At 69.8% G+C, this 57,434-nt stretch carries 50 protein-coding genes, 1 tRNA gene and 1 riboswitch (2 of these 52 running past the window's edge); of the genes, 18 read left to right on the top strand and 33 right to left on the bottom strand.

Annotation, left to right across the window (positions count from 1 at the left end):
• From EAO79_RS10700 to EAO79_RS19225, 4 genes are all read right to left on the bottom strand, one after another.
• Positions 1-1,051 carry the 5' portion of an NAD(P)/FAD-dependent oxidoreductase gene (locus EAO79_RS10700; protein ID WP_124768966.1) on the bottom strand. Its footprint begins 503 nt before the window's first position, so the window shows 1,051 of its 1,554 coding nt (coding positions 1-1,051); its start codon is at positions 1,049-1,051; its stop codon lies off the left edge, out of view.
• A gap of 66 nt (positions 1,052-1,117) precedes the next feature.
• Positions 1,118-2,359 carry a S8 family serine peptidase gene (locus EAO79_RS10695; protein ID WP_241160851.1) on the bottom strand — a complete coding sequence of 414 codons (1,242 nt, stop codon included), beginning with the start codon at positions 2,357-2,359 and terminating at the stop codon, positions 1,118-1,120.
• Between the two features lie 101 nt (positions 2,360-2,460).
• On the bottom strand, positions 2,461-2,982 hold the full coding sequence (locus tag EAO79_RS10690; RefSeq protein WP_124768964.1) for a DUF501 domain-containing protein: 522 nt from the start codon (positions 2,980-2,982) through the stop codon (positions 2,461-2,463).
• A 38-nt stretch (positions 2,983-3,020) separates the two neighbouring features.
• On the bottom strand, positions 3,021-3,470 hold the full coding sequence (locus tag EAO79_RS19225) for a septum formation initiator family protein (RefSeq protein ID WP_206428230.1): 450 nt from the start codon (positions 3,468-3,470) through the stop codon (positions 3,021-3,023).
• Between the two features lie 34 nt (positions 3,471-3,504).
• On the opposite strand from EAO79_RS19225, the gene EAO79_RS19220 reads away from it, so the two are divergent.
• Complete coding sequence (locus EAO79_RS19220; RefSeq protein ID WP_206428229.1) at positions 3,505-3,882, top strand: hypothetical protein; 378 nt, start codon at positions 3,505-3,507, stop codon at positions 3,880-3,882.
• Here the strand turns inward: EAO79_RS19220 and eno are convergent.
• From eno to mfd, 7 genes are all read right to left on the bottom strand, one after another.
• A complete protein-coding gene (eno, locus tag EAO79_RS10680) occupies positions 3,872-5,152 on the bottom strand; it encodes a phosphopyruvate hydratase (RefSeq protein ID WP_056007454.1) in 1,281 nt (426 codons plus the stop codon). The two genes, EAO79_RS19220 and eno, sit on opposite strands and share 11 nt — an antisense overlap.
• 116 nt (positions 5,153-5,268) lie before the next feature.
• Positions 5,269-6,198, bottom strand: coding sequence for an endonuclease/exonuclease/phosphatase family protein (locus tag EAO79_RS10675; RefSeq protein WP_124768962.1), 930 nt, complete (start codon positions 6,196-6,198; stop codon positions 5,269-5,271).
• Between the two features lie 211 nt (positions 6,199-6,409).
• Positions 6,410-7,717, bottom strand: coding sequence for a histidine--tRNA ligase (gene hisS, locus EAO79_RS10670; protein ID WP_124768961.1), 1,308 nt, complete (start codon positions 7,715-7,717; stop codon positions 6,410-6,412).
• A gap of 60 nt (positions 7,718-7,777) precedes the next feature.
• Positions 7,778-8,446 (bottom strand): MazG family protein, encoded by a 669-nt coding sequence (locus EAO79_RS10665; protein WP_371413639.1) that lies wholly within the window; start codon positions 8,444-8,446, stop codon positions 7,778-7,780.
• On the bottom strand, positions 8,443-9,894 hold the full coding sequence (locus EAO79_RS10660; RefSeq protein WP_206428228.1) for an aldehyde dehydrogenase family protein: 1,452 nt from the start codon (positions 9,892-9,894) through the stop codon (positions 8,443-8,445). The genes EAO79_RS10665 and EAO79_RS10660 overlap by 4 nt, the downstream gene beginning before the upstream one ends.
• 77 nt (positions 9,895-9,971) lie before the next feature.
• Entirely contained in the window at positions 9,972-10,916 is a 945-nt protein-coding gene (locus EAO79_RS10655) for an alpha/beta fold hydrolase (protein ID WP_124768960.1), read from the bottom strand.
• A gap of 86 nt (positions 10,917-11,002) precedes the next feature.
• On the bottom strand, positions 11,003-14,614 hold the full coding sequence (gene mfd, locus EAO79_RS10650; RefSeq protein ID WP_079705469.1) for a transcription-repair coupling factor: 3,612 nt from the start codon (positions 14,612-14,614) through the stop codon (positions 11,003-11,005).
• A 124-nt stretch (positions 14,615-14,738) separates the two neighbouring features.
• Here mfd and folP point away from each other — a divergent pair, with 124 nt between their 5' ends.
• The 3 genes from folP to EAO79_RS10635 all read left to right on the top strand — a co-directional run bounded on the left by folP (position 14,739) and on the right by EAO79_RS10635 (position 18,604).
• Entirely contained in the window at positions 14,739-15,671 is a 933-nt protein-coding gene (folP, locus tag EAO79_RS10645) for a dihydropteroate synthase (RefSeq protein WP_124768959.1), read from the top strand.
• 22 nt (positions 15,672-15,693) lie between these two features.
• A complete protein-coding gene (locus tag EAO79_RS10640) occupies positions 15,694-16,476 on the top strand; it encodes a pyrimidine reductase family protein (RefSeq protein ID WP_124768958.1) in 783 nt (260 codons plus the stop codon).
• 64 nt (positions 16,477-16,540) lie between these two features.
• On the top strand, positions 16,541-18,604 hold the full coding sequence (locus tag EAO79_RS10635; protein ID WP_124768957.1) for an Ig-like domain-containing protein: 2,064 nt from the start codon (positions 16,541-16,543) through the stop codon (positions 18,602-18,604).
• 7 nt (positions 18,605-18,611) lie between these two features.
• Here EAO79_RS10635 and pth read toward each other — a convergent pair whose 3' ends face one another.
• The 3 genes from pth to EAO79_RS10620 all read right to left on the bottom strand — a co-directional run bounded on the left by pth (position 18,612) and on the right by EAO79_RS10620 (position 20,608).
• The gene (gene pth, locus EAO79_RS10630) at positions 18,612-19,193 is read right to left on the bottom strand and encodes an aminoacyl-tRNA hydrolase (protein WP_124768956.1); all 582 of its coding nucleotides are present in this window, start codon (positions 19,191-19,193) and stop codon (positions 18,612-18,614) included.
• A 128-nt stretch (positions 19,194-19,321) separates the two neighbouring features.
• Positions 19,322-19,930, bottom strand: a complete 609-nt coding sequence (locus EAO79_RS10625; protein WP_079705465.1) for a 50S ribosomal protein L25/general stress protein Ctc — start codon at positions 19,928-19,930, stop codon at positions 19,322-19,324.
• 174 nt (positions 19,931-20,104) lie between these two features.
• A complete protein-coding gene (locus EAO79_RS10620; protein WP_229938709.1) occupies positions 20,105-20,608 on the bottom strand; it encodes a gluconokinase in 504 nt (167 codons plus the stop codon).
• 266 nt (positions 20,609-20,874) lie between these two features.
• Between EAO79_RS10620 and gndA the strand changes: the two genes are divergently transcribed.
• A complete protein-coding gene (gene gndA, locus EAO79_RS10615) occupies positions 20,875-22,335 on the top strand; it encodes an NADP-dependent phosphogluconate dehydrogenase (protein ID WP_079001993.1) in 1,461 nt (486 codons plus the stop codon).
• 76 nt (positions 22,336-22,411) lie between these two features.
• On the opposite strand, the gene EAO79_RS10610 is transcribed toward gndA, so the two are convergent.
• The 3 genes from EAO79_RS10610 to EAO79_RS10600 all read right to left on the bottom strand — a co-directional run bounded on the left by EAO79_RS10610 (position 22,412) and on the right by EAO79_RS10600 (position 25,025).
• The gene (locus tag EAO79_RS10610; protein WP_079705464.1) at positions 22,412-23,389 is read right to left on the bottom strand and encodes a ribose-phosphate diphosphokinase; all 978 of its coding nucleotides are present in this window, start codon (positions 23,387-23,389) and stop codon (positions 22,412-22,414) included.
• A gap of 35 nt (positions 23,390-23,424) precedes the next feature.
• Entirely contained in the window at positions 23,425-24,906 is a 1,482-nt protein-coding gene (glmU, locus tag EAO79_RS10605) for a bifunctional UDP-N-acetylglucosamine diphosphorylase/glucosamine-1-phosphate N-acetyltransferase GlmU (RefSeq protein WP_124768955.1), read from the bottom strand.
• A gap of 47 nt (positions 24,907-24,953) precedes the next feature.
• Positions 24,954-25,025, bottom strand: a tRNA-Gln gene (locus EAO79_RS10600).
• Positions 25,026-25,137: 112 nt separating this feature from the next.
• Here EAO79_RS10600 and EAO79_RS10595 point away from each other — a divergent pair.
• Positions 25,138-25,632 carry a MarR family winged helix-turn-helix transcriptional regulator gene (locus EAO79_RS10595; protein ID WP_079705462.1) on the top strand — a complete coding sequence of 165 codons (495 nt, stop codon included), beginning with the start codon at positions 25,138-25,140 and terminating at the stop codon, positions 25,630-25,632.
• On the opposite strand, the gene EAO79_RS10590 is transcribed toward EAO79_RS10595, so the two are convergent.
• The 4 genes from EAO79_RS10590 to EAO79_RS10575 all read right to left on the bottom strand — a co-directional run bounded on the left by EAO79_RS10590 (position 25,633) and on the right by EAO79_RS10575 (position 30,272).
• A complete protein-coding gene (locus EAO79_RS10590) occupies positions 25,633-26,292 on the bottom strand; it encodes a methionine ABC transporter permease (protein WP_064296483.1) in 660 nt (219 codons plus the stop codon).
• Position 26,293: 1 nt separating this feature from the next.
• Entirely contained in the window at positions 26,294-27,322 is a 1,029-nt protein-coding gene (locus EAO79_RS10585) for a methionine ABC transporter ATP-binding protein (protein WP_124768954.1), read from the bottom strand.
• 103 nt (positions 27,323-27,425) lie between these two features.
• The gene (locus EAO79_RS10580; protein WP_124768953.1) at positions 27,426-28,334 is read right to left on the bottom strand and encodes a MetQ/NlpA family ABC transporter substrate-binding protein; all 909 of its coding nucleotides are present in this window, start codon (positions 28,332-28,334) and stop codon (positions 27,426-27,428) included.
• Positions 28,335-28,472: 138 nt separating this feature from the next.
• Positions 28,473-30,272, bottom strand: coding sequence for an ABC-F family ATP-binding cassette domain-containing protein (locus EAO79_RS10575; protein WP_124768952.1), 1,800 nt, complete (start codon positions 30,270-30,272; stop codon positions 28,473-28,475).
• Positions 30,273-30,333: 61 nt separating this feature from the next.
• Here EAO79_RS10575 and EAO79_RS10570 point away from each other — a divergent pair, with 61 nt between their 5' ends.
• The 3 genes from EAO79_RS10570 (at position 30,334) to EAO79_RS10560 (ending at position 32,902) form a co-directional block, all read left to right on the top strand.
• Positions 30,334-31,209 carry a spermidine synthase gene (locus EAO79_RS10570; RefSeq protein ID WP_079705458.1) on the top strand — a complete coding sequence of 292 codons (876 nt, stop codon included), beginning with the start codon at positions 30,334-30,336 and terminating at the stop codon, positions 31,207-31,209.
• A gap of 134 nt (positions 31,210-31,343) precedes the next feature.
• Entirely contained in the window at positions 31,344-31,874 is a 531-nt protein-coding gene (locus EAO79_RS10565; RefSeq protein WP_124768951.1) for a TetR/AcrR family transcriptional regulator, read from the top strand.
• Positions 31,871-32,902, top strand: coding sequence for a diacylglycerol kinase family protein (locus tag EAO79_RS10560; RefSeq protein WP_124768950.1), 1,032 nt, complete (start codon positions 31,871-31,873; stop codon positions 32,900-32,902). Before EAO79_RS10565 ends, EAO79_RS10560 begins: the two co-directional genes overlap by 4 nt.
• 96 nt (positions 32,903-32,998) lie before the next feature.
• Here the strand turns inward: EAO79_RS10560 and EAO79_RS10555 are convergent, their stop codons facing one another.
• Genes EAO79_RS10555 through EAO79_RS10545 form a run of 3 tightly spaced genes read right to left on the bottom strand, consistent with a single transcriptional unit; the run spans position 32,999 to position 36,158 of the window.
• On the bottom strand, positions 32,999-34,663 hold the full coding sequence (locus EAO79_RS10555; RefSeq protein ID WP_124768949.1) for an FAD-binding oxidoreductase: 1,665 nt from the start codon (positions 34,661-34,663) through the stop codon (positions 32,999-33,001).
• Positions 34,660-35,364, bottom strand: coding sequence for a 1-acyl-sn-glycerol-3-phosphate acyltransferase (locus EAO79_RS10550; protein ID WP_124768948.1), 705 nt, complete (start codon positions 35,362-35,364; stop codon positions 34,660-34,662). Before EAO79_RS10550 ends, EAO79_RS10555 begins: the two co-directional genes overlap by 4 nt.
• Complete coding sequence (locus EAO79_RS10545) at positions 35,361-36,158, bottom strand: SDR family oxidoreductase (RefSeq protein WP_124768947.1); 798 nt, start codon at positions 36,156-36,158, stop codon at positions 35,361-35,363. Before EAO79_RS10545 ends, EAO79_RS10550 begins: the two co-directional genes overlap by 4 nt.
• 79 nt (positions 36,159-36,237) lie before the next feature.
• Between EAO79_RS10545 and EAO79_RS10540 the strand changes: the two genes are divergently transcribed.
• From EAO79_RS10540 to EAO79_RS10530, 3 genes are read left to right on the top strand one after another with little or no spacing between them, the layout of a single operon-like run.
• Positions 36,238-37,140 (top strand): hypothetical protein, encoded by a 903-nt coding sequence (locus tag EAO79_RS10540; RefSeq protein WP_241160850.1) that lies wholly within the window; start codon positions 36,238-36,240, stop codon positions 37,138-37,140.
• The gene (locus tag EAO79_RS10535) at positions 37,137-39,533 is read left to right on the top strand and encodes an SDR family oxidoreductase (RefSeq protein WP_124768946.1); all 2,397 of its coding nucleotides are present in this window, start codon (positions 37,137-37,139) and stop codon (positions 39,531-39,533) included. Before EAO79_RS10540 ends, EAO79_RS10535 begins: the two co-directional genes overlap by 4 nt.
• A complete protein-coding gene (locus EAO79_RS10530) occupies positions 39,523-40,317 on the top strand; it encodes a ferritin-like domain-containing protein (protein ID WP_124768945.1) in 795 nt (264 codons plus the stop codon). The genes EAO79_RS10535 and EAO79_RS10530 overlap by 11 nt, the downstream gene beginning before the upstream one ends.
• Before the next feature lie 72 nt (positions 40,318-40,389).
• Here EAO79_RS10530 and EAO79_RS10525 read toward each other — a convergent pair whose 3' ends face one another.
• From EAO79_RS10525 to rsmI, 6 genes are all read right to left on the bottom strand, one after another.
• Complete coding sequence (locus EAO79_RS10525) at positions 40,390-41,328, bottom strand: 4-(cytidine 5'-diphospho)-2-C-methyl-D-erythritol kinase (RefSeq protein WP_064296493.1); 939 nt, start codon at positions 41,326-41,328, stop codon at positions 40,390-40,392.
• 40 nt (positions 41,329-41,368) lie between these two features.
• On the bottom strand, positions 41,369-42,436 hold the full coding sequence (gene mgrA, locus EAO79_RS10520; protein ID WP_124768944.1) for an L-glyceraldehyde 3-phosphate reductase: 1,068 nt from the start codon (positions 42,434-42,436) through the stop codon (positions 41,369-41,371).
• A gap of 9 nt (positions 42,437-42,445) precedes the next feature.
• A complete protein-coding gene (gene rsmA / locus EAO79_RS10515; RefSeq protein WP_124768943.1) occupies positions 42,446-43,297 on the bottom strand; it encodes a 16S rRNA (adenine(1518)-N(6)/adenine(1519)-N(6))-dimethyltransferase RsmA in 852 nt (283 codons plus the stop codon).
• A gap of 75 nt (positions 43,298-43,372) precedes the next feature.
• On the bottom strand, positions 43,373-44,278 hold the full coding sequence (locus EAO79_RS10510) for a TatD family hydrolase (RefSeq protein WP_124768942.1): 906 nt from the start codon (positions 44,276-44,278) through the stop codon (positions 43,373-43,375).
• Positions 44,275-45,855 carry a methionine--tRNA ligase gene (metG, locus tag EAO79_RS10505; protein ID WP_079001972.1) on the bottom strand — a complete coding sequence of 527 codons (1,581 nt, stop codon included), beginning with the start codon at positions 45,853-45,855 and terminating at the stop codon, positions 44,275-44,277. Before metG ends, EAO79_RS10510 begins: the two co-directional genes overlap by 4 nt.
• Before the next feature lie 41 nt (positions 45,856-45,896).
• Positions 45,897-46,754 (bottom strand): 16S rRNA (cytidine(1402)-2'-O)-methyltransferase, encoded by an 858-nt coding sequence (rsmI, locus tag EAO79_RS10500; protein ID WP_124768941.1) that lies wholly within the window; start codon positions 46,752-46,754, stop codon positions 45,897-45,899.
• Between the two features lie 68 nt (positions 46,755-46,822).
• Between rsmI and EAO79_RS10495 the strand changes: the two genes are divergently transcribed.
• Together EAO79_RS10495 and EAO79_RS10490 are read left to right on the top strand one after the other, a co-directional pair.
• Positions 46,823-48,385: a dolichyl-phosphate-mannose--protein mannosyltransferase gene (locus EAO79_RS10495; protein ID WP_241160849.1), complete on the top strand. Its 1,563-nt coding sequence runs from the start codon at positions 46,823-46,825 to the stop codon at positions 48,383-48,385.
• Between the two features lie 13 nt (positions 48,386-48,398).
• A complete protein-coding gene (locus tag EAO79_RS10490; protein ID WP_124768940.1) occupies positions 48,399-49,418 on the top strand; it encodes a YeiH family protein in 1,020 nt (339 codons plus the stop codon).
• Between the two features lie 28 nt (positions 49,419-49,446).
• On the opposite strand, the gene EAO79_RS10485 is transcribed toward EAO79_RS10490, so the two are convergent.
• Positions 49,447-49,770 carry a multidrug efflux SMR transporter gene (locus EAO79_RS10485; protein ID WP_079003866.1) on the bottom strand — a complete coding sequence of 108 codons (324 nt, stop codon included), beginning with the start codon at positions 49,768-49,770 and terminating at the stop codon, positions 49,447-49,449.
• A 14-nt stretch (positions 49,771-49,784) separates the two neighbouring features.
• Positions 49,785-49,848, bottom strand: a riboswitch (guanidine-III (ykkC-III) riboswitch).
• A 108-nt stretch (positions 49,849-49,956) separates the two neighbouring features.
• On the opposite strand from EAO79_RS10485, the gene EAO79_RS10480 reads away from it, so the two are divergent.
• The 3 genes from EAO79_RS10480 (at position 49,957) to EAO79_RS10470 (ending at position 55,313) form a co-directional block, all read left to right on the top strand.
• The gene (locus EAO79_RS10480; RefSeq protein ID WP_079705440.1) at positions 49,957-51,246 is read left to right on the top strand and encodes an O-acetylhomoserine aminocarboxypropyltransferase/cysteine synthase family protein; all 1,290 of its coding nucleotides are present in this window, start codon (positions 49,957-49,959) and stop codon (positions 51,244-51,246) included.
• A 199-nt stretch (positions 51,247-51,445) separates the two neighbouring features.
• Positions 51,446-51,937 (top strand): CoA-binding protein, encoded by a 492-nt coding sequence (locus tag EAO79_RS10475; RefSeq protein WP_371413692.1) that lies wholly within the window; start codon positions 51,446-51,448, stop codon positions 51,935-51,937.
• Positions 51,938-52,037: 100 nt separating this feature from the next.
• Positions 52,038-55,313, top strand: coding sequence for a BTAD domain-containing putative transcriptional regulator (locus EAO79_RS10470; RefSeq protein WP_164486927.1), 3,276 nt, complete (start codon positions 52,038-52,040; stop codon positions 55,311-55,313).
• A 24-nt stretch (positions 55,314-55,337) separates the two neighbouring features.
• Here EAO79_RS10470 and EAO79_RS10465 read toward each other — a convergent pair whose 3' ends face one another.
• Together EAO79_RS10465 and EAO79_RS10460 are read right to left on the bottom strand one after the other, a co-directional pair.
• A complete protein-coding gene (locus EAO79_RS10465; RefSeq protein ID WP_064296503.1) occupies positions 55,338-56,153 on the bottom strand; it encodes an ABC transporter permease in 816 nt (271 codons plus the stop codon).
• Complete coding sequence (locus EAO79_RS10460; protein WP_085510429.1) at positions 56,150-57,163, bottom strand: ATP-binding cassette domain-containing protein; 1,014 nt, start codon at positions 57,161-57,163, stop codon at positions 56,150-56,152. Before EAO79_RS10460 ends, EAO79_RS10465 begins: the two co-directional genes overlap by 4 nt.
• A 179-nt stretch (positions 57,164-57,342) precedes the next feature.
• Between EAO79_RS10460 and EAO79_RS10455 the strand changes: the two genes are divergently transcribed.
• Positions 57,343-57,434, top strand: the start of a protein-coding gene (locus EAO79_RS10455; RefSeq protein ID WP_124768937.1) for an L-serine ammonia-lyase. Its footprint extends 1,282 nt past the window's final position; the window shows 92 of its 1,374 coding nt (coding positions 1-92); it begins with the start codon at positions 57,343-57,345; its stop codon lies beyond the right edge, outside the window.

Raw genomic sequence — 57,434 nt, 5'->3', positions numbered from 1 at the left:
TCGGCTCCTCGCCACGGAGGACCGCGGTGATGTTCTTCGCGAGGAGCTTGCCCTGACGGACGGCGTGCTGTGCGTTCGGCACGCAGAACCCGCCGACGCCACCACCGCTGAGGTCGGGGACGGCGGAGACGTCGCCGGCCGCCCAGGCGCCCTCGACGATGTCGTCGTCGGTGCCGACGCGGAGGTCGGCGCGGGTCTTGATGCGACCGCGCTCCTCGACGGGGAGGTCGCCACCGCGGACGACGCCCGGGTTCGCCATGACACCGGCGGTCCAGACGATGAGGTCGGACTCGAACGACTCACCGGTCGAGAGCTCGATCTTGCCGTCGACAGCCGACTGCAGCTGGGTGTCGAGGTGCACGAGCGCACCGCGCTCGGCCAGGTTCTTGAGGACCCAGTGGCTCGTCTCGATCTTGACCTCGGGCATGATGCGACCCATGGCCTCGATGAGGTGGAAGTGCGTGTCCTCGAAGGAGAGCTGCGGGTAGAACTTCAGCAGCGAGCTCGCGAACGAACGCAGCTCGGCGAAGACCTCGATACCGGCGAAGCCGCCACCGACGACCGTGAAGGTCAGGAGGCGGTCGCGCTCGGGCCCGGCCGGCAGGTTCGCGGCCTTGTCGAAGTTGGAGAGCACGCGGTCGCGGATCGCGACGGCCTCTTCGATGGTCTTGAGACCGATCGCGGTGTCGGCGACACCGGGGATCGGGAAGGTGCGGGAGACGGCTCCGGCGGTGACGACGATGATGTCGTAGTCGGCCTCCCAGGGCTCACCGACCTCAGGCGTGATGGTCGCCTTCTTCTCGGCGTGGTTGATGCCCGTGACCTTGGCGGTGATCACGTTGGTGTGCTTCAGGTGGCGACGCGGCGAGACGACCGCGTGACGCGGCTCGATGGAACCGGCGGCGACCTCCGGCAGGAAGGGCTGGTAGGTCATGTAGGGCAGCGGGTCGACCATGGTGACTTCGGCCTCACCACGACGAAGCTGCTTCTCGAGCTTCCATGCGGTGTAGAACCCGGCGTAACCACCACCGACGATCAGAATTTTGGGCACGGCGAACGATCTCCTACGTCAAGACGATTGGTTCAGATGAGTGTCTGAGAATATCGGAACAGGGTACTACTTCTGCAGCACCCGCTTGAAATGCCTGGTAGCGCCTATGACACCGAGCGTGACCAGGCTACCAGTTCCGAGGAGGAGCGCCAGTGGCAGCGAGCCGTAGAGCAGAGTGCTCGGCGTCGGGAGGAACGGGTTGGCGCGCACCTCGACGGCCTCGTTCTCCGGGATCGCCGGGGGTACCGGCTCCGGTGTCGGCGACGGCTGCTCGGCACCCGGATCGGGATCGGGGGCCTGCGGGGCCCGTCGGTAGAGCGTGATCCAGTCGGACAGCTGCTGCTCCGGCGAGGTCGCCGCCGGGCCGACGGAACCGCTGACCGCCTTCGCGGCGTCGATCAGTCCTGCCCCGTAGATGGGGCTCTGTGCGGAGTCGCCCACCTGCTTCGCCGTTGCCGTCACGCGCTTGATGGCGTCGGCGGCGCTGAGCTCCGGCCAGGCGGAGCGGACGAGGGCCACGAGTCCGGAGACGATCGGTGCCGCCCCGCTCGTCCCCTGCCACTGCACGTAGGACCCGGCGGGCGTCACCCCGACGAGTTGCTCGCTCGGCGCAGCGACGGCGATCGTGATGCCCTGGCTCGAGGCGTCGAAGCTCGCCGACCCCGCGCGGTCCACACCGGCGACGGTCAGCACACCCGGGATCGTCGCCGGAGCACCGACCTCGACCGTCCCGCTCCCCCGGTTGCCCGCTGCAGCCACCACGACGACGTCGTGCGAGAAGGCGTAGAGGAAGGCGTCGTCCCAGCTCGTCGGCCAGTCGAGGCTGTTGCGCGTCAGCGACATGTTGATGACGTCCGCACCGTTGTCCACCGCCCACCGGACGGCGGTCGCGATCTGATCGTCCCAGGGGACGACGGCCGACCCGTCGGAGCCGAACCCGACCGAGACGGAGAGCAGGCGCGCTTCTGGCGCCACACCGATGACCCCGGCACCGCCCGTGCGACCACGTCCGGCGATCATCGAGGCGACCAACGTCCCGTGCTCGCTCCCCTCGGAGCCCACCGGTGTCCGGCCGTCGGGACTCCCGAGCCCGGAGACGTCGACGCCACCCGCGACCGCACCGGTCAACTCCGCAGGACCGCTCGCGATGCCGGTGTCGATCACGGCGACGGTGACACCGGCGCCCTTCGTCGTCTCCCACGCCGTCGTGAAGCCGTAGTCGCCGAGCCAGTACTGCATGTCGCGCACCGTGTCCGCCGACGCCGGGAGCGCCTGCGTCCCCACGAGCAGGAACGCCAGGAGCACCACGGACAGCGCCGACAGCGCACCTCGGAGGCCGTGCGGACGACGACGGTCTCCGCGTCGCGGACCGTCACTCCCCCACAGGCGACCCCCGTCGCGTGCGGGGCCTATCCCTGCCCCGCCTGGCCGTCCGCGCATGCGCACACCTCGGGGCTCCAGCTCGCGCGGTCGAGCGCGAGGTCGCCGATGGGGTTGACGCCCGGACCAGCCGCGAGGGCGTGGCCGACGAGCGCGTGGAGGCACTTGACCCGCACCGGCATACCTCCGGCGGAGATCCCGTCGATCTCGGCGACCTCGGCGATGGAGGTGCGGTCGGCGAGGTAGGCCGTGTGTGCGGTGGCGTAGTCGGCGCGGACCGCTTCGTCCTCGGCCAGGAGCTCGTTGTACTCGTTCATCACTTGGGTCGCCTCGAGCGAGGAGACCGCGGCCGTGGCGGCCGGGTGGGTCAGGTAGTAGAACGTGGGGAACGGCGTGCCGTCGGCCAGGCGAGGAGCGGTGGAGACGACCGTCGGGGCGCCGCAGACACAGCGCGCCGCGATGCCGACCACGTTTCGGGCCGGGCGTCCCAGTTGCGCCGACACGATCTCGACGTCGCGCTCGGAGACGGGGCCGAAGGGAGGGGTGCTCATGGTTCCATTATCGCCGGGTTCACCACTGCGTCCGGACGTCAGCCGCCGACGGGAGGCGTCGTCTGCGTGGGAGCAGGGGTCTCGGTCGCGACGGGGGCCGGCGAGTAGCCGGTGGCGACGAGCGAGGACAGCAGGCCGTCGAGCCAGTCGGACTGCGAGTCGACGAGCGTGTCGCTCACGGGTGTCTCGGTGGTGGGCAACGAGGCCGGGTCGACGTCGTTGATGATGATGTAGCTGACCTCACCGGGCAGGGCGTAGAACAGTCGGTCGCGCGCCTGCGTCATGACGTAGCTCTGGTCGTTCCAGCGCTCGCGTTCGGCCTGCTGCGCGTCCACCTGCTTCTGGGTGTCGGCGACACCGGCCTCCAGCGCGGCGATCTGCTGCCGCTGCTCGAGGAAGGTCTTGAGGTTCGGCGCGAGGACGACGACCCCGAGCACGAGGATCCCGAGGAGCAGGACGCTGAACCCGGACAGTCGCAGACTCCGCAACCAGCCGCCGGCGTCCGACTGGCGTACCGGGGCGGTGCGTGTCGAGCCGGTCCGGGAGCGCAGCGCCGAGGAACCGGCCGACGCTGATCGCGAGGCCTTCGTCGTCGACCGCGGGGCTGTGCCTGCGGCGCGTGCGGGCTTCGCGGTGGCTCCCGTCGGGCGCTTGGACGACGATGAGGCGCGCTTGGCGGAGGCATCCGCGGAGCTCGACCGGGGCTTCGACGCCGGTCGCTGCTTCGACGAGCCGGAGGACGAGGAGGACGCTGCTCCGCTGCCGGACGACGTGGGCTTCGACTCGCCGCCGGCCGGCATCGATGGCTTCTTCACAGGCGCCTCCCGCACACGACGAAGGCTCTCAGGGGTGCCGATCGGCACCCCTGAGAGCCTTCAGGTGACGATGCTTAGGCGGTGAACCGGGGGAAGGCGCTGCGGCCGGCGTAGACGGCTGCCTGGCCCAGCTCCTCTTCGATCCTCAGCAACTGATTGTACTTCGCAACCCGCTCGCTGCGCGCAGGCGCACCGGTCTTGATCTGGCCCGCGTTCGTGGCGACCGCGAGGTCGGCGATCGTGGTGTCCTCGGTCTCGCCGGAGCGGTGCGACAGGATCGTCGTGTAGCCGGAGCGCTGCGCGAGGGAGACCGCGTCGAGCGTCTCGGTGAGCGTCCCGATCTGGTTGACCTTGACGAGCAGCGAGTTCGCCGCACCCTTGGCGATGCCGTCGGCGAGACGCTTCGGGTTCGTGACGAACAGGTCGTCGCCGACGATCTGGACCTTGGAGCCGAGCTCGGGGGTGAGGTGGGCGTAGCCTGCCCAGTCGTCCTCGGCCAGCGGGTCCTCGATGGTGATGAGCGGGTAGTTCGCGACGAGGTCGGCGTAGTACGCGGTCATCTCGGTGCTGTTGAGCGCCTTGCCCTCGAACTGGTACGCGCCCTCCTTGTAGAACTCGCTGGAGGCGACGTCGAGGCCGAGCGCGATGTCGGTGCCGACCGTGAAGCCGGCCTGCTCGATGGCCTCGACGATGAAGTCGAGGGCCGCACGGTTGTGCTCGAAGTCGGGGGCGAAGCCACCCTCGTCGCCGAGGCCGGTCGCGAAGCCCTTCGACTTCAGCAGGCCCTTGAGCGTGTGGTAGGTCTCGGTGCCCCAGCGGAGCGCCTCACGGAAGCTCGGAGCGCCGATCGGGAGGATCATGAACTCCTGGATGTCGACGCCGGTGTCGGCGTGCGAGCCACCGTTGATGATGTTCATCATCGGGACCGGGAGGACGTGGGCGTTGGCGCCGCCGACGTAGCGGTAGAGCGACAGGTCTGCGGAGTCCGCAGCGGCACGGGCGACCGCGAGGCTCGCACCGAGGATCGCGTTCGCGCCCAGGCGGCTCTTGTTCTCGGTGCCGTCGAGCTCGATCATGGTGTGGTCGACGAGGCGCTGGTCGTCCGCCTCGATGCCCTCGAGTGCCGGGCCGATCTCGTCGAGGACGGCGTCGACCGCCTTCTCGACACCCTTGCCGAGGTAACGCGCGGCATCGCCGTCACGCAGCTCGTACGCTTCGAACGCACCGGTCGATGCGCCGGACGGGACTGCTGCACGGCTGACCGTGCCGTCTTCCAGGAGCACCTCGACCTCGACGGTCGGGTTGCCTCGGGAGTCGAGAATTTCGCGAGCGCCTACTGCCTCGATGAGTGCCACTGATGTTCTCCTTGTGGGGATTGGGACGTGGGACGGGTACGACGGCCGCCCGCGCTCAGTCTAGTGACATCGGCTGAACGGGCGCAGAGCCGCGGATCGTCGCCAGAGGCGCGCGGTCAGCGGTCGAGCCGGAAGCTCGACACGATGCCGTGGTGGTCGCTGCCTTCGGCGTCGCCGACGGCGTTGTGGGTCGCGGTCATGCCGCGGACGAAGACGTGGTCCAGTCGCATGAGCGGTGTCCCGGCCGGCCAGGTGAGTCCGAAGCCGCCCTCGCTCTGGTTGGGCTCCGACACCTCGCTCTGGAGTGCGGCGAGCGCCCGGTCGGAGGCGGAGGCGTTGAAGTCACCCATGACGACGATCCGATCACGGGTGTTCGCCGCGACGGTGTCGGCCAACTCCGCGAGCATCACGTCCCGCTCGGCGTGGGCACCCGGACGCGCGGAGTCGGCGTGGATCACGTAGACGCTCACGGCTCCGGACGGGGTGTCGACGACGGCGTTGATCGCCCGGTACCAGTCGAGGCCGAGCTTCAACCCGACCGAGTCGGCGATCGGATAGCGGCTCCAGAGACCCACCGTCCCCGTGAGCACGGAGTACGGGTACTGCTCGTCGAGCGTCGCGGCGAGCGGTTCGCGGTCGTGGTCCTCGATCTCCTGGAGCGCGATGAGATCCGCCCCACTGGCCTGGAGGGAAGCCGCGATGACCGCGGGGTCGCCCTCCGGCCCGAGGTTCTGGCTGGCGACCGTGAGGGAGGCTTCGGCAGGGACCGCCGAACGTGCGTCACCCATGGGGACGACGCCGGGGCCGAACAGGAAGGCCCAGACGAGCGTCGGCGCGAGGAGACCGATGACGGCGCCCGGCGTGCGGGCGACGAGGAGGACGAGGAAGAGCACCGGCAGCACGACCCACGTCCACGGCAGGGCGTTGTCCCAGACGAGTCCGAGGCCGAGGATGTCGGGGACGAGGGCGTGGGCGGCCGTCAGCAGGGCGAGCGGGACACCGACGGCCAGCGCGAGCGTGGTCGCCCGGCGCCGTGCGAGGCTCACCCGGCGGCGCGTGGGACCGGTCGACTCCGGCGCGCGCCGAGGGCGCGCTGCAGGGGCCATGACGCTCATCGGGGGAACCAGTTCTTCGATCGGGGGCAGAGCGGACGGATCGCTCGTGGGAGGGGATCCGGCCGAATGCTCCATCCTGCACCGACGAGCTGGGCAGCGGCTCGGAAGCGCGCCGAGGAGCGGGAAGCGGGTGCGGGAATCGTCAGTCGAGCGCTTTGAACTCGAGCGACTCGAGGTTCGAGTCGGCCGAGACGAACGCGAAGGCGCCGAAGCCGGCTGCCGACACGCGGTCGAGGAGGGCCTTGAGGTTCTTCACGCGGGCTTCGAGGCGCACCCGACGCCCCTGGGCGACGAGCTTGGCCTTCAACGCCACGAGCGTCACGGGAGGCACGTCGCGGTCGTGCACGAGCACGACGGCATCCGCGGCCGCGCCCGCGGGGAGCTCGATGAGGTCGACGATGCGCTCGAAGCCGATCGAGAACCCGACCGCCGGCACGTCCTGGCCGAGGAAACGCCCGATCATGCCGTCGTAGCGACCGCCGCCGCCGAGCGAGTACCCGAGGTCGGGGTGCGCGATCTCGAAGATGGCGCCGGTGTAGTACCCCATGCCCCGCACCAGGAAGGGGTCGAACACGAGCGGGTTCGCGAAGGGGTCGGCCGGCTGGCCCTGGAGGGAGGTGGCCGCGGCGACGGCCTTCCCGAGTGCGTCGAGCTCCGCGACGACGGCGTCGTCCGCACCGAGCGGCAGCGCCTTGCGGATCGCCCGCTCGCCGAAGGTGTTGAACTCCATCGTCTGCGGACGGGAGAAGAAGGCCTCGAGTGCGTCGACGGCGGTGGCGTTGACGCCACGGTCGCGCAGTTCGGCGACCACCCCCTGCTGACCGATCTTGTCGAGCTTGTCGATCGTGATGAGCACCTGCGCGTGCTCGTCGGCGGGGAAGCCCAGCGACTCGAGCATGCCGATGAGGAGTCGGCGGTCGTTGATCCGCACGCTGCAGCCGGTGATGCCGAGCTCCGCGAGGGCCCCGAGGGTCGCGATGATGAGCTCGGTCTCGGCGAGGTTCGAGGACTCTCCGATGATGTCGATGTCGCACTGCACGAACTGGCGGTACCGGCCCTGCTGCGGCCGTTCGCCGCGCCACACCGGAGCGATCTGGATCGAGCGGAACACCGGCGGGAGCTCGGCCCGGTGCGTCGCGTAGAACCGGGCGAGCGGCACGGTGAGGTCGAAGCGCAGGCCGAGGTCGGTGAGTTCGGTCTGGTTGTCCGCCGCGGCCACGATGGCCTCCGGAGTGAGCTTGCGCCGGAGGATGTTGAACGCCATCTTCTCGTTGTCGCCGCCGAGCCCGGAGTGCAGCCGGTCGTACTCCTCCACCACGGGCGTCTCGATCTCGTCGAAGCCGTGTGCGGTGAAGACCCGACGGATGGTGCCCAGCGCGTGCTCCCGACGGGCCTTGTCGGCGGGGAGGAAATCGCGCATGCCGCGCGGCGGGTTCACTGGAGCTGCCATGCCTCAATTCTGGCATGGCGGCGAACCGGCTCCGCGAGCCGACGCCTGGCGACCCCTCGCTCAGCCGTCCGTCGGGGACGCCACCGGACGCTCGGCGTCCTGCACTCGCGCGCTCAACCGACGGACGGCACCCCGGAGCGCCCGTTCCGCGTCGAGCCCGTTCGCCCGTGCTGCGGCAACGACGGCGAGGAGCTGCTCCCCCAGGGCGTCCTCGTCGTCCACGACATCGGCGTCGACCGTCGGGCCCACCCCGAGCGGCACGGCCCTGCCCAGCACCTTGTCGGCGAGGGCGAGCGACGGCATCCCCTGCGGGATCCCCTCGAGCGCGCTGCTGCGCTTCGCCTTCTCCTCGGCCTTCGCAGCGTTCCACACGCGCACCACGTCCTCCGGGGTCGGCGCTGCTTCGTCGCCGAACACGTGTGGGTGACGGTGGACCATCTTGCGGGTGACGGCCTCGGCGACGTCGTCGAAGTCGAACGGTGCATCGGCGTCACGGGACGCGATCTCCGCATGGAAGACGACCTGCCACAGCACGTCGCCGAGTTCCTCGACGAGTTCGTCGCGCGTCCCGGCCTCGACCGCTTCGACGAGCTCGTAGCTCTCCTCGATGAGGTACGGCACGAGCATGTCGTGGTCGATGCCCTGCGTCCAGACGCAGCGGTCGCGGATCTGCCGCATGGCGTCGACGAGGCGCTCAGTGGAGGTGTCGCCGATGGGCTCGCCGCTCACCGACGGGCTCCCCACGGGCGGCGGTCGTCGGTGCTGCCGGTCTTCGAGATCAGTCGCGCGATCCGGTCGCGCGCTTCGGTGAAGGGTGGGTAGACGAGTGACAGCGTGTCCGGGGACAGCGGTTTGGAGAACACCGCCTTCGCGTGACTGAACGTGTCGAAGGAATGGCGGCCGTGATAGGCGCCCATCCCGCTCGCCCCGACACCGCCGAACGGCAGACCCGGCACGAGGAGGTGCGCGGCCGGCACGCCGAACGCCAATGCGCCCGAGGAGGTGTCGCGTGTGAACCGCTTCCGCGTGGCGCGATCGTCGCTAAAGACGTAGAGCGCGAGCGGCTTCTCCCCTGCCCGGATGTGCGCGATGGCCTGTTCGAGCCCGGACACGTGGAGGATCGGCAGGATCGGACCGAAGATCTCCTCCTGCATGATCGACGCCGAAGCGTCGACGCCGTTCACGACCGTCGGGGCGATGTACCGCTCCGAGGCGTCGACCCCGCCGCCGAGAGCCGGTTCGAGACCGTCGAGTAGACCGCTGACCCGGGCGAAGTGCTTGTCGGAGATGATGCGGCCGTAGTCGGCACTGTCGGCGGGGTCGGGGCCGTAGAGGGCTGCGATCGCGTCGCGCAGGTACGGGACGAGCCGATCGGCGACCGACCGCGTCGCGAGCAGGTAGTCGGGGGCGACGCAGGTCTGGCCGGCGTTCATGAGCTTGCCCCAGACGATCCGGCGGGCCGCGTCCGCGAGGTCCACGGTGTCGTCGACGTACACCGGCGACTTCCCGCCGAGTTCCAGGGTGATCGGGGTCAGATGTTCCGCCGCGGCACGGGCGACGACCTTGCCCACGGCGGCTCCACCCGTGTAGAAGATGTGATCGAACCGCTCGGCGAGGAGGGCGCTGGCGACCTCCGCATCGCCCTCGACCACCGCGACGGCACGGTCGTCGAGGTACTCCGGGAGGAGACGAGCGAGTGCGGCGCTCGTGGCGGGGGCGAGCTCGCTGGGCTTCAGCAGGACGGCGTCACCCGCGGCGAGCGCCCCGATGACGGGACCGATGCAGAGCTGGACCGGATAGTTCCACGGGCCGATGACGAGGACGACGCCGACCGGTTCCGCCACGACCGATGCCGACGCCGGGGCGAGGGTGAGTGGCACCGCGACGCGTCGGGGCCGCACCCAACGCTTCAGGTGCTTCAGCGTGTGATCGATCTCGCCGACGAGGAGGCCGATCTCGGTGATCTGCGCCTCGGTACCGCTCTTGCCCAGGTCGGTCGCCAGCGCCCGCTCGAGCTCGCCACCGCGTTCGAGGAGCAGTTGTTTCAGCGCACGGAGTTGGCGGAGCCGCCAGGCCACGGGCTTGGTGGTGCCGCGGTCGAAGGCCTGTCGAAGCCGGGCCACGGTGTCGGCCACAACCACCTTCGGCTCCTGCTTCGTCCGGATGCTGGTCGCCATGGGTTCCTCCGACTCGACGGGATCGTGGGCACCAGCATACGTCCGTCCGCAGACCGACGGCCTGACCCGGCGACCGGCTACCCGACGCCTGGAGTCGCGAGGAAGCGGTCGACGTCCGCCGCGATCTCGCGGGACTTCGTGTGGTGCAGGTAGTGGTCGGCGTCGAGCGGCACGACCTCTCCTCGGTCGACGCTCGCAGCCTGCTCCTCATGGAGCGGCAGCCACCCCGCCACCGTCGGGTTGTCCCGCTGGGCGAAGAGCAGCACCGGGAGGTCTGCCGGGAAGGTCTTCCCCTTCGCCGCTCGGAAGTTCGCCGCGATGCGCGACATCTCGTCCGAGGACGTCGCACTCGAGGTGTTGCGCAGCGAGATCATCCCGAGCTGCTCACGCGTGTGCTGGTCGTACGGCGGATCCGGGTACGGGTCGCCCGACAGCGCCGTGACGACCCGGGTGATGCCGAGTGCCTTCGCCGCACGCAGGGCGTCGACCGGCAGCGCGGCATCCATGCCCGGCTGATCGGGCACGCTGCTGTCGATGCCGACGAACGCCGTCACCTCGCCGCGGAACCGCTCGACGTAGTCCAGCGCATAGATTCCCGCGATGGAGTGCCCCATCAACACGTACCGGTCGATGCCGAGCCCGGCGACCGCCTCGTGGATCTCGGAGACGATGTTCTCGGTCGTTCGCGGCACGTCGGTCTGGTCGCTCAGCCCGTATCCGAAGGGCTCGACCACGACCACCCGGTACGACGACGAGAGCTCCCCGACGAGCGGCGAGAAGTCGAGCACGGGCGAACCGGTGCCGAAGCCGGGCAGGAGGACGATCGTCTGATCACCCTCCCCCGTGATCGACACGTTCATGCGTTTGCCGTCGACCTCGACCCGCTGCCCGTACTCCTCGATGCGCGTGGCCTCAGAGGCCGATGCGGCGGTGTTGACGATGGTGGTCGTGAGGAGCCCGGCGAGCACGAGCGCGACGAGCGCTGCGATCCCGGTGAGGACGATGCGGAGGAACTTCTTCATCCCTCCACGCTAGGGATGGACGACGACCGTCGGATCGGCCGCGGGTACCGACGCTGTCGTCCCGCGGGCCCATCTGCGGCTGCCCGCTAGGACGACGTCGAGCCCTCCGGCAGCGGGTAGATCGCGTTCAGGAACTGCTGCACCCAGGCGATGAGGTCGGTGTCGGCCAGCGGTTCGTCGCCGACGCGCGGCAACGGCACGATGACGGTATTCGTCTGGGCCAGGTACTTCGCGCCGGGATACATGCGTCGCAGCCGCGTCTGGATGGAGTCGGGGAGGTCGGCGGGCGTGACCCGCAGGTTCGGTCCGACGGCGATGAGGTCGCTGAGTCCCGAGCGCTGCGCACGCTGACGGAGCCGCGACACGGCGATGAGCGTGCTCACCTGCGCCGGCGGCTCGCCGTATCGGTCGGTGAGTTCGTCGATCACGAGGTCGATCTGGCCGTCCTTGGCCGCAGGTCCGGACGCGGCCGACAGCTTCTGGTAGGCCTCCAGCCGCAGCCGCTCGCTGTCGACGTACTCCTCGGGGATGTGCGCGTCGACGGGCAGTTCGAGCCGCAGCTCGGTCTGCCCCTCGGCGACGTCGCCACGGAAGGTGGACACGGCCTCGCCGATCATGCGGAGATAGAGGTCGAAGCCGACGCCCGCGATGTGGCCGGCCTGCTCGCCCCCGAGCATGTTGCCGGCGCCACGGATCTCGAGGTCCTTCAGGGCGACCTGCATGCCGCTGCCGAGCTCGTTGTTCGCCGCGATGGTCGAGAGCCGGTCGTGGGCGGTCTCGGAGAGCGGCTTGTGCTCGTCGTAGAGGAAGTACGCGTAGGCGCGCTCGCGGCCTCGACCGACACGACCCCGCAGCTGGTGCAGCTGGCTCAGGCCGTACTTGTCGGCGCGGTCGATGATGATCGTGTTCGCGTTCGAGATATCGAGGCCGGTCTCGATGATCGTCGTGCAGACGAGGACGTCGAAACGGCGCTCCCAGAAGTCGACCACGACCTGTTCGAGCGCGGCCTCGCCGAGCTGCCCGTGGGCGATGGCGATGCGCGCCTCGGGGACGAGCTCCGCGAGGTCCGCCGCGACGCGGCTGATGGACGAGACCCGGTTGTGCACGAAGAAGATCTGGCCCTCGCGCAGGAGCTCGCGCCTGATCGCCGCACCGACCTGCTTGCCGTTGTACGGACCGACGAAGGACAGGATCGGGTGGCGGTCCTCCGGTGGCGTCGCAAGCGTGGACATCTCCCGGATGCCGGTGACCGCCATCTCGAGCGTGCGCGGGATCGGGGTCGCGCTCATTGCCAGGATGTCGACGTTCGTCTTCAGCTTCTTGAGGGCGTCCTTGTGCTCGACACCGAACCGCTGCTCCTCATCGATGATGACGAGGCCGAGGTCCTTGAAGTGCACCTTGTCGGTCAGCAGACGGTGCGTCCCGATGATGACGTCGACCGTGCCGTCGGCGAGTCCGGCGAGCGCCTCCCGCGCCTCCTTGTCGGACTGGAACCGGCTGAGCGGCCGCAAGTGCACGGGGAACCCGGCGAACCGCTCCTGGAAGGTCTCGAAATGCTGCTTGACGAGCAGGGTGGTCGGCACGAGCATCGCGACCTGCTTGCCGTCCTGGACGGCCTTGAACGCGGCACGGACGGCGACCTCGGTCTTCCCGAACCCCACGTCGCCGGAGAGGAGGCGGTCCATCGGGATCTCGCGCTCCATGTCGGCCTTGACCTCGTCGATGGTCTGCAGCTGGTCGGGGGTCTCCGCGAACGGGAACGCCTCCTCGAGCTCGCGCTGCCACGGGGTGTCGGGGCCGAAGGCGTGCCCCTTCGACGCCATGCGCGCCGAGTAGAGCTTGACCAGCTCGACGGCGATGTCGCGGACGGCCTTGCGCGCCTTGCTCTTCGCCTGCGACCAGTCGCTGCCGCCCATCTTGCTGAGCTGCGGAGCCTCGCCGCCCACGTAGCGGGTGAGGAGGTCGAGCTGGTCCGTGGGGACGAGCAGCTTGTCGCCCGGGTAGCCGCGCTTGGAAGGTGCGTACTCGAGCACGAGGTACTCGCGGGTGCTCTTCACCGGGTTGCGTCCACCGCTCGAGACCTCGCGCTGGGTCATCTCGACGAACTTGCCGATGCCGTGGGTCTGGTGCACGACGAAGTCGCCGGACCGGAGCTGCATCGGGTCGACGACGTTCTTGCGTCGGGTGGCGAGCTTCTTGACCAGGCGAGAGTCGTACCCGGCGGTGCGTCCGTAGAACTCGGTCTCGCCGAGCAGCATGAGCTTCGACGTCTCCAGCTCGAAGCCGCCCTCGACGTCGGCCTGCAGCAGATAGGCGACCCCGGGCTCCGGGTCGGCCGGCAGTTCGTCGACCATGCGGGCCGCGATCTCGTGCTCGGCGAGGACGTCCGCCGCGCGCTCGACGAGACCGACCCCACGGGCTGCGACGATGACCGTCCAGCCCTCGCGGATGCGGTCGGCGACGTGTTCGATGGCGCCCTCGACGTTGCCGTGGAAGCTCGGCACGGTGTCGCCGTCGACCGTGACGGTGAGGAGCTCGTCGAGTTCGAGGTGCTCCGGGAGCGTCTCGACGTCGGGGCCGGCGCGGAAGCCGCTGAACGTCCACCACGGGTGGTCGGGCGCCGGCTGGCCAGGAGCGCTGAAGGTGACGGACTCCTTCAGGGCGCCCAGCGAGATGAAGTCGCCGGAGGCGAGGTCGATCGGCGCGTTCGCACCGACGGTCGCGGCGCTCCATGCGGCGGCGAGGAACTCGCGGTTCGTCTCGGCGAGGCTGATCGACCTCGTGACGACGCGCTCCGGCGAGACGACGGCGATGGCCGCTCCATCCGGCAGGTAGTGAGTGATCGGGACGAGGCGGTCGACGAGGGCCGGGGAGAGCGACTCCATGCCCTCCACCGCGATGCCCTCCGCGATCTTCTCGAGGATCCCGGTGAGGCTCGGGAACTCGTGCTGCATCTCCGCGGCGCGCTGCCGGACGGCCGGGCTGAGGAGCAGCTCACGGGACGGCGGCAGGCGGATCGCGTCGACCGGCTCGGGCAGCGAACGCTGGTCGGCGACCGAGAACGCCCGGATGCCGTCGACCTCGTCGCCGAAGAACTCGACCCGGTACGGGTGGTCGGCGACCGGCGGGAAGACGTCGAGGATGCCACCACGCAACGCGAACTCACCACGCCGCGACACCATGTCGACCCGGGTGTACGCGAGTTCGACGAGTCGCAGCGCGATCGCGGCGAGGTCGTGTCCGCGACCGCCCTGGACGAGTTCGATCGGAGCGGTCTCGGTGAGGTTGTCGGCCACGGGCTGCAGCGCGGCGCGCACCGACGCGACGAGGAGGAACGGTCGCTCCCCCGTCCAGGCGCCGAGCCGCCGCAGCGCCTCCAGGCGTCGGCCGACGATCTCGGCGCTCGGGCTGAGGCGCTCGTGCGGCAGGGTCTCCCAGGCCGGGAACTCGACGATCTCGGCCTCTGGCATGAGGTCGCTGAGCGCGGAGCGGAGCCGCTCGGAGTCGCGGCCGGTCGCGGTGACGACGAGGGCCGCCTGGGCGGCACCCTGCCGACCGCGCTCGTCCATGAGCGCCGCGAGGAGCGGTGCACGCAGCCCGTCGATCACGGAGAAGTCCGCGCTCTTGCCCGCGTACGCGAGGGCATCGTCGATCGTTGCGGCGCGCCGAAGCGCGTGAGTCAAACCCTGAAGCGTCACCGGAACAGCCTACGCCGAGCCACCGACACCCATGACCCCATCGCCCACCGGCCACCGCTGTCAATCGGCTGCGGACGACGCGTCACGCGGCATCCTCTCGCGCCGGACGCGTCATGATTGACCCATGACGAGCACGGAGCCCCGGTCAGACCGACACCCCGAACGGACCGGCGGCTTCCCGCTCCCCCCGATCCGCCAACCGATCCGCCGGATCGGAGCGCGGACGTTCGACTTCTCGAAGCAGGTCGCGGTCATGGCGATCGTCAACCGCACCCCGGACTCCTTCTTCGACCAGGGCGCGACGTTCTCGCTCGACCGAGCCGTCGACGCCGCCGTGACCGCCGCAGAACAGGGCGCCGACTGGATCGACATCGGCGGAGCCAAGTTCGCCCCCGGGCCGGAGATCCCCACCGCCGAGGAACTCGACCGCGTGCTCCCCGTCGTCGAGGCGCTCGCCGCACGGAGCGACGTCGTGATCTCCGTCGACACCTTCCGCCCCGAGGTGGCGGCGGCCTGCATCGCGGCGGGCGCCTCCGTCATCAACGACACCACGGGGATCCACGACCCGGCTCTCGCGGACGTCGTCGCCGCGAGCGAGGCCACCCTCGTCATCACGCACAGTCTGGCCAGGCCGAGGCAGCCGCATCCCCGCCCCCACTACGACGACGTCGCCGGTGAGGTCGCCGCCTTCCTCGCGGCCCGCGTCGACCTCGCGCTCTCGCACGGCGTCCCCGAGTCGCGGCTCATCGTGGACCCCGGGCACGACCTCAACAAGAACACCGTGCAGACGCTCGAACTCACCCGCCGGTTCGACGAGATCGCCGCGCTCGGCCTGCCGACGCTCGCCGCGGTGTCGAACAAGGACTTCATCGGCGAGTCCCTCGACCGCCCGAAGTCGGAACGTCTCGAGGGGTCCCTGGTGTCCGCTGCGGCGTGCATCCTCCTCGGCGCCCGCATCGTGCGGATGCACGCCGTGCCCGAGTCGATCGCGGCCGTGCGGATGACCGAGGCGATCCTCGGCTTCCGTGCCCCGGTGGCGCCCGTCCACAACGTCTGATCCGGAACCCTCGAGGAGTCACATGAGCACCCCCAGCATCACGAGCCTGGTCCCCGCGCAGGACCGACCGCTGTCGGTCGACGAGCTCGTGGCGGCCTACACCGTCGAGGACCGCTCCGCCACGACCGTCCGCGTGAACTTCGTGACGAGCCTGGACGGTGGAGCGACCGTCGACGGCGTCTCCGGCGGGCTCGGCGGCCCGGCCGACAAGACCGTGTTCGACATCCTGCGTCGACTCTCCGACGTCGTGCTCGTCGGTGCCGGAACCGTGCGCGACGAGGGCTACGGTGCCATGCGGCTCGACGTCGACGCCGCGGCCTGGCGCGACGACCACGACCTCCCCCTGCACCCGGTGTTCGCGATCGTGTCGGGCTCGCTCGACCTCGACCTCCGCTCGGAGGTCTTCACCCAGGCACCGGTCCGGCCGCTCGTCGTGACGACCGACCGCGCCGACCCCGCGAAGCGCGCGGCACTCGAGGCGGTCGCCGACGTGGTGGCGTGCGGCGACGAACACGTCGAACCGGCGCGTGTCGTCCAGGCGCTCTCCGACCGCGGCCTGCGGCAGATCCTGTGCGAGGGTGGTCCGGCACTCTTCGGCTCGTTCATCGCCGCTGACGCCGTCGACGAACTCTGTCTGACGATCAGTCCGTCGCTCGTCGGCGGGGAGAGTGTCCGGGTCTCCGCGGGTCCCGCCTCCGAAGCACCGCGACCGATGCGGTTGCAGCACCTCCTGCGATCGGACGAGCTGCTGATCTCGCGGTACGTACGCGCCCGACCCGTCGCAGGCCACGCGACACTCGACTGAAATCTAGAACATCAGCGGTTGATACAGTGGTGATCCTCCCCCTGCCATACCGTTGGGATCCCGCGTGCGTGCTCTGCTCCATACTCATCCGTCCGGTCGCCGCTTTCGAGCCGGTTCGGCCTCACTCGCCGTCGTCGTCGCCGTAGCCGGCAACCTCGCACTCGCCTCGTCGCCGGCGACGGCGACGAGGATGACGATGCCGTCCGCACCGGTCCGGTCCGTCAGTGCCGTCACCGGGACGGCACCGGCACATTCCCCGGTCTTCCTCGAGGACTTCGAACGCGCGCCGGACACGGGGAGCGGCACCTCCATCCGCGACTACGTCGGCGCCGACGGTGCCCGCTTCGAGTCTGACGACTTCTGGGCCGACCGCTCCGCCTGCAACGGCCTCATCCTCTCGTCGGCGAACGTCGAGGAGGACTCGTCGGACTGCTCCGGTTTCCCCGGCAACCATGCGCGGGTCCGCGCCCTCGCAGGCGTGCTCGGTCTCGTCAACGGAACCGACCCGGCGACGAATTCGGCGGTGGCGGCGTACACGGAGCGGAGCGGCCCGGACGACGCCGTCGAACTCGAGACCACCACGTCGATCCCGCTGACCGGCGGGACCGGCCGCTTCCTCACGGCCACGGTGAATGCGGCCGCCACGAACTGCGGCGATGCGATCTCCCCGGCGCTTCGATTGTCCCTGCGGACGGAGGACGGTGCTGAGCGGCCGGTCTCGGACACCGCCATCGACCCGTGCAGCGACGACCGTGCTTCCGACCACACCGCTGCGGGATACGCCGTCCGTGCCGGCCATTTCGCGGCGGACTCCTCCATCCTCATGGACGACGGTTCGATCGGTGTCGTGATGCGCAACGATCACGGCGGCGGATCGGGCAACGACCACGCCTTCGACGATCTGAGCATCATCGACGTGACCCCGACCCTCGATGTCGAGCTGTCGCAGGACACCGCCTTCGTCGGGGACACGATGCGTCTTCGCTTCGTCGTGCACAACACCCCGGAACTCGCCGCGAAGGCCGGTTGGTCCGTGCAGACGGCCTTGCCCGGTGGACTCGCGGTCGCCACCGATCCGCGAGTGACCACGAGCTGCTCGGCGGAGGCGACCGCTCCGGCGTCCGGGGCCGACATCGCGTTCACCGGCGACCTCGCGGCGGGCGAGGAGTCCTGCACGATCGAGGTCGACGCAACACCGGTCGCTCGCGGCGCGCTGACCGTCACCGTGGCGGGAGACGCCGTCCGTGGGCTCGACGTCGGCTCACACTCCGCCCTGACCGCCATCGACCGGGTCGCGATCGAGAGCCCGGCATCGGGCGCCCTCGTCGAGTCCTCACGACCGTTCTTCGCCGGAACGGGCGAGCCGGGCGCCGACATCACCGTGCGCGACGGGGAGGGCCACACCCCGTGTGAGACCACCGTGGACCCGGCCGGCCGGTGGAGTTGCGCGAACACCGAGGTCGTCGAGTCCGGCGAGGCGGTCGTGCGCGTGGAGCAGACCGCCGCGGGGCTCAGCAGCACGGACGAGACCACCTACCGCGTGATCGTCCCCGTGCTGGCCGTGGAGGGCACCGTCCGCCTCGAGATCCAGGGTGCCGACGGATCGTGGGTTCCGGTCGAGGGCGAGACCGTGATGACCGACCCCGGTGACCGCTTGCGTGTCATCGCGACGGTCACCAACACCGGCGAGAACGCGCTGGGCGACGTCACCCTCGCGGAGACGCCGGACACCCGCCTCACCTGCAGCAGCGAGTTCATCGAGCCTGGTGCCTCAACGGTATGCACCAGCAGCGAGCCGTTCGTCCTGACACCGGAAGCCCTCGACGACGGCTCGTTCGTCCACGCGCTCGAGGCTGTCCTGACCGGATACTCGCGCGCATCGGACCGCGCCGACACCGGTCGCCTGCCACTCCCGGACGCACCCCGCGTCTCGACTGGGGCGCTGCACACCTCGCTCGGCATCGTGTGGAGGGTCGCACCGCTCGAACCGCAGGCGCCGTTGGTCCGGACGGGAGCCGAGGTCCCGCTCTCCACTGCACTGCTCATCAGCGGACTGCTCCTCGTGGGCGCGGTGCTCGTCGGCGCCGGCACGCGCCAGGGCCGACGAGTCCGCTCACCGCTCGGCTGAGCGGGCGTCAGGCGCCGTGGAACCTGGTCTGTGCAGCCAGCAGGCCCTCGTTCACGAGGAGCTCGACCGCATCGGCCGCGTCGGAGACCAGTAGGGGAAGCTGCTCCCGCTCGGTTCCCGCGAAGTCCTTGAGGACGAAGTCGGCGGCGTCCTGACGACCCGGCGGCCTCCCGATACCGACGCGGACGCGCAGGAACTCTGGGGTCTTCAGCGCTGAGGCGATGTCGCGGATGCCGTTGTGCCCACCGTGCCCGCCGCCCTGCTTGAGCTTGATCGAGTCGAACGGGATGTCGAGCTCGTCGTGGACGGCGATGACGTGATCGGGGTCGACGGAGAAGAACTGGGCGAGCGCTGCGGTGGGGCCGCCGGAGAGGTTCATGTAGCTGTTGGGCTTGCCGAGGACGAACTTCGGGCCGCCCGGCACGAGCCGCCCCTCGGCCACGCGCGCGTTGCCCTTGTGGGTCTTGAAAGTTCCGCCGATGCGCTTCGCGAGCTCGTCGAGGACCATCTGCCCGACGTTGTGCCGGTTGCGGGCATACTGCTCGCCCGGGTTCCCGAGCCCGACGATGAGCCACGTGTCTGCAGCCATGCTGCCTTCCTGATCGAACGCCTCGGCTCGACCGGTGAGACCGGCCAGAAACCGAGCGAACCTGCCGCCTGCCATGCACCGAGACTATCGGGGCGGGCGGGCGACAGGTTCGTCTGCTGGAGTGGTGACTACTCCGCGGCCTCGGCTGCGGTCTCCTCGGCGGCGGCCTCAGCGGCCTCCGTCTCCTCGTCCGCCGGAGCGGCCGGGACGGTGATCGCGACGATGAGGACGTCGGCCTCGGTGATGAGCGAAGCGCCCTTCGGGAGCTCGAGGTCGCCGGCCAGGATCTGGGCGCCCTCTTCGAGGCCCTCGACGCTGACGGTGACGCGCTCAGGGATGTGGGTCGCCTCGACCTCGAGGCTCACCGTGGTGGCGTCCTGGTTGAGGATGGTGCCGGCGGCGGACTCGCCCTCGATGGTCACGGGGATGTCGACCTGGACCTTCTCGCCCTTCTTGACCACGATGAGGTCGAGGTGCTCGATGATCTGGCGCACGGGGTCCTTCTGGACGTCCTTGACCAGCGCGAGCTGGCCCTTGCCGGCGATGTCGAGCTCGAGCACCGCGTTGGACTTGCGGAGGATGAGCAGCATCTGATGGCCGGGCAGCGAGACGTGCACGGGCTCGGTGCCGTGGCCGTAGAGCACGGCGGGGATCTTGCCGAGGGCACGGAGCTTGCGGGCTGCGCCCTTGCCGAACGATTCGCGGAGTTCCGCGGTGACCTTCAGGTCATCGGACATGATGTTCTCCTCACGGGTCTTGCACCCGGTTGGTCGTGCCGCGACGATGCGCGGCGGAATGGATGAGTCAACTCGAACGCGTATCTGCGTGAGGAAAAGCCGGAAGCCAGACCACCGCGTCGATCACGGAAGCTGCCACGGGCCGCTTCCCTCGCCGAAGTTCAGTGGGAGAGTCTATCGCACCGCGCTGAGGCCCGCGACCGCCTCGTCCACAATCTCGTCGACGGTGGCGTCGACGTCCACCACGAAGCCCGGTTCGTCGGCGTCCAGGTCTTCGAGGAGTGCGAACTGCGAGTCGAGGAGCGACGGCGGCATGAAGTGACCGCTCCTGCCCTCCATCCGGCGTCCGAGCACCTCGCGCGAGCCGTGCAGGAGCACGAACCGCACCCCTGGCGCCTCCGCGAGGATCGCCTCCCGGTAGGCCCGTCGGAGTGCGGAGCAGGCCATCACGAGCCCGGTGTCCGAGGCGTCGGCGAGTGCTTTGCCAACGAGGGCCAGCCAGGGCCAGCGGTCGGGGTCCTCGAGCGGCGTTCCGGCGGCCATCTTGCGCACGTTCTCGAGCGGGTGCAGGGCGTCGGCGTCGACGAAGGGCACCCCGAGCCGGTCGGCGATCAGCACCCCGGTCGTGCTCTTCCCGGACCCGGACACGCCCATGACGACGACGAGCGGTGCATTCACACGGAACCCCCTGTGGTCTCCGGCCGATGACCGGGCGGCCGGCTCGCCCGACCCGCACAGCACGATACCGGACACCTCCGCACGGTCCGCTCGGACCTCACCTGCACGCTGGGTCATTGAGAGGTGGAGCGACACCTCCCTTTGCTACGGTTGCAGGACGGGCCGTGCCCGGATCGACGAGGGTGTCGCCGCTGTCCTGCAGCCGCCCCGTCGACTCCTGAGCACTCGGAACGCTTCCCGCATCACCCACTCTGAAGGAGAACCACATGGTGAACACCGCCGAAGCTCGCGCCAACATCGGCGTCGTCGGTCTGGCCGTCATGGGCAGCAACCTCGCACGCAACCTGGCGAGCCGCGAGGGCAACACGGTCGCCGTGTACAACCGCTCCCCCGAACGCACCGACCTGCTCGTGAGCGAGCACCCCGAGGCCGGCTTCGTCGCGTCGAAGACCATCGAGGAGTTCGCCGCGTCGCTCTCGAAGCCACGTACGGCGATCATCATGGTGCAGGCGGGTAAGGGCACCGACGCCGTCATCCAGCAGCTCACCGAGGTCTTCGAGCCCGGCGACATCATCGTCGACGGCGGCAACGCACTCTTCACCGACACCATCCGCCGCGAGAAGGCCGTCCGCGAGACCGGCATCAACTTCGTCGGCGCCGGTATCTCCGGCGGCGAGGAGGGCGCCCTCAAGGGACCGTCGATCATGCCGGGCGGCTCCGCCGAAGCGTGGGAGACCCTCGGCCCCATCCTCAAGTCGATCGCTGCGATCGCCGAAGGCGAACCCTGCGTCACCCACGTCGGCACCGACGGCGCCGGCCACTTCGTCAAGATGATCCACAACGGCATCGAGTACGCGGACATGCAGCTCATCGCCGAGGCCTACGACCTCATCCGTCGCGGCACCGGCAAGTCGCCGGCCGAGATCGCGGAGATCTTCGCCGAGTGGAACCGCGGCACGCTCGAGAGCTACCTGATCGAGATCACCGCCGAGGTCCTCAAGCAGGTCGACGCGAAGACGGGGCAGCCGCTCGTCGACGTCATCCTCGACCAGGCCGGCGCCAAGGGCACCGGCGCGTGGACCGTGCAGACGGCACTCGACCTCGGCATCCCGGTGTCGGGCATCGCGGAGGCCGTGTTCGCCCGTTCGCTGTCGTCGAAGCCGGCGCAGCGCGCAGCGGCCCGCGAGCTCGCGGGCCCGTCCGAGGAGTGGACCGTCGCCGACCCCGACCAGTTCGTCGAGGACGTGCGCCAGGCGCTCTACGCGTCGAAGATCATCGCCTACTCGCAGGGCTTCGACGAGATCGTCGCCGGTGCCGAGCAATACGGCTGGGACATCAAGAAGGGCGAGATCGCGAAGATCTGGCGCGGCGGCTGCATCATCCGTGCACAGTTCCTCAACCGCATCACCGAGGCCTACGAGGAGAACCCCGAGCTGGTCGCCCTCGTGACGGCGCCCTACTTCAGCGACGCCGTCGCTGAGGCGCAGGACAGCTGGCGCCGCGTGGTCGTCGCAGCCGCTCAGGCGGGCATCCCGTCGCCGGCGTTCTCGTCGTCGCTGTCGTACTACGACGGCCTCCGCGCCGAGCGTCTGCCCGCAGCGCTCGTCCAGGGCCAGCGCGACTTCTTCGGCGCGCACACCTACAAGCGCGTCGACCTCGACGGCACGTTCCACACCCTCTGGTCGGGCGACCGCAGCGAGGTCGAGCAGGCGGGCTCGAGCCACTAGCCCACGGCCTGCAGACGCAGAACGCCCGGTCCGAGTTCGGACCGGGCGTTCTGCGTACCAGCGGAGGGTGACGGGCTTACGCGGCGCCGTCGAACATGCTCGTCACAGAGCCGTCGTCGAAGACCTCGTGGATCGCGCGGGCGATGAGCGGCGCGATCGAGAGGACGGTCAGCTTGTCGAAACGCTTGGCCTCGTCGACCGGGAGCGTGTCAGTGACGACGACGGAGTCGATGGCGTCGCTCTGGAGGAGCTCGACCGCCGGGTCGGAGAACACCGCGTGAGTGGCCGCGACGACGACGCCGATGGCGCCGGCGTTCTTGAGCGCCTCGGCCGCCTTGACGATCGTGCGTCCGGTGTCGATCAGGTCGTCGACGAGCAGGCAGACCCGGCCCTCGACCTGGCCGACGATCTCGTGGACGCTGACCTGGTTGGGGACCAGCGGGTCGCGGCGCTTGTGGATGATGGCGAGCGGCGCACCGAGCTTGTCGCTCCAGATGTCGGCCACACGGACGCGGCCCATGTCGGGCGAGACGACCGTCAGCGTCGACGCGTCGAGCTTGGCACGGAAGTGCTCGAGGAGGACCGGCATCGCGAAGAGGTGGTCGACGGGACCGTCGAAGAAGCCCTGGATCTGCGCGGCGTGGAGGTCGACCGACATGATGCGGTCGGCGCCGGCGGCCTTGAAGAGGTCGGCGACGAGGCGGGCCGAGATGGGCTCGCGTCCGCGACCCTTCTTGTCCTGGCGGGCGTACGGGTAGAACGGGGCGACCACGGTGATGCGCTTGGCGCTCGCCCGCTTGGCCGCGTCGACCATGATGAGCTGCTCCATGAGCCACTCGTTGATCGGAGCGGTGTGCGACTGGATGACGAAGACGTCGGTGCCGCGGATGCTCTCGTCGTACCGGGCGTAGATCTCGCCGTTGGCGAAGGTCCTGGCATCGGTGGGGAGGAGCTCGGAGTCGAGCTCCGCCGCGATCGCCTCGGCGAGTTCCGGGTGGGCTCGTCCGGAGACGAGAACCAGCTGCTTCTTGTTGTCCGCCGTGATGCCTGACACAGACCCTGCCTTCTGCCGGAATCCTCCGGCCTCACTCACGAGTCGACGTTACCAGCCGCAGCCGTGTCGTCCGACACGGCATCCACGGTCGGTGCCGCCGAGGCAGCGCCGGCAGCCGTCGCAGCCGCCGTACCAGGGCGCTTCTGCTCGACCCAGCCCTCGACGTTGCGCTGCTGCGCGACCGTCAACGCCAGCGCCCCTGCCGGGACGTCCTTGCGGATGACGGTGCCGGCTCCGGAGTAGGCGCCGTCGCCGACGCTGACCGGGGCGACGAGCGTGTTGTGCGCGCCGGTACGGACGTGCGATCCGATGGTCGTGCGGTGCTTGTGCACACCGTCGTAGTTCGAGGTGATCGTTCCGGCACCGACGTTCGACTCGACGCCGATCTCGGTGTCGCCGATGTAGCTGAGGTGCGGGACCTTGCTCCCCTCACCGATCTGCGCGTTCTTCGTCTCCACGAAGGTGCCGATCTTGCCGCGCTCGCCGAGCACCGTGCCGGGTCGCAGGTAGGCGAACGGCCCGACCTCGGCACCGGCACCGATGACCGACAGCGTCGCGTCCGTGCGGCGGACGCGCGCACCAGCGCCGACCTCGGTGTCGATGAGCGTGGTGTCCGGACCGATCGTCGCACCGGACTCGACGACCGTCGCGCCGAGGATCTGCGTCCCGGGAAGCAGAGTGACGTCGGCGTGCAGCCGCGCCTTGATGTCGATCCACGTCGTGGCCGGGTCCTGGACGGTCACGCCGGCGAGCTGCCAGGCGCGCACGAGGAGGGCGTTCAGCTTGGCAGCGGCGGCGCTCAGCTGGGCGCGGTCGTTGATGCCCTCGACCAGCCAGGAGTCACTCACGGGGAGCGCCGAGACCTCGGAGCCCGCGCGTCGCAGGAGGCCGATGACGTCCGTGAGGTACTTCTCCCCCTGGGCGTTGTCGGTGGTGACCTCGGCGAGCGCGTCGCGGAGCTGGCTCACGCCGAAGAGGTAGACCCCGGCGTTGATCTCGTTGACGGCCCGCTCGGCGTCGGTGGCGTCCTTCTGCTCGACGATGTAGTCGAGCGCCCCGGCCTCGGTGCGGATGATGCGTCCGTAGCCGGTCGCGTCGTCGGGCATGGCCGAGAGGATCGTCGCCGCGACGTCGTGGTTGCGGTGGCGTTCGATGAGCGTGGTGAGCGTGGCGGCGTTCAGCAACGGGACGTCGCCGTTGACCACGAGGACGTCGCCGTCGAAGTCGTCGGGCAGCGCCAGGAGCGCCTGCTCCACCGCGCGACCGGTGCCGGGCACCTCGTCCTGGTCGACGATGGTCGCGCCCGGGAGCTCCGACTCGATGGCCTCGACGAGGCGGTCGCGCTCGTGGCGGACCACGGCGATGACGTGCCCGGCGTCGAGCGACCGGGCGGTCGCCAGCACGTGGCCGACGATCGGCACGCCGCCGAGCGGGTGCAGGAGTTTCGGCAGCGCCGACTTCATGCGGGTTCCCTGGCCAGCAGCCAGGATGATGATGGCCAGACGGTCGTCGGTCACGTGTGCTCCCCCTCGGTCCGGGCACTCGCCCGGTCGGTGATCGGTCGCTCCGCCACCAGGATTCGAACCTGGACCGAACAGCTCCAAAGGCTGCCGTGCTGCCGTTACACTATGGCGGACCACTCAGCCTGACGGCGGAGCGTGGTCAATTCTGCCATGGATGTGCCGCCTCGGAATCAGCTCGCGGCGGCCGATCGAGCCCCGACGCCCGCGTGCCTCGATAATGGTGGGATGCCAGCTAGCACCGATGAGGTCGACCGGATCGTCGACGCCTGGAACCGCGAGCGCCCGGACCTCGACTTCTCGCCCCTCCAGATCCTCTCCCGTGTCGCCCGGCTGTCACGCCACCTCGACCGGGCGCGTCGGGCGGCCTTCACCCGGTCGAACCTCGAGCCGTGGGAGTTCGACGTCCTCGCCGCACTCCGGCGCGCCGGCTCCCCCTTCCGGCTGAGTCCGAAGGCTCTGCTGCTCCAGACGCTCGTCTCGAGCGGCACGATGACGAACCGCATCGACCGCCTCGTCGAGCGCGGACTCGTCGAACGCCAAGGCGACCCCAACGACGGCCGCGGCATCCTCGTGCAGATGACGAACGCGGGACTCAACACGGTCGACGCGGCCATCACGCGCCTCGTCGACGCCGAGGCGGACCTGCTCGACGGCCTGAGCTCGACCGAACAGGCCAGGTTGACCGTCCTGCTGCGGAAGCTCAGCCTCGACTTCGACTAGCTACCGGCGGAGGATCTTCCGGGCCAGCCAGTTGCCGAAGAACTGGATGAGCTGCACGAGCAGGATGATGATGATCACCGCGGCCCACGTGACGACCGGCTCGAACTGCCGGAAGCCGTACTGGATCGCGAAGGCACCGAGCCCACCGCCGCCGATGAAGCCCGCGACCGCCGACATGTCGACGATGACCACGAACACGAAGGTGTAGCCGAGGATCAGCGGACCGAGCGCCTCCGGGAGGACGATGCTCAGCAACGTCCTGAGCCGGCTCGCACCCGCGGCACGCGAGGCCTCGATGACGCCGGGCGACACCGTCAGCAGGTTCTGCTCGACGATCCGGCTGATGCCGAAGGTCGCCGCCAGGGAGATGATGAAGATGAACGCGTTCGCACCGATGCCGGTGCCGATCACGAGTCGTGAGAGCGGCTGGGCGGCGGCCAGGAAGATGATGAACGGGATCGGCCGGAAGATGTTCACGATCACGTTGAGCACACCGTAGAGCACCGGGTGCGAGTACAGGTTGCCGGGCCGCGTCACGTAGAGGCCGGTGCCGACGACGAGTCCAGCGATCCCACCGAAGAGCAGGCTGAAGGAGACGAGGTAGAGGGTCTCGACGGTCGCGTCGCCGAGCTTCGGGAGCAGATCGATCAGTGCATCCATGTCAGCGCACCTCCGTCACGGTTGCCTGGGATCCGATGGCGGTCAGCGCCCCGTCGATCGTCTGGTCGTCGCCGCGCAGGGCGAGGGTCAGGTGGCCGAACGCGCGACCCTGGATGTCGTTGATCCCGCCGTAGACGAGCTCGAAGTCGACGCCCGCCTGCGCGAGCGTGAGGAAGACGCCCGCCTGCGACGCGTCGCCGTCGCGGAAGAACAGGGTGACGATGCGCCCGACGTGTCGTTCCTTGAGCACCGCCAGCTCGGCCGGCGACGGGACGCCCTTGATGACCGTCGACACGAAGCGCTTGGATGCGGCGTGCTGCGGGTCGGAGAACACCTCGAAGACGTCGCCCTGCTCGATGACCTTGCCACGCTCCATGACGGCGACCTTCGTCGCGAGCGACTGGATCACCTCCATCTCGTGGGTGATCACGACGATGGTCACGCCGAGGTCGCGGTTCACCTGCTTGAGCAGCGCGAGGACCTCCTGCGTGGTCTCGGGGTCGAGGGCGCTCGTCGCCTCGTCCGCGAGCAGGATCCGGGGCGAGGTCGCGAGCGCGCGAGCGATGCCGACGCGCTGCTTCTGGCCGCCGGAGAGCTGGTCCGGGTAGTTGTCGGCCTTGTCGGACAGCCCGACGAACTTCAGCAGCTCATCGACCCGGGTGCGGATCTCCGCGCGGGGACGTCCGGCCACCTCGAGCGGGTAGGCGATGTTCTTCCGCACCGACTTGGAATTGAAGAGGTTGAACTGCTGGAAGATCATCCCGATGCCGAGGCGGAGGTCGCGGAGACCGCGCTCCGAGAGCGTCGTCACCTCGGTGCCGTCGACGACGATGCTCCCCGACGTCGCGGGCTCGAGCGCGTTGATGAGGCGGACGAGCGTCGACTTGCCGGCTCCCGAGTAGCCGATAATCCCGAAGACGTCACCGGCCTCGATGTCGAGGTCGACGCCGTCGATCGCGGCGATCGGCGCCGCGCCCTTCTGCGGAGACGGGTACCGCTTCGCGACGTCTCGGAGGCTGACGAGTGGCATGGGGGTGTCCTCGGTGTGTCGGGTGATCAGGAGGCGGTGAAACGACGAAGCGTTCCTGTGGAAGCGGATGACAGCCTCCCACAGGAACGCTCTGAACGTCGGATCAGCCCTTGGCCTTGATGTCCTTCTGGACGGTCTCGAGCGACTTCACGAGGTCCTTGACCGGGGTCTTCAGCGGAACCGCGGTTCCACCGGAGTTCTCCACGACGCCGTCGACGACGGACTTCGTGTCCTGGTAGATCTTCACGAGCTTCGCGTACGTCTCGTTGTCGGCGTCGGCGGCCTTCGCCGCGAAGATGTTCACGTACGGCAGCGCGTTCGGGTCGGACGGGTCGTCCTCGGCGATCGCGTCGGACGCCTTCAGGCCGGAGTCGTTGATGAAGTCGTTGTTGATGATCGCGCCGGTGACGTCAGGCAGCGAGGTCGGCGTCAGCGAAGCCTCCAGCGAGGTGACGGTGACCTTCGACTTGTCGGCGATGATGTCGTCCGGCGTCGAGAAGATGTTGCCGCCGTCCTTCAGCTCCAGCAGGCCTGCGGACTGCAGGACGAGGAGCGCACGAGCCTGGTTGCTCTCGTCGTTCGGGATGGCGATCGTGTCGCCCTTCTTGATGTCCTTGACGCTGTCGACCTTGGTCGAGTACAGGCCGAGGGGGTAGATCGCCGTCGAGCCGATGGGCGTGAGGTCCTCACCGGAGGCCTCGTTGTACTGCGCGAGGTAGACGATGTGCTGGAACTGGTTGAGGTCGATCTCGCCCTCGGTGAGCGCCGGGTTCGGCTGCGTGTACTCGCCGAAGTCGACGATGTCGACGAAGATGCCCTCCTTCTCGGCGGCCTCCTTGTACGTCTCCCAGTAGGGGTCGCTCGCGCCGACGACGCCGATCTTGACGGGGTTCGCCTCGGTGCCCTTGTCTTCAGCGGCGGCGCCTGCGCCTGAGCCGCCGGCGCATCCGGCGAGGAGCGCGATGGCGGGGATGATGGCCAGTCCGGCCAGAAGCTTCTTCGAGAAGGTCATTGCTGTGATTCCTCTTTCGGGTGGTGCGCGCCGGTGGACGCTGATTCGACGGTACGTCGGCCTAGCAGGGATGACGAACCGGTGCGTAACACTTCGGAACAGAGCGACGATCGAGGTGATCCGGCCGCCGCGAGTGGACTACTCGACGAGCTCGGAGAGCTCCAGCCAGCGGACCTCGAGGTCGGCGATCTCGCCGTACATGGCCTGGATCTTGGCGCCGAGCGCGGTGATCCCGGCGAAGTCGCTCTGGTCGTGGACCGCGACCTTCTCGTGCGCCTGCTCGATCTGACCGTTGAGCTTGTGGAGCTTGCGGTCGATCGCCTTGATCTCCTGCTGCGCGTTCCGGAGCTCCGCACCGCTCAGCTTCGGCGTCCTCTTGGTCGGGCCACCGCCGGAGGCCGTCGGGCGGTCGTGCTCCTGGGAGCGGCTGCCGGCCGTCCCGGCGTTGAGCTCCAGGTACTGGTCGATGCCGCCGGGCAGGTGCCGGAAGTGGCCGTCCATGATCGCGTACTGCTGGTCGGTCACCCGCTCGAGGAAGTACCGGTCGTGCGAGACGACAAGCAGGGTGCCCGGCCACGAGTCGAGGAGGTCCTCCATGGCGGCGAGCATGTCGGTGTCGAGGTCGTTGGTCGGTTCGTCGAGCACGAGGACGTTCGGCTCGTCGAGCAGGATGAGCAGAAGCTGCAGGCGGCGGCGCTGGCCACCCGAGAGGTCCTTCACCGGCGTCGACAGCTGCGCACTCGTGAAGCCGAGGCGTTCGAGCAGCTGCCCCGGGGTCATCTCCTTGCCGCCGGCCACGTAGCTCGTGCGCTTGCGCCCGATGACGTCGCTCACGCGGTCCTGCTCGTACTCGGCGAGCTCGTCGAGCTGCTGCGTGAGCGTCGCGACCTGCACGGTCTTGCCGCGCTTGACGCGACCCTCGGTCGCTTCGACCTCGCCCGTGACCAGCCCGAGGAGGGTGGACTTGCCGGCGCCGTTCACGCCGAGGATGCCGGTGCGCTCGCCCGGGGCGATGCGCCACTCGACGTCTTTGATGACCGTCCGGTCCCCGTAGGACACGGTGACGTCGAGGATGTCGACGACGTCCTTGCCCAGGCGGGCGGTCGCCATGCCGGCCAGCTCGACCGTGTTGCGCACGGGCGGCTCGTCGGCGATGAGCGCGTTGGCGGCCTCGATGCGGAACTTCGGCTTGGCCGTGCGGGCGGGAGCGCCACGGCGCAGCCAGGCGAGCTCTTTCTTCATGAGGTTCTGGCGCTTGGCCTCGGACACCGCGGCGGAGCGGTCGCGCTCGACGCGCTGCAGGACGTACGCCGCGTACCCACCCTCGAAGGGCTCGACGATGCGGTCGTGCACCTCCCACGTGGCCGTGCAGATGGCGTCGAGGAACCACCGGTCGTGGGTCACGACGAGCAGGCCGCCGGAGTTCTTCGACCAGCGGCGGTTGAGGTGCTGCGCGAGCCAGGTGATGCCTTCGACGTCGAGGTGGTTCGTCGGCTCGTCGAGGAAGAGGATGTCGTGGTCGCCCACGAGCAGGGCCGCGAGCGCGACCCGGCGGCGCTGACCACCGCTGAGGTCGGCGACGAGGGCGTCCCAGGCGATGTCGGAGGCGAGGCCGGAGATGACGTCGCGGACCTTCGGGTCGCCCGCCCACTCGTGCTCGTCGAAGCCGCCGACGATGGTCTGTCCGACGGTCTTGTCGTGGTCGAGGGTGTCGGACTGGTCGAGCACGCCGACCGTGACGCCGTTGCGCACCGTCACGCGTCCGGAGTCGGGCTCCTTGCGGCCGGCGAGGAGGCCGAGGAGCGTGGACTTGCCGTCGCCGTTGCGGCCGACGATGCCGATGCGGTCGCCCTCGTTCACCCCGATCGTGATGCCGTCGAAGACGACCTTGGTCGGGTACTCGAGGTGGAGCGCTTCAGCGCCGAGAAGGTGTGCCATATCCGGTCAACGATACCGGGCCCGGGCGTCGACCACCGCCCGTGCACCGTAGGCTGCACGGGTGCCTCTGTTCTCCCGTTCCCGCCGGCTCCCGTTCGGCCGTCGCGACGCCCGGATCACCCTCCTCGACAAGCGGACGCTGCGCTACGAGCTCAGCGTCGACGACATCCCGCAGTCGGTGGTCTCCCTCGCGGATCCCCGCTTGCTCGAGTACCCGTACATCCGGCACATCGCGCGCGTGATCGACGCCGAGGCGCCGGCGGGCGAGGCGCTCTTCGTCGTCCACCTCGGTGCCGGAGCGTTGACGCTCCCCCGCTATGTCCAGGCGACGCGCCCAGGGTCGCCGCAGCTCGTCGTCGAGTTCGAGCCGGAGCTGTACGCCGGGATGCTGGACGCGCTGCCGCTCCCGGACGGCCACCGGGTCGAGGTCCGCTTCGGTGATGCCAGGGCCGTCGCGGACGAGCCGATCGACGAAGCCACCACCACCGAAGCGCACGTCACGGCGTGGCGGGACGCGAAGGTGACCGTCGTCGACCTCTGGGACGCCGCGGTGATCCATCGTCGGGTCGCGAGCCTCGAGTTCTACCGCCGGGTGGCGGCGCGGTCCGCGGCCGACGGCGTGATCGCGGTGAACCTCCTCGACGGCAGCCCCTTCGACTACTCGCGACGCCAGGCCGCGACCCTGCGAACCGTGTTCGCGCATGTCGCCGTCGTCCTCGACTTCGATCCGGTCGACGACGAGGGGCCGCTCGGCAACGTCGTCGTCTTCGCGAGCGACGCACCGCTCGCGGCCGTGACGCACCCGCAGCTCTTCGGCGCACCCGCGCCCGTGCAGCTGCACGGCGACGCACTCACGCACTGGATCGACGGGGCGACGATCATGACCGACGCCGACGGCGAGGACTCCCCCGACCCGGACGACCCCCGCTGGGACTGAGCGTCCTCCCTTTGCGCGCCCCCACGATTGCGCTACGGTGGGCGTAGCGCAACGGACCGACCCGACCGGATCCTGCCGCGCACGGAGGAGGTTGGTCGGTGCCCGTCTCCCGACGTGTGTCCCGCGCTCAACAGATGAGTGACCGCATCCTCGACGCCGCGCTCGACCTGATGCGATCTCGCGGCTCCGTCGCCGTCAACATCGAGGCGGTCGCCGAGACCACCGGTGTCGCGAAGACGACGATCTACCGGCGCTACCGCAACCGCTCCGAGCTGCTGACCGCCGCGGTGGCTCGTGCCATGGAGACGCCGGTCCAGATCCCGGAGGACCTCCCGACCTACGAGACCTTCACCTGGCTGCTCCACGAGGCCCGGACGATGATCGAGGATGTGGTAGGGCGCGGAACGATCGCGTCGATCCTGCTCCAGGACGATCCGGAGTTCTCGACCCTGCTCCGCGACCTCACGAGGAACCGGGCGCGCGCATTGTCCAACCTCGTCGACGAACGCATCGCCACCGGCGATCTGAAGCCCGGACTCGATGGCCGCCTCGTCGCGACCCTCCTCCTCGGCGCGGTCCTCGGACAGCTCGTCCGCGGCGCCGACATGGACGACGACTGGGCGGACCAGGTCCTGTCCGTCCTCTGGCCGGCACTGGCCGCATGACGCGAGGCAGCACCCCGCCGCACGCTGCGGTGATCTACAACCCGACGCGCATCCAGCTCGAGCGCGTGACGAGGCTCGTCGACGCCGCCGCCGCCGAGGCCGGCTGGGGCCCGACGAGCTGGATCCCGACCCGTGAGCGGTCGACCGCGGTCGACCAGGTCGCGGAGGCGCTCGGAGACGGCGCGTCGCTCGTGATCGCCGCCGGCGGCGACGGGACGGTCCGCGAGGTGGCAGGGGCGATGCGTCACACGCGGACGCCGTTCGCCGTCGTCCCCGTCGGCACCGCGAACCTCTTCGCCCGGAACGCCGGGATCCCGATCGACACGGCCACCGCGGTGCGGGCCGCGTTCGCCGGGGAGGACCGGAGCGTCGACGTCGGGGTCATCGAATATCGGAACCCCGACGGCGTCCGGCGCAGCACCCCGTTCCTCGTCATGTCGGGCTTCGGCGTCGACGCGGACATGGTGGCCTACGCCGACCCCGTCCTGAAGCGCCGCTTCGGCTGGATCGCCTACGTCGTGCCGATCATCCGCGGGCTCTTCCGCCGCGACCGCCCTCGCGTCTCCTGGAAGGAGGACGGCGGACCGATCCGGAGCGGACGGACGCACACGATGTTCGTCGGGAACTGCGGCACGGTCTCGGCGGGCCTCGACGTCCTCCCCGACGCACTCCTCGACGACGGTGTACTCGACGTCCTGATGGTGCGGTCCCTCGAGGGGTGGGACGGGGTCCGGGTCACGCGCTGGCTGCACCGCGCGAACAATCCCGTCGCCCGGTTCTCCAAGGGCAGACGGACACGGGGCAGCCGCGTGCAGCCGAGTGCCGTCGAGACGGCCGGCTCCGCCGGAGGTGCGCTCCGCTACCTGCGCGTGCGACGGATCGACGTGACGGTCTCACCGCCCGCCGAGTTCCAGGCAGACGGCGACGGCATCGGCCTGGTCTCGGCGGCCAGGCTGACCGTCGACCCCGGTGCACTCATCGTCCGACTACCCGCGACGGCGGCGCGCTCGGGTCGGCTCCGGCCCTGAGCCCGCCCTTCGACAGGCTCAGGGACCGGAGGAACGGCTCAGGGACCGGAGGAACGGCTCAGGGACCGGAGACCGCGCATGGACCGGAGGAACGACTCAGTCCGCGAGGATCTTGCCGGGGTTGAAGTTCGAGCCGGGGTCAGCACTGTCGAAGAGGCCGCGCATGATCGCGACGCCCTCGGTCGAGATGTCCTGTTCCATCCACGGCGAGTGCTCGACACCGACCGCGTGGTGGTGCGAGAGGGTGCCACCGTGGTCGACGAACGCCTGCTGGATCGCCGACTTGACCTGCTCGTACTCGCCGATCGGGTCGTCGCCGGTGATGAACGCGAAGGTGAAGTACAGGCACGCGCCGGAGTGGTACGAGTGCGAGAGGTGGCACATGATCCACCCGTGCACCCCGAGCTTGTCGTACGCGGCGTTGGCGGCGTCGTTCGCGGCGTCGTAGACCTCCTGCAGCCGAGACCAGGGCGCTGCGGTCTCCGAGACGTCGGCCGCGGCTCCGCGGTCGAGGAGGAAGTCGCGCAGGTACGGGGTGTCGAACTTCTTCTGGTCGTAGAGGGCACCGGGGCCCTTGCCGACGCCGATGCCGCCGTGCTTCCGGACGATCGAGCCGACGAGGCCCTTCTCGTATCGCACATGGGACGCGCTGCCCTCGTAGCCGATGAAGGAGAGGCACAGCTGCTCGAGATCCCAGCCTCTGGCTGTGAGCACCTTCATGAGGCCCTTGGTGACCTGCGCCGAGACGCCGGTGCTGGCCTTGCGGGTCGCGAGCGAGAAGCCGCTCTCCCGGGCGTTCGACACCCGGGTGACCGAGGGGCTGGCGTCGCTCTCCGCGATCTCGTGCATCGCCGCGAGCCCGGCCTCCCAGGTGGGGAAGAAGTAGCCGAGGACCTCGCGGACGGCGGGCGTCCGGTGGACCTGCACGGTGACCTCGGTGATGATGCCGAGTCGACCCTCGCTGCCGATGATCATCTCGCGGACGCTCGGGCCGGTCGACGCACTCGGGACGGGGCGGATCGCCACGATGCCGTTCGGGCGCACCATCCGCAGGCCCTTGGTGATGTCGGCGATGTCGCCGTACTTGTCGGACTGCATGCCCGAGGAGCGGGTCGCGACCCATCCGCCGAGCGTGGAGTGCGTGAAGCTGTCGGGGAAGTGGCCCATCGTCCACCCCTTGGCGCCCAGCTGCTCCTCGATCGAGGGGCCCTGCGCGCCGGCCTGGATGGTGGCGAGACCGGAGCCCTCGTCGATCGACAGGACGCGGTCGAGCCGGCCGAGGTCGAGCGAGATGATGACCCGCTCCTCCGTCGGCTGCGGGTCGAGCGAGCCGGCGATGTTGGTGCCACCGCCGAACGGGATGATCACGGCGTCTGTGGCGACGGCTGCAGCGACGACCGACGCGACTTCGGCCTCATCAGCCGGGTAGACGACGAGGTCGGGCGTGCGGGGCAGGTCGTTCGCGCGGATCCGGAGCAGGTCGCGGATGCTCTTGCCGTAGGTGTGGACGACGCGTTCCTGGTCGTCCGTGGTCACGTGCCCCTGACCGACGAGCGTCGAGAGCTCGGCGATGAACTCGTCGGACGCGCGCGATGCTGGGACGGTGAGCTCGTCGAAGCTGAGGTGTGCCTGCGCCGGCTTCCGGAGGTCGAGACCGACGGCCTGCTTCACGAACGGCGCGAAGTCTGGCTTGTTGCTGTGCTCGAAAGCGACCCCTTCGACTCCCCAGCCCCACCACTTCATGTGCTCCACAGACGTCATCCGGCTTCCTTTCGTGGTGTGTCGATCGAAACGTGTGCTCCCGGCTCGACCGAAGCGCGCAGCGCGACGATCTCGGCGACGACGCGGTCCATGAGCTGGACGGGCGTCTCGTTCGGCTGCGGGTGGATCGGTTGCCCGAAGACGACGCGCACCGGCGGTCGTCCGGGGACGGGCCAGTTGCGACCCTTCGGCATGGCGGAGTGGGTGCCGAGGACGGCCACCGGGAGGCAGGGGATGCCCTGGCGCGTGGCGAGTGCCGCGGCACCGGGCTTGAACCGGCCGAGCTCACCCGTCCGCGATCGGCCGCCCTCGGGGAAGATGAGGATCGGGACGCCGGCCTCGAGCAGCTCCCGTGACACGCCTGCACGCTTGCGGTCACCCGAGCGGTCGACCGGGAACGCGTTGAAGAAGAGGGCGGCGAAGATGCGGCGGGCGGGGACGTCGAAGAAGTAGTCGGCGGCGACACCGGCGGCGAGGTAGCGCGAGAGCCGACGCGGCATCGCCCCGACGACGAGCGGTGCATCGAGGTGCGACTGGTGGTTGGCGACGACGATGTACGGACCGCTCACGCCCGACAGGCGCTCGCGACCCGTCACCGTCACGCGGGTCAGCGACCAGACGAGCGGCTTCAACAGCAGACGCTGGGCGACGAACCGCGCGTTGGCGTGGAGGGAGGAGGTGAACCGCGGCTCTGCGGTCATCGGTGGGCTCCTGACTGGGCGGCGTTGGCGGCTCGACGGCTCGAGGACATCCGACCGGAGATCCACCGGATGGACGCACGGGGCGCGAACTTGACGAGGGCCATGAGGGCCTTGAAGCGGAAGCTCGGGATGGAGACGACGACCCCTCTCCCGGCGTCGCGGAGGGCGTCGGCGACGAGCCGGTCCACATCGATCCACAGACCTGACGGGATCGATCGGGTGCTGATGCCGGCGCGATCGTGGAACTCGGTGCGGACCCACCCGGGGCACAGGGCCGTGACGCGGACACCCGAGCCGGCGAGCTCGACCGCGAGCGCCTCGGTGTAGGTGGTGACGAACGCCTTCACCGCCGAGTAACCGCCGGTGGTGATGTACCCCGCCGTGCTCGAGACGTTGATGATGGTGCCGCGTCCGCGTTCCCGCATGGCGCGGGCCGCGGCGCCCGAAAGCGTGGCGACGCTCCGGCACATGACCTCGATCGCGGTGTCGAGCTCGCTCGTGTCGGAATCGGTGAGGCGGGCGTGCACCCCGAAACCGGCGTTGTTCACGACGACCTCGATCGGCGACGCCTGATCCTCGATCCGTGCGGCGAGTCTCGCGACGTCGGCGCGGTCCGAGAGGTCGGCACTGATCACCTCGACGGTGCGACCGGTCGCGCGCAGCCGCTCGGCCGATCGCTCGAGCCGCCCGACGTCACGGGCGACGAGCACCAGGTCGAAGCCCCGTCCGGCGAGCGCCGTGGCGAACGCGGCACCGATGCCGGACGTCCCACCGGTGACGAGAGCTGTAGCCATGGGGATCAGAATACGCTACGCGTTGCGTATCGTTGCAAGCTACAGTGATGAGGTCGGATCGTCACGGAACGGAGACGCCATGGTGAACCGGGATTCGCCGCGCGGAACAGCACCCGCGGCCCTCGAGCACGCGGAGCAGGAGAGCGCCATGCTGCGGCCTGCCCACGGGTTCAGCGTCCGCGACTACGCGAAGTCCGCCGTCGGCAGTCGTCGCAAGGAGATCGACGCCGCGGCCTTCGCCGAGACGCCGCTGAGTGCTGAGACGGTCGCACTGCTCCGCGCCCTGTCGGACATCGAGCGCGCGACCATGCAGTACCTCCGCGGGGTGCTCGTCACCCCCACCCATAAGGACGCCAGAGTCACCGCGTTCCTGATCACCTGGGCGTACGAGAAGTACTGGATCACCGACACCCTCGACACCGTGCTCAAGGCGAACGGGACCCCGCGCGACAAGACGCGTTCGACGGGTCTCCGCCGCACCGTCCACGGCGTGCGCGACCGCTTCGCGCCCATCGGCCAGGCCCTCATCGCGAACGTGCTCGGCGAGGACATCATCGCCTGGCACATGACGATCGGGACGATCGACGACCTCATCACCCACGCGGCCTACCGTGCGGTGCGCGAGCGCGAGCCGCACCCCGTGCTCGACCGCCTCGTCGACGAGATCCTCGAGACGAAGGCCAGGCACCTCGAGTTCTTCACCGCTCAGGCGAGTGACCGCCTCGCCACATCGCCCCGTGCGCAGGGAATCACCCGTCGCCGCATCCGGAACGCCGTGTGGCCCACAGGCTCCGATGCGAACGGCCCCCGACAGACGGCGCGGTTCGCCGCGCTCGTGTTCCGCAGCACCGCCACCTGGAGCGACCCCGCCGTCCTCGGCATCGACGCGTCGATCGACGCGCTGCCCGGTCAGTCGGGCCTCCATCTCGCCGCCAGACTTGCCCGCCGCGGACGCCGCGGCAGCCTCGAGGAGAACCGATGACCGACAACCCCACCCCAGACGCCGAACAGCCCGACGCTCAGGAGCCGGAGGCTCAGCAGCCCACCACCGCCCCGGATGCCCTCGACGGCGCGCACGTGCTCGTCACCGGCGGCACCGGCTTCCTCGGGCAGGCGGTGCTCGAGCGCCTGCTCGCCGATCACCCGACCACCCGCGTCAGCCTGCTCATCCGGAAGAAGGGGTCGGTCCGCGGGAGCGACCGTCTCCAGACCCTGCTCCGCAAGCCGGTGTTCAAGGCCTGGCGCGAACGCGTCGGCGCCGAAGCCGCTGCGGCGATCGTGGCCGAGCGCGTCAGTGTGATCGAGGGTGGCCTCGACGAGATGGCGCTGCCGGCCGACCTCGACGTCGTCATCCACAGCGCGTCGACCGTCTCCTTCGACCCGCCGATCGACGAGGCCTTCGCCACGAACGTCGGCGGCGCGACCACCCTGTACGCGGCGCTCGCGAAGAGCGGCGCGACCCCGCACGTCGTCCACGTCTCAACCGCCTACGTCGGCGGCACGCGGAAGGGCATCCAGCCGGAACGCAGCCTCGCGCACGACGTCGACTGGCGCGTCGAGGCCGAGGCCGCCCGCTCGGCACGCGTCCGCACCGAGGAGTCGTCCCGTCGTCCGGAGGTCCTGCGCAAGCTCATGCAGACCGCCCGTCGCGAGCACGGCAAGGCCGGCCCCCAGGCCGTCTCGAACGCCGCCGAGGCCGCACGCATCGCCTGGGTCGACGCCCGACTCGTCGCCCACGGCCGTGCACGCGCCGAGAGCCTCGGCTGGACCGACGTCTACACCTTCACGAAGGCGATGGCCGAGCGGGTCGCCGAACAGCGCTGGGCCGGCGAGGGAAACCGACTCTCCGTCGTGCGCCCGTCGATCATCGAGAGTGCACTCGCGCACCCGTTCCCCGGCTGGATCGACGGCTACAAGGTCGCCGACCCGCTGATCATCGCCTACGGGCGCGGACAGCTGCCCGACTTCCCGGGCCTCCCCGACAGCGTGCTCGACATCATCCCCGTCGACTTCGTCGTCAACGCGATCCTCGCAGCGGCCCAGACCCCGCCGGAGCCGGCTGCGGCGCGCTACTTCCACGTGAGCTCCGGAGCCAGCAACCCGCTGCCGTTCCACAAGATGTACGCGAACGTGCACAGCTACTTCACGGAGCACCCGATCCCGGCGGACGCCGGCGACATCAGCGTGCCGACCTGGAACTTCCCCGGCGGGCGTGCCATCGAGCGCTCCATCGACCGGCGGCAGAAGGCGACGACGGCTGCCGGCCGGGTCGTCTCCCACCTGCCGGCGAACGCGACCACCCGCGGGTGGCAGGACCGGATCCGCAAGGCGTCGAGCGACCTCGGCTCGCTCCGCGACTTCACCGGGCTCTACCGCTCCTACGTGCAGAGCGAGATCGTCTTCGACGACCAGCGCACCCGTGCCCTGCACGCCTCGCTGACGCCCGAGCAGCAGGCGGACCGCGGGTTCGACGTCACCACGATCGACTGGGACGACTACTTCCAGCGCATCCACTTCCCCGCCGTCACGACCCTGACCCGCGCCTTCGCCAACCGCAAGGCGGGCGCCGCGAAGCAGCAGAAGATCCTGCCCGTGCGCGACGACGTCCTCGCGGTGTTCGACCTCGAGGGCACGGTGCTCGCCTGGAACCTCATCGAGCAGTACCTCTGGCTGCGGCTCGCCGCGACCTCGCGGTCGCGCTGGCCCATCGAAATCGCCGCGCTCGGCGCGTCCATGCCGGGGTACATCGGTGCTGAACTCCGCGACCGCGGTGAGTTCATCCGCACGTTCATGCGTCGCTACGAGGGCGTCGACGTGGCGCAGCTCGAGAAGATCGTCCGGGGCGGCTTCGGCAAGGCCGTCCGGTCCCGCCTCCTCCCCCAGGCGCTCGAGCAGATCGCCGCGCACCGGGCAGCCGGTCACCGGACGATCCTCGTCACCGGCACCATCGACCTCATGACGGCTCCGCTCGAGCCGTTCTTCGACGAGGTCGTGGCCGGGGCGATGCACGCCGAGAACGGACGCCTCACGGGTTACCTCGACAGCCCGCCGCTCGTCGACGAAGCGCGCGGCGCCTGGCTCACGCAGTACGCCGAGCAGCACGGCATGGACCTCGCGCACTCCTACGGCTACGGCGACTCCCATGCGGACGCCGCCTGGCTGCAGCTGGTCGGGAACCCGGTCGCTGTCAACCCCGACCACACCCTGTACAAGCTGGCGCAGGCCGGCCGGTGGACGGTGCGAGAATGGGCACGAACCACCGGAGGCATCCGCTCCGAAGACGAACTGACCCGCGCACCGCGCCCCGCACAGCCGAGAGGAGAGCGGACGGCCGAGGACACGATCCCCGACCGCCCCACCGCACATGGCGTTTGACATCGACAAGTTCACCGAGACGAGTGTCTCGGTGAACTGGAGTGACCTCGACTTCGACGAATTCAAGACGAACCCGCTCCCCGCTTCCACCCTGCGCAGCCTGCGCTACATGTGCGACATCGAGTACCACACGGTCTGCTATCTGCGCGACATGCTCATGACGCCGTCCCACGAGGACGACGACGTCGGCGCGTTCATGACGATGTGGAACCGTGAAGAGTTCTGGCACGGGGAGGCGCTCGCCGCCGTCCTCGCCGCCCACGACATCACGGTCGACTTCGACGAGCTCAAGGCGACGCGCCTGAAGCTCGGCTGGAAGGACCGCCTCGACCCCATCAAGCAGTCGATCCTCGGCAACCTCGTGGGCACCGACTTCATCGCGGTGCACATGAGCTGGGGCGCGGCGAACGAGTGGTCCGCGACCGCCGCGTACACCCGCCTCGCGCAGTTGGAGCGGCACCCGGTGCTCTCGGTGCTCCTCAAGCGGATCGCGAAGCAGGAGACGCGTCACGTGGCGTTCTACGCGAGCCAGGCCAAGGCACGCCTGGAGTCGTCGAAGAGTGCACGTCGACTCACCCGCTTCCTGCTCCGTAAGGTGTGGGGCCCCGTCGGCTCGGGCGTCATGCCCGACTCCGAGGTCACGCACGTGATGGGCCACCTCTTCGGCGACGAGGACGGCCTGGCCGAGGTGCGCCGCATCGACGGGCACATCGCCAAGCTCCCCGGCATGGAGGGGCTCACGATCATCGAGAACTCGCTCCGCGTGCGCGGCGTCGCGGCCTGAACCGCGCCACCTCGCACAGCAGCCCCGGTCGGATCTCCGACCGGGGCTGCTTCGTGTCGTGCGGGCCGCGTCTCAGCTCTGCGAGACGATACGGGCGCCGTGGACCGGTCCGTGGGCACGGATGACCTTCAGCCCGGACGAGGCGAGCGTCACCTGCAGTTCGACGGCGTCGTCGGTGTCGGCAGCCAGGAAGGCGATCGTCGGCCCGGAGCCGGAGACGAGGCTGCCGAGGGCGCCCTGGGAGTCGCCGAACTCGAGCACCTCGCCCAGCACCGGGCGCAGCTGCAGCGCAGCGGCCTGCAGGTCGTTGTAGAGGACCTCGCCGAGGAGGTGGGCGTCGCCCGCCCGCAACGCCTGGAGCACCGCGGCGTCGACCGTCGGCTGGCGACCGGACGGAGAGATGTCGAGGATGTGCCGCGCCCGGTGGGCGTCGAGCTCCTGGTAGACCTGCGGGGTCGACATGCCGAAGTCGGCGAGGGCGAGCACCCACTCGAACTGCCCCTTGGCCAACGCACTGCTCAGTTGGTCGCCGCGGCCGGTGCCGACAGCGGTGCCGCCGAGCAGGGCGAAGGGCACGTCGGCGCCGAGGCGTGCCGCCAGCGCCAGGAGGTCGTCGCGGCTGCGTTCGGTCCCCCACAGGGCGTCACAGGCGAGCAGCGTGGCCGCGGCGTCGGCTGAGCCGCCGCCCATCCCGCCGGCGACCGGGACGTGCTTCTCGATCTCGAGCCGGACACCGCCGCGGTACCCGGTCCGCCTCGCGAGGGCCTTCGCGGCGCGGATGGCGAGGTTGCTCGTGTCGGTCGGCACACCCGACACGTCCACCGAGCCGGAGAACGACACACTGAAGTCGTCGGCCGGGTACGCGTGCACGTCCTCGTACAGCGAGATCGCCTGGTACGCGGTCGCGACGTCGTGGTAGCCGTCGTCCATCACTTCGCCGACTTTGAGGAAGACGTTGATCTTCCCAGGTGCTCGCACGTGGACGTGCTTGAGGATGGCCTCGGTGGTCATTGTTCCAAGTTAGTCGATCGAGCAGGCGCCTCAGACCGCGTCACTTGTCGGAGGAGTCCGCCCAGATGTTGACGTCGGCGCCCTCCGCGAGTCGGTCGATCTCCTCGAGCTCCTCGGTCGTGAACGCGGGGCCGTCGAGCGCCGCCAGGTTCTCGTCCAGTTGCTCGGGGCGGGAGGCGCCGATGAGGGCGGAGGTGATCGCGGGGTTGTTCAGGACCCAGGCGAGCGACATCTGCGCGAGGGTCTGCCCGCGCTCCACGGCGATGTCGTTGAGGGACCGGAGGCGGGTCGCCATCTCCTCGCTCACCTGCCGGTCGGGCAGGGACGGACGGTTCGTCGCACGCTCGGCCGGGCCGTCGCCGAGGTACTTGTCGGTGAGCAGGCCCTGCGCGAGCGGCACGAAGGCGATCGCGCCGAGGCCGGTCTCGGTCAGCACCTCGGTGAGGCCGTCCTCGACCCAGCGGTTGAGGATCGAGTACGACGGCTGGTGGATCACGAGCGGCGTGCCGAGCTCGCGAGCGACGGCGTGTGCGGCGGCGGTCCGCTCGGCCGAGTACGACGAGATGCCGACGTACAGGGCCTTGCCGGAGCGCACGATCGCGTCGAGCGCGCCCACGGTCTCCTCGATGGGCGTGACCTCGTCGACCCGGTGCGAGTAGAAGACGTCGACGTAGTCGAGACCCATTCGCTCGAGCGACTCGTCGAGGCTCGCGGTCAGGTACTTCTTCGAACCGAAGTTGCCGTACGGGCCTGGCCAGAAGTCGTAGCCGGCCTTCGAGGAGATGATGAGCTCGTTGCGGTACGGACCGAAGTCCTCGCGCATCATCCGACCGAAGTTCGTCTCGGCGGAACCGTAGGGCGGGCCGTAGTTGTTCGCGAGGTCGAAGTGGGTGATGCCGTGGTCGAACGCGTGGCGCAGGAGCGCGCGCTGCCCGTCGAACGGCCGGTTGTCGCCGAAGTTGTACCAGAGGCCGAGCGAGATCGGCGGGAGGAAGAGCCCCGAGGTGCCGACCTGGCGGTAGTCGTTCCGCGCGTAGCGGTCGTCTGCCGCAGCGTACGGGCGGTGGATGTCGGGGACGTTCAGCGGGAATCGAGCATCAGCGGTCATGCGCCAACGTTATCGTCCCGCACGCACGATCGACAGGAAGTCGTGGACCGTGAGCTCCTCGCCGCGCGCCGTCGGTTTCACTCCGGCGGCCTCCATCTGCTCCGTCGCGGCCTGGGAGCTGCCGAGGACGCTCCCGAGAGCCTGCCGGAGCATCTTGCGACGCTGCTGGAACGCCGCGTCGATGAGCGCGAAGGTTTTGATGCGCTCCTCCTCGGTGCCGATGACGTCGGCGCGTCGCTCGAATCCGACGAGCACGGAGTCGACGTTCGGAATGGGCCAGAACACCTGGCGGCTCACCTGGCCGGCGATGCGCCACGCGCCGTACCAGGCGGCCTTCGCGCTCGGTGCGCCGTAGACCTTGCTCCCCGGGCCGGCGGCGAGTCGGTAGCCGACCTCGGCCTGCACCATGACGACACCGGCCGTCAGCGAGGTGAAGTGCTCCAGGAAGTGCAGGAGGACGGGCACGGAGATGTTGTACGGCAGGTTGGCGACGAGTCGGTTGGGCTGCGCCGGGAGTTCCTCGATGCGCATCGCGTCCTCGTGGACGACCGACAACCGGTCGATCATGCCCGGTGCCATCTCCCCCACGGTGAGCGGCAGCTGCTTGGCGAGCCGGCCGTCGATCTCGACGGCGACGACGCTCGCGTCGGCCTCGAGCAGTCCGAGCGTCAACGAGCCGAGGCCGGGGCCGATCTCGACCACGACGTCGCCCGGAGCGACGTGCGCGACCGACACGATCTTGCGGACGGTGTTCGCGTCGATGACGAAGTTCTGACCGAGCTTCTTCGTCGGCGTCACGTCCAGCAGGGTGGCGAGATCTCGGATCTCGGCGGGGCCGAGCAGGGCGACGGAGGCGGTCATCCCTCCAGTATCCCTGATCGGGGAGCCGGTCCTCGTCGGGCGACAGGCGCGAGGCTCTGTGACGGGCTCAGTGTCTCAGCCGGCCCAGGAGCCGTAGACGCGCTCGGTGTTCGTCGCGAGCTGCGTCGCGAACGCGGCGACGTCCTCACCCAGGTGCTCGGCCATGCCGCGCACCGTGTACGGGAGGAGGTACGGCGCGTTCGGCCGACCGCGGAACGGGGCGGGCGTGAGGTAGGGCGCGTCGGTCTCGACCATGATCAGCTCGCGGGGCATGATCGCGAGCGCCTCACGCAGCGGTGCGGCGTTCTTGAACGTGACCGTCCCGGCGAAGGAGGCGTACCAGCCGTGCTCGGCGCACAGCTCGGCGAGCTCCGGGCCGCCCGAGAAACAGTGGAAGACGGTGCGTTCCGGAGCGCCCACTCGGAGGAGCGTCTCGACGACCTCGTCGTGGGCGTCGCGATCGTGGATCTGCAGTGCGACACCGTGGCGCTTCGCGATGGCGATGTGCGCTTCGAACGATGCGAACTGCGCCGCGCGGCCGTCCTCCTCGGTGCGGAAGAAGTCGAGGCCGGTCTCGCCGACGGCGCGGACGCGAGGCTCCGCCGCCAGACGGTCGATCTCGGCCAGCGCCTCGTCCAGGGTGCCCGCGCGGTCGAGGTCCGGTGCGTCGTTGGGGTGGATCGCGACCGCCGCGAGCACGCGGGGGTCACGAGCGGCGATCGCCGCCGACCAACGGGAGGTCTCGACGTCGGTGCCGACCTGCACGATGCCGCGGACCCCGACGGAGGCCGCGCGGTCCAAGTGCTCCGACGGGGTCAGCGGGGCGTCGCCGTCGGCATGCTCGAGGTGCGTGTGGTTGTCGTAGACCGCGACCGGCAGCGCCTCAGGAACCTCGGGGTAGCTCAGCTGCTTCCGCTCCCCCGCTTCGCGCTGCCGCAGGTGCGGTGTGGCGGCCGGATCCGGCGCGACGCCCCCGCTCATTCGGCGACGGCCTCGATCCGCGGGAACAGGGGCTCGAGCCCTGCCACCGAGGTGCCGGCGGGCAGCTGCCCCCAGGTGCCGACATCGCCGATGCGCTGTGCGCCGAGCTCGCCGAGGGCGGCTTCAGCGCCGAGGGCGGACCACAGCTTGGTGGTCGCCTTCGGGACGAAGGGGTGGAGCAGGACCGACAGGGCGCGCAGGCCCTCGACCGCCGTGGCGAGCACGGTGCCGAGCCGCTCCCGCTTGGCCTCGTCCTTCGCGAGTGCCCACGGCTCCTGCTCGGTGATGTAGCCGTTCAGCTCGTCGACGATCCGCCAGATGGCCGCGAGCGCGTCCTGGATGGCTAGGCGCTCGATCGCGGCGTCGGCGTCCGCAGCCGCCCGGGCGACCGTCTCCTGGATGGCCACGTCGGCCGGTTCGGCAGGGCCGCTTGCCGGCACGACGCCGTCGAAGTACCGCGTCACCATGGCGAGCACGCGCGACGCGAGGTTGCCGAAGCCGTTCGCGAGCTCCGCCTGGTACCGCGCGGAGAGGTCCTCCCAGCTGAACGAACCGTCCTGCCCGAAGGCGATGGCGCGCATGAAGTAGTAGCGGAACGCGTCGGAGCCGAAGGTGTCGGTGATCTCACTCGGTGCGATACCGGTGAGCTTCGACTTCGACATCTTCTCGCCGCCGACGAGCAGCCAGCCGTGACCGAAGACCCGCTTCGGGACCTCGAGCCCGGCGGCCATGAGCATGGCCGGCCAGATGACCGCGTGGAACCGCAGGATGTCCTTGCCGACGATCTGCGTGGCGGGCCAGCGCTCGGCGAACGCCTCCTCGTCGGAGCCGTACCCGGCGGCGGTGATGTAGTTGAGCAGGGCGTCGAACCACACGTAGACGACGTGGCTCTCGTCCCACGGGACCTTGATGCCCCAGTCGAAGGTCGAGCGGGAGATGGACAGGTCTTTGAGCCCCTGGCGCACGAACTGGATGACCTCGTTGCGCGCCGACTCCGGCTGCACGAACTCCGGTCGCTCCTCGTAGAGGGCCAGCAGGCGCTCGGCGAAGTCGCTCATGCGGAAGAAGTAGTTGCTCTCCTGGAGCAGTTCGACCGGCTTCGAATGGATCGCGCACACCAGCTGCCCGACGTACTCACCGGTGCCCTGCACGAGGTCGCTCTCCTGCTTGTACTCCTCACAGCCGACGCAGTAGTACCCCTCGAACTCACCGGTGTAGATGAAGCCGGCGTCGTACAGGCGCTGGAGGAAGAGCTGGACGTTCTGTTCGTGCCGCACGTCCGTCGTGCGGATGAAGTCGTCGTTCGAGATGTCGATCGTGTCGAGCAGCGGGTACCAGGACTCGCTCACGAGCTTGTCGGCCCACTCCTTCGGCGTCACGCCGTTCGCGGTCGCCGTGCGCAGGATCTTCTGGCCGTGCTCGTCGGTCCCGGTCAGGAACCAGGTGCGGTCGCCGGCCTGACGGTGCCAGCGCGCGAGGACGTCCGCGGCCACCTCCGTGTAGGCGTGCCCGATGTGCGGGGCATCGTTGACGTAGAAGATGGGCGTGGTGATGTAGAACGAGGTGCCGTCGGCCATGGGGTCAATCCTAGGACGAGCGGGCGTGGCCACCGTGCCTGTTACGGCGCGGGACGCACCTGCGCGTCCGGCGACGCTTTCGGAGGCCGGGCTGCGAGGGCCGCCTGGTACAGGTCGCGCTTCGAGAGGCCGGTGGCCTCGGCGACCTCGTTGGAGGCGTCCTTCAGGCGTGTGCCCGAGGCCACGAGCGCGAGTACCTGCTCGAGCGCGGTGGCCGGATCGGCCTCGACGGCCTCAGCACCGGCGATGACGATGCAGATCTCGCCCTTCACACCCCCGGACGCCCATTCGGCCAGTTCAGCGGCCGTCCCCCGCTTGACCTCCTCGAACAGCTTGGTGAGCTCCCGGCACACCGCCACGCGACGATCGGCTCCGAGCACGGAGGCGATGTCCTCGAGGGAGGAGGCGAGTCGGTTGGGCGATTCGAAGAACACCATCGTGCGCGGCTCGGTCGCGAGGGCTCGGAGGCTGCTGCGTCGGTCGCCCGGCTTCCGCGGGAGGAACCCCTCGAAGGTGAAGCGGTCGGTCGCGAGGCCGGACACGGCGAGCGCCGTCACGACCGCCGACGGCCCGGGGATCGCGGTGACCTGGACGTCTGCGGCCGCCGCCGCGTCGACGAGGTGGAAGCCGGGGTCGGACACGGTCGGCATGCCGGCGTCGCTGAGCACGAGGACGTCGGTCTCGCGGGCCAGTTCGACGATCTCGGCCGCGCGTTCGCGCTCGTTGTGGTCGTGCATGGCGATGAGCCGCGGCCGCGATTCCACACCGAGGGCGCGCAGCAGGTGGATGGCCGTCCGGGTGTCCTCGGCGACGATGACCTCCGCCGCGGCCAGCGCCTCCCGGAGTCGTGGCGACGCATCGCCGAGGTTGCCGATGGGGGTCGCTCCGAGGATGATCACCGGACCAGTCTCCCATCCGGTCGGGGTGGTTAGATGAGACGGTGTCGGTCGATCTTCTGGAAGCCCCTGTGACGGGATCCCGCCTCGACCGCTGGTGGGAGCGGATGCTCCGCACCGAGCGCCGCCGGAAGCTCTGGATCTGGGGCGGCCCAGCCGCCGTGACGCTCCTCGCGTTCGTGCTGCGGTTCTGGAACCTCGGTCACCCGCACTCGCTCGTCTTCGACGAGACCTTCTACGTGAAGGACTCGTGGTCGCTGTGGCTGAACGGCTACGAGAGCACCTGGCCGGACGGGGCCGACGAGGGCTTCGCGAACGGCGACGCGGGCAGCCCGAGCACGAATCCCTCCTACGTCGTGCACCCACCACTCGGCAAGTGGCTGATCGCGCTCGGCATCGCCGTGTTCGGCATCGACGACAGCACCGGGTGGCGCATCTCCACCGTGATCGCCGGAACGCTCGCGGTCCTGCTCGTCACGCTCATCGCCAAGCGGTTGTTCACCTCGTCGATCCTCGCCGTCCTGGCCGGGTTCCTGTTCGCGATCGACGGGCACGCGATCGTCATGGCCCGGGTCTCGCTGCTCGACAACTTCGTGATGTTCTTCGTGCTCGCGGGATTCGGCGCGATCCTGTTGGACCGGTCGTGGCACGCGTCACGCCTGGCGGCGAAGGTCGCGTCCGCCCGGGCGAGGGGCGCCGATCCGGCCTGGGGTCCCGTCCTCTGGTGGCGGCCATGGCTGCTCGCCGCAGGGGTCGCGTTCGGCGCGGCCACCGCGGTCAAGTGGAACGGACTGTACTTCCTCGCCGCGTTCGGCGTGTACGTGATCGTCACGGATCTCCTGCTCCGACGCCGACTGGGCCTCACCCTGTGGGCGAGCGCGGCGGTCCTCAAGCAGGGCCCCGTGTCCTTCGTGACCCTCGTCCCCGTGGCCGCCGTCGTGTACCTCGCCAGCTGGACCGGGTGGATCAGGACGTCCGGCGGGTACGACCGCCAGTGGGCGGACGCGGTGGGGAACGCCTGGACCGGGACCTTCGCGTGGGTCCCCCACTGGTTCCAGAGCCTCCTGCACTACCACCAGAGCGCCTACAGCTTCCACGTCGGCCTCAGCACCCCGCACCCCTACGCCGCGAACCCGCTCGGCTGGCTGCTCATGATCCGGCCGACGAGCATGTACTACCAGTCCCCCGCCACCGGGACCGACGACTGCGCGTGGGACGCCTGCTCCTCCGCGATCACCTCGATCGGCAACCCGCTCATCTGGTGGGGCGCCGCCGTCGCGCTCGGGTACTGCGTCTACCGGCTCGTCCGGTACCGCGAGTGGCAGGTCGGGCTCATCGTCCTCGGGGTCGCAGCGGGGTACCTGCCCTGGCTGCTCTACCTGAACCGGACGGTGTTCCAGTTCTACACGATCGTCTTCGAGCCGTACCTCATCCTGGCGCTCGTCTTCGCGATCGGGAAGATCCTCGGGTCCCGCGACGACCCGGAGGAACGACGGTTCGCCGGCGTCGGCGTCATCGGGGTGTTCGTGACCATCACGACGCTGTTGAGCATCTTCTGGTATCCGCTCTGGACCGCCATCACCGTGCCCTACTGGTTCTGGCACCTGCACGCCTGGTTGCCGTCATGGGTGTGACGGGAGGCCGACGATGAAGGCGCTCCCAGGGGTGCTCGTCGCCGGTGCAGCGGCGCTCGCCGCCCTGGGCCTCCACACCCTCCTGCCGGTCGTCCCGCTGCTGACCGCGAGCGTCCTGCTCGGCATGGTGGTGGGCCAGCTCCCCGCGTTCCAGCGGCTCGCGGCGGGCGTCCTGAAGCCGGGACTCGGCATGAGCGCGAAACGGTTCATGCGGATCGGTGTCGTCCTGCTGGGGCTGAAGCTGAGCCTCGTCGACATCGCCGGCCTGGGGTGGGTCACGCTCGCCACCACGGTCGCGATCGTCGTCGTCACCTTCTTCGTCACCCTCTGGCTCGGCCGGAGACTCGGGCTCGCGGGCCCCGAACCGCTCCTCATCGCCACGGGCTTCTCCATCTGCGGCGCCTCCGCCATCGGCGCGATGAGCGGCGTCGTGAAGGCGAAGGACGAGGAGCAGGCGACGCCCGTCGCGCTCGTCACCCTCTGCGGGACCCTCGCGATCTTCGTCCTCCCGGCACTCCGCGGCCCACTCGGGCTCAGTGACGAGCAGTTCGGCCACTGGGTGGGGGCGAGCGTGCACGACGTGGGTCAGGTCGTCGCGACCGCCCAGATCGCCGGCACGAGCGCACTCGCGATCGCCGTCGTCGTCAAGCTGACCCGCGTCGTGCTCCTCGCCCCCATGGTCGCCGCCGCCGCGATGATCGAGCGCCGCCGACTCCTGGCGGTGTCGGCCGGCGCCGGTGCTCAGGTCGATGCCGACGGGACCGCGACCGCAGCCCGACCGCCGATCGTCCCGCTGTTCGTCGCGGGCTTCATCGCCGCGGTCCTCGTCCGCACCGTGCTCCCGGTGCCCGAGCTCGTCCTCGACGTCGCCGACGGCGTGCAGACCGCACTGCTGGCGATGGCGCTCTTCGCACTCGGCGCCGCGATCCGCGTCCGCACGCTCGTCACCACCGGGTGGCGCGCGCTCGTCGTCGGGCTCGTCTCCTGGCTCCTCATCGCGGTGCTCGCGCTCGGAGCGGTGCACCTGGCCTGAGGAAGGCGTGCGTGCCCGACCAGCGCGGCTAGTGCTCGCCGCCCACGATCTTCAGGCCGATGACGCAGCCGATGAGCCCGAGGATGAGCAGCACCTTGACGACCGACAGCTGCTCGCCGCCGAAGGTCATGGCGTATCCGACGGTGAGCGCTGCGCCGATCCCGACCCAGACCGCGTAGGCGGTGCCCACCGGGATGTCGCGCATGGCCCAGGCGAGGCCGGCCATGCTGAGCACGAGCGCCCCCGCGAACGTCACGGTCGGCCAGAGCTTCGTGAAGCCCTCGGACTTGCCGAGCGCGGTGGCCCAGACGGCTTCCAGGACACCGGACGCGATGAGTACGATCCAAGACATGACGATCACTCCTCAGTGGTCAGTCTTGTCGCGTTCCGGGTACTGCGCCCTCGTCCGGCAGCCCGATGAGGGCTGTGTCCCACACGATACGCCGACGCCCTGGGCAGGCCCTGTGCAGTGCGGTCGAATGCGACGCAATGTTGCAGCACGGTGAAGCGCTCGACGGTGCTCCGGTAGCGTGAACGCATGGCAGATCGTGAGTATGGCTTCCGCACGCGTGCGATCCACGCGGGCAACATCCCCGACCAGGTGACCGGCGCACGGGCGCTGCCCATCTACCAGTCGAGCGCCTTCGTCTTCGACGACACCGCCGACGCCGCCGCGCGCTTCGCCCTGCAGAAGTACGGGAACATCTACTCCCGCCTCGCCAACCCGACGGTCGCGAGCTTCGAGGAGCGCATCGCCAGCCTCGAGGGCGGCCTCGGTGCCGTCGCGACCGCTTCCGGCCTCGCCGCGCAGTACATCACCTTCGCCTCGCTGGCCGGACAGGGCGACCACATCGTCGCCTCGGCCAACCTCTACGGCGGCTCGATCACGCAGCTCGACGTCACCCTCCGCCGGTTCGGCATCGAGACCACCTTCGTGCAGTCCTCCGACGCCGCCGACTACGCCGCCGCCATCCAGGAGAACACGAAGCTCGTCTTCGCCGAGACGGTCGCGAACCCCTCGGGCGAGATCGCCGACATCGAGGGCCTCGCCGACGTCGCGCACGCGCACGGCATTCCGCTCATCATCGACTCGACCATCGCGACGCCCTACCTCAACCGCCCGATCGAGTGGGGTGCCGACATCGTCACGCACTCGGCCACCAAGTTCCTCGGCGGCCACGGAACGACCCTCGGCGGTGTCGTCGTCGAGAGCGGGCGCTTCGACTGGAACACCGACAAGTTCCCCCTGTTCGGCCAGCCCGTCCCGAGCTACGGCGGCCTGCAGTGGTCGGGCAACTTCGGCGAGTACGCCTTCCTCACCCGGCTGCGCGCCGAGCAGCTCCGCGACATCGGTCCGGCGCTCGCACCGCACTCGGCCTTCCTCCTCGCCCAGGGCGTCGAGACGCTGCCGTTCCGGATCCAGGCCCACGTCGACAACGCGCGGATCGTCGCCGAGTGGCTCGACGCCGACCCGCGCATCGCCGCCGTCAACTGGGCCGGGCTCCCGGCCCACCCGCACCACGAGCGCGCGAACAAGTACCTGCCGAAGGGCCCGGGCTCGGTCTTCAGCTTCGAGGTGAAGGGTGGCCGTCAGGTCGGCCAGAAGCTCATCGAGTCCGTCGACCTCGCGAGCCACCTGGCGAACATCGGCGACGCGAAGACGCTCATCATCCACCCCGCATCGACGACGCACGCACAGCTGTCCGACCAGCAACTCGTCGACGCCGGTGTGCTGCCGGGCATCGTCCGGCTGAGCGTCGGTATCGAGGACCCTGACGACATCATCTACGACCTCGACCAGGCGCTCGCCGCAGCGGTGAAGGAGTAGTGGCATGAGCACTTCGACAAGCTCAGTGACCGGTGTGGACGCGACAGTGACCGGTGTGGACGCGGCAGTGACCGGTGAGGACGCGACCTTGACCGGTGCGGACGCGGCAGTGACCGAGACCGACCAGGACGCGACCGAGACGGTCCGGCTCACCAACGGCCTCACCTGCTCGCTGCCCGCCGACTCGCCGCTCGCGAAGCTGCTGCGTTCGCAGCGCACGTGGGTGGGCCCCGACGCGAAGGCCCGCCTGAAGCTCCTCCGCGAGGCGAAGTCCGTCGCGATCGTCGGCGCCTCCCCGAACCCGGCGCGTTCCTCGTACTTCGTGGGCACCTACCTGCAGCAGTCGAGCGACTTCACGATCTACTTCGTGAACCCGAACGCCACGGAGATCCTCGGTCAGCCCGCCTACCCCGACCTCGCCTCCCTGCCGGAGGTACCCGACATCGTCGACGTCTTCCGCAAGGCGAGCGACATCCCCCAGGTCATCGACGAGGTCGTCGCCATCGGAGCACCGACGGTGTGGGTGCAGCTCGGCATCTGGAACCAGGAGGCGGCCGAGTACGGCGAGTCGAAGGGTCTGAACGTCGTGATGGACCGCTGCATCAAGGTGGAGCACGCCCGGTTCCACGGTGGCCTCCATCTGCTCGGCTTCGACACCGGCCAGATCACCGCCCGCAAGACCCTGCGCTGAGGGCTCCCACACCCGTTCCCTGAGCGTGTCGACGGACCGCACTTCGACAGGCTCAGTGACCGGGCCGGTCCAAGTAACGAGCCCTGGATACACTCGTGACGTGCCTGCGTCGAACCTCCGAGTGACCGTCCTGGGGCCGGTGCTCGTCGAGGGACGCACCGGTCGGCTCGTCGAACCCGGCGGCCGGCTCGCCAAAGCGCTGGTGACGATCCTGGTGCTCGCGGACCGGCGCGCCGTGTCGACGGCCGCCCTCATCGACGAGCTGTGGGACGACGCACCGCCCGCGGGTGCCAAAGCCGCGCTGCAGACCCTGGTCTCACGGGTGCGCGCCGTGTCGGCGCCCGACCTCATCGACTCCTCGGCCGCCGGCTATCGACTGTCGATCGACCAGTCCCTGGTCGACCTCCACGTCGCCGCGCAGGCGGCCGATGCGGCGTCGACGGCCATCCGCGCCGCCGACCCGCACACCGCGGGCACGCTCGCCCGGGACGCACTCCTCCTCTGGACCGGTGATCCAGGCGCTGAACTGGACGGCCCGCTCGGCGACGAGCTGGCGCACCGCGCGGCGCGGCTCCGCGACGACCTGCGCCGGGTGCGTGCTCAGAGCCGCCTCGAGCTCGGCGACGGCGCGGCCGTCATCACCGATCTCGAGGCGCTCGTCGCCGCCGATCCACTCGACGACGCCACCCAGCTGATGCTCTTCAACGCCTACGCGCAGAGCGGACGTCGCTCCGACGCGATGCAGCTCTTCACGGACCACCGTCACCGGCTCCGGGACGAACTCGGTGCCGACCCGACGTCGGCGCTGGTCGCGGCACACGCGGCGCTCCTGCAGGACGCCGTCGAGCCGTCTCCGCCGGCGGCCACTCCCCTGGCCGCCCGGGTCTCCAGCATGGTGCTCGGACTCCGGACGGCGCCGAACGAGCTCCTCGGTCGCGACACCGACCTCGATGCGATCGGCACGCTGGTGTCCGAGGTCCGCCTGACCACGATCCTCGGCCCCGGTGGCCTCGGGAAGACCCGACTCGCCCAGGAGGTCGCCCGGCGTGCCACCACGACCACGCCCGGCGTCGTCGTGGTGGAACTGGCGAGCGTACGGGACCCGGAGGATCTGCCACTCGCGGTCGCGACCGCACTCGGCATCCGCGAGGCCCCGACCCCGCGTCGGCTGAGCGAAGCGATCATGGTGCAACCGGTCGAGCTGCACGAGCGCATCATCGACCGACTCTTGGAGCGGCCGACGCTGCTCGTGATGGACAACTGCGAGCACCTCGTGGATGCGGCGGCGCGCTGGATCGCCGATGCGCTGGCCTGGGCCGGCGACCTCCGCGTCCTCGCGACGAGTCGGAGCCCGTTGTCGATCGCCGCCGAGCACGTCTACCAACTCGATCCGCTGGACGCTGCCGTGGACGGCACCGACCTCGAACACGCGGGCCCGGCGGTGCGGCTGTTCGTCGAGCGTGCCCGCGCCGCCCGTCCGGGTCTCCATGTGCCACTCGACGTCGCGGCACGTCTCTGCGCGAGACTCGACGGCCTCCCGCTGGCGATCGAACTCGCGGCGGCGCGCACCAGATCCATGTCGGTCGAGGAGGTGGAGCGACGACTCGGGAACCGCTTCACCCTGCTGACCGCCGGTGATCGCAGTGCTCCTGAGCGCCACCGCACCCTGCTCGCCGTCATCGACTGGAGTTGGAACCTCCTGGGCGAGCACGAACGTGTCGTCCTCCGTCGCATGTCCAGGTTCCCCGACGGCTTCGATCTGGAGGCGGCAGCAGTGCTCGCCCCCGAGGTCGAGGTCGTGGAGGCGCTCGACGCGCTCGTCGGCCAGTCGTTGCTCACCGTGCAGGACGACCCGGCCACCGGGACCGTCCGATTCCGGATGCTCGAGACGGTCCGCGAGTTCGGCGCGATCAAGTCCGCCGAGGCGCACGAGGACGACCTCGTACTCGACCGCACTCGGACGTGGGCGGTCGCACTCGCGGAGACGCTCCTCCCCGCCATGCAGGGACCGCGACAGGTGGCGGCGTTCGCGCGCCTCGCCCTCGAACAGGACACCCTGGTGGACGTGCTCCGCGGGGCCGTCGCCGACGATCGCGCCGACGTCGTCGCCCCGGTCTTCGCAGGACTCGCCCTCTTCTGGACGATCCGCAGCGCGCATCAGGAGGTCCTGGTCTTCGGAACGGCCGTCCTCGACGTGCTCCGCCATCAGGACCCGGAGTCGGTGTCGACCGACACCCCGGCCATCGCCGTCGCCATCATCACCGTGACCTTCCTCGCCACCGATCCCCGCACGTCCGCGCGGGCGATCGGCGTCCTCCGCCGACTCGAACGGGCGCGGACGACACAGGATCCACGGATGCGCGCGATGGTCAGCCTGTTGCTGGTCGCGGGTCGCCCCGAACACGCGGAGGCCCTCCTCCGCGAGTACTCCCGGTCGGCCGACCCGCACGTCGCGAACCTCGGGAACCTCATGTCGGCCCAGGCGGCGGAGAACGACGGCGACCCCCGCGCCGCCGAAGCGGCCGCCCTGCGCGCGAACGACCTCTCGCTCACGCTCGGCGACGTCTGGGGCGCCGCCATGAGTGCGCACATGCTCGCCCAGCTGCACAGCCAGAACGACGAGCCGGAGGAGGCGCTCGTCTGGGCGGCCCGCGCTGCCGAGGGGCTGACCGCGATCGGTGCCGAGGCGGACCTCCGTCAACTCGAGTGGCTGATCGCGATCGGCGACATCGCCCGCGGTGACCACGCCGCCGCCACCACCGTGCTCGACCGGTTCCTCTCGGACGACGTCTCGTTCTCCGCGTTCGCCCCGCTCCCCGAACGGCGGTCGATCGGCTGGGCCGGTCTCGCCGAGATCGCGCGGGCACAGGGCGACGCCGCACGGGGAGCCGAGCTCTACGGGAAGGCGCTCGTGGCGTTCGCTCCGGGTGAGTCGCGCCGATCGCCGTGGTTCACCCTCGTCGGCTCCGCCGCGATCGCCGCCGCCGTGCTGGACGGTGTCCCGGACGCCACCGAGGTCCAGCGTCTCGCGCGGCGGGTCCGCACCCGCACCATCGCGCTGGGACGCCTCCTCCCGAACCGGTTCGACCGACCGGTGCTGGGTTCCACCGTCATCGCGCTCGGCGCCTGGTACGTCCGCTCGGAGGACGACGAGGTGCGGTTGATCGGCGCCGAGCTCGTCGCGCTCGCCAGTGCGCTCGCCTCACGTCAGGACATCCCCTCGCTCGTCCGCACACCACACGAGGCAGCAGCGGCGGCGCGACTCACGGCGACCGAGCGCGAACGCCTCGCCGAGCGGTCCCTCTCCCTGCAGGCGCACGAGAGCGCCGCCAGGGCGTTCGAACTGCTCGGCAGTCCTGCCCTGGCGGCGCACTGATCGGTCGCTGCGATCGTCTCGTCGTCAGGCGCGGCGCATGTACGCCCGCACGGTGAGCGGTGCGAAGACCGCGACGATGACGGCGGCACCGAGGAGCGCCAGCCAGGCGTCGCCGCCGAAGACACCCGTGTTCGCGAGGTCGCGGACCGCGGTCACGAGGTGCGAGACCGGGTTCACGTCCACGAAGCCCTGGAGGAAGCTCGGCATCGTCTCCGGGTTCACGAAGGCGTTCGACAGGAACGTCAGCGGGAACAGGACGAGGAACGAGATGCCCTGCACGCTGCTCGCGCTCCGGGCGATGACCCCGAAGAACGCGAAGATCCAGCTGATGGCCCAGGCGCAGACGATCACGAGGAGGCCGGCGAGGGCCACGAAGCCGATGCCGCCCTCCGGCCGGTACCCCATGACGAAGCCCATCGCGAAGGTGAGCGTCGTGGCGATCGTGTAGCGCACCGTGTCGGCGAGGAGGGCACCGGCCAACGGTGCGATGCGGGCGATGGGCATCGACTTGAAGCGGTCGAACACGCCCTTGTCCATGTCCTCGCGGAGCTGGATGCCGGTCACGACCGAGGTCGTGATGACGGTCTGGACCAGGATGCCCGGGATGATGATCGGCAGATAGCTCGCGACGTCGCCGGCGATCGCGCCGCCGAAGATGTATGTGAACATCAGCGTGAAGATGATCGGCTGGACCGTCACGTCGATCAGCTGCTCGGGCGTGCGCTTGATCTTGAGCAGTCCGCGGTACGCCATGGTGAAGGAGTTGCGGACCGTCTGCGAGAGGCTGACATGGTTCCGGAGGGACCGGTCTGCGGCCGGGGTGATGGTGATCGTGCTCATGCGTGGACCTGCTCTGCGGTGTCGAGGGAATCGGTGTCGGACGTGGCGTCGGCGTCGTCCGCCTCGACGCCGTGCCCGGTGAGGGTGAGGAAGACCTCGTCGAGCGTCGGCTTCTGGACGCTCATCTCCGCGAGCCGGATCCCGGCTTCCCGGAGCGTGATGAACAGGTCGGTCACGGCGTCGGGGTCGCGCATCGGGGCCGTGATGCGGGTGGCCTCCGGTGAGACGACGGTGTCGACGCCGAGGACGCTCGAGATGACCCGTCGCGCATCCTCCAGGTCGGCGGGGTCCGCGAGCCGCAGCTGCAGCGACGACTCGCCGACGGAGGCCTTCAGCTCGTCGGAGGTGCCCTCGGCGACCACGAGACCGCGGTCGATGACGGCGATCCGGTCGGCGAGCTGGTCCGCCTCGTCGAGGTACTGGGTGGTCAGGAGGACGGTCGAGCCCGTCGCGACCAGGCGGCGGATCGTGTCCCACATCTGCGCGCGGGTCCGCGGGTCGAGGCCCGTGGTCGGCTCGTCGAGGAAGATGAGGGGCGGCTGGGCGATGAGGCTCGCCGCAAGGTCGAGACGACGACGCATGCCGCCGGAGAACTTCTTCAGGGGTCGCGACGCCGCGTCGCTCAGGCCGAACTCCTCGAGGAGTTCCGCGCTCTTGCGCTTCGCCTCCGCGCGGCCGAGCCCGAGCAGTCGCGAGAAGATGACGAGGTTCTCGGTGGCCGAGAGGTTCTCGTCGACGGACGCGAACTGCGCCGTCACGCCGATGAGCTGGCGCACGACTTGCGACTCCCGCTGGATGTCGTGTCCGAAGACGGTGGCGGTGCCGGCGTCAGGACGCAGGAGCGTCGCCAGCATGCTGATGGTGGTGGTCTTGCCGGCGCCGTTCGGGCCGAGGACGCCGTAGACGGTGCCGGTGCGGACCGAGAGGTCGACGCCGTCGACCGCCCGGTTGTCGCCGAAGGTCTTCACGAGGCCGTGGGCTTCGATCGCCCAGTCGGAGCTGATGCTCATGCGGATGCCTTTCGAAATCAGGTGTGGTCCGCCGGTGGGCGACCCGGACAACAGTGTGGGCGGGGGCACTCACGGATCGCTCACCTGCCGCTGACACCCGCTGACGGCCGCTGACACCGCACCCGGCGCCGAAGACGCTTAGAGTGAGAGGAGCCAGTCGCACCGAAGGGGGTCGTCCAGTGACCGCATACGTGTCCGCGTTCGACCTCTTCTCCATCGGGATCGGGCCGTCCAGCTCGCACACGGTCGGACCGATGCGGGCGGCCCTGGC

The organism is Plantibacter sp. PA-3-X8 (assembly GCF_003856975.1).
In the GTDB taxonomy this organism is placed as follows: Bacteria; Actinomycetota; Actinomycetes; order Actinomycetales; family Microbacteriaceae; genus Plantibacter; species Plantibacter auratus.
This window is presented reverse-complemented; position numbering and strand designations above follow the sequence as displayed.

Excerpts from the sequence above, each read along its gene's own strand:
- EAO79_RS10690 (WP_124768964.1), bottom strand. The coding sequence starts at position 2,982 with ATGAGCACCCCTCCCTTCGGCCCCGTCTCCGAGCGCGACGTCGAGATC.
- hisS (WP_124768961.1), bottom strand. The coding sequence starts at position 7,717 with ATGGCAGCTCCAGTGAACCCGCCGCGCGGCATGCGCGATTTCCTCCCC.
- EAO79_RS10660 (WP_206428228.1), bottom strand. The coding sequence starts at position 9,894 with ATGGCGACCAGCATCCGGACGAAGCAGGAGCCGAAGGTGGTTGTGGCC.
- EAO79_RS10655 (WP_124768960.1), bottom strand. The coding sequence starts at position 10,916 with ATGAAGAAGTTCCTCCGCATCGTCCTCACCGGGATCGCAGCGCTCGTC.
- folP (WP_124768959.1), top strand. The coding sequence starts at position 14,739 with ATGACGAGCACGGAGCCCCGGTCAGACCGACACCCCGAACGGACCGGC.
- EAO79_RS10640 (WP_124768958.1), top strand. The coding sequence starts at position 15,694 with ATGAGCACCCCCAGCATCACGAGCCTGGTCCCCGCGCAGGACCGACCG.
- pth (WP_124768956.1), bottom strand. The coding sequence starts at position 19,193 with ATGGCTGCAGACACGTGGCTCATCGTCGGGCTCGGGAACCCGGGCGAG.
- EAO79_RS10625 (WP_079705465.1), bottom strand. The coding sequence starts at position 19,930 with ATGTCCGATGACCTGAAGGTCACCGCGGAACTCCGCGAATCGTTCGGC.
- gndA (WP_079001993.1), top strand. The coding sequence starts at position 20,875 with ATGGTGAACACCGCCGAAGCTCGCGCCAACATCGGCGTCGTCGGTCTG.
- EAO79_RS10595 (WP_079705462.1), top strand. The coding sequence starts at position 25,138 with ATGCCAGCTAGCACCGATGAGGTCGACCGGATCGTCGACGCCTGGAAC.
- EAO79_RS10590 (WP_064296483.1), bottom strand. The coding sequence starts at position 26,292 with ATGGATGCACTGATCGATCTGCTCCCGAAGCTCGGCGACGCGACCGTC.
- EAO79_RS10585 (WP_124768954.1), bottom strand. The coding sequence starts at position 27,322 with ATGCCACTCGTCAGCCTCCGAGACGTCGCGAAGCGGTACCCGTCTCCG.
- EAO79_RS10580 (WP_124768953.1), bottom strand. The coding sequence starts at position 28,334 with ATGACCTTCTCGAAGAAGCTTCTGGCCGGACTGGCCATCATCCCCGCC.
- EAO79_RS10575 (WP_124768952.1), bottom strand. The coding sequence starts at position 30,272 with ATGGCACACCTTCTCGGCGCTGAAGCGCTCCACCTCGAGTACCCGACC.
- EAO79_RS10565 (WP_124768951.1), top strand. The coding sequence starts at position 31,344 with ATGAGTGACCGCATCCTCGACGCCGCGCTCGACCTGATGCGATCTCGC.
- EAO79_RS10560 (WP_124768950.1), top strand. The coding sequence starts at position 31,871 with ATGACGCGAGGCAGCACCCCGCCGCACGCTGCGGTGATCTACAACCCG.
- EAO79_RS10555 (WP_124768949.1), bottom strand. The coding sequence starts at position 34,663 with ATGACGTCTGTGGAGCACATGAAGTGGTGGGGCTGGGGAGTCGAAGGG.
- EAO79_RS10550 (WP_124768948.1), bottom strand. The coding sequence starts at position 35,364 with ATGACCGCAGAGCCGCGGTTCACCTCCTCCCTCCACGCCAACGCGCGG.
- EAO79_RS10545 (WP_124768947.1), bottom strand. The coding sequence starts at position 36,158 with ATGGCTACAGCTCTCGTCACCGGTGGGACGTCCGGCATCGGTGCCGCG.
- EAO79_RS10540 (WP_241160850.1), top strand. The coding sequence starts at position 36,238 with ATGGTGAACCGGGATTCGCCGCGCGGAACAGCACCCGCGGCCCTCGAG.
- EAO79_RS10535 (WP_124768946.1), top strand. The coding sequence starts at position 37,137 with ATGACCGACAACCCCACCCCAGACGCCGAACAGCCCGACGCTCAGGAG.
- EAO79_RS10530 (WP_124768945.1), top strand. The coding sequence starts at position 39,523 with ATGGCGTTTGACATCGACAAGTTCACCGAGACGAGTGTCTCGGTGAAC.
- EAO79_RS10525 (WP_064296493.1), bottom strand. The coding sequence starts at position 41,328 with ATGACCACCGAGGCCATCCTCAAGCACGTCCACGTGCGAGCACCTGGG.
- mgrA (WP_124768944.1), bottom strand. The coding sequence starts at position 42,436 with ATGACCGCTGATGCTCGATTCCCGCTGAACGTCCCCGACATCCACCGC.
- rsmA (WP_124768943.1), bottom strand. The coding sequence starts at position 43,297 with ATGACCGCCTCCGTCGCCCTGCTCGGCCCCGCCGAGATCCGAGATCTC.
- EAO79_RS10510 (WP_124768942.1), bottom strand. The coding sequence starts at position 44,278 with ATGAGCGGGGGCGTCGCGCCGGATCCGGCCGCCACACCGCACCTGCGG.
- metG (WP_079001972.1), bottom strand. The coding sequence starts at position 45,855 with ATGGCCGACGGCACCTCGTTCTACATCACCACGCCCATCTTCTACGTC.
- EAO79_RS10490 (WP_124768940.1), top strand. The coding sequence starts at position 48,399 with ATGAAGGCGCTCCCAGGGGTGCTCGTCGCCGGTGCAGCGGCGCTCGCC.
- EAO79_RS10485 (WP_079003866.1), bottom strand. The coding sequence starts at position 49,770 with ATGTCTTGGATCGTACTCATCGCGTCCGGTGTCCTGGAAGCCGTCTGG.
- EAO79_RS10480 (WP_079705440.1), top strand. The coding sequence starts at position 49,957 with ATGGCAGATCGTGAGTATGGCTTCCGCACGCGTGCGATCCACGCGGGC.
- EAO79_RS10465 (WP_064296503.1), bottom strand. The coding sequence starts at position 56,153 with ATGAGCACGATCACCATCACCCCGGCCGCAGACCGGTCCCTCCGGAAC.
- EAO79_RS10460 (WP_085510429.1), bottom strand. The coding sequence starts at position 57,163 with ATGAGCATCAGCTCCGACTGGGCGATCGAAGCCCACGGCCTCGTGAAG.